Here is a 57,671-nt window from a genome sequence, read left to right on the forward strand (position 1 = left end):
AATCACATATGAAGAAATGGACAGTATTCGCCATTCAAAAGATATGCAACGCGGTAACTTTTCTGAAAAAATTGTTATGATTTCACAGGATTAACAGGAATCGCTTTGCTTTGTTATACAATGAATGTATCTCACGAAGGAGGATCGCATGATGGAAATTTTAACGCTTTTTGTAGTTGCCTTAGTAGGTTTAGAACACATCGGAATCGGACTATTTGAAATGTTCGGTTCAGCCGAGAAACAAGCAGGTGCTTTTGACATGCCTGAAGAATTCGTTAAAACGAAAAATGCCAAGACCGCTTTAGCTAACCAAGGAATTTACAATGCTATGCTGGGTATTTTGATCTTGGCAGTTATCTTATTATTCACCGGTTCAACGCTCAAACTCATCATGATTTTACTCATGTCTTACGTCTTCGTTGTCGCAGTATTTGGCGCTTTGACCGCCACCAAGAAAATCATCCTGTTGCAAGGATTGCCCGCTTTTATCAGCTTATTATTAGTACTCTTCTTTTATGCTTAAAAAAATATCCAAGTTTCAATTTTTTCAACTATAATAGAAATCATACCAATTTAGAATGGATATAATTTATGAAAAAAGATTCACTTTTAAAAAGTTCAGTTTGGATCTCCGTCAGTGGGATCATCTCCAGAATATTAGCCGTTGTCTATATCATTCCTTGGAACATTTGGATAGGTGCCGCTTCAGTCGGCGTTGCCAATGCTCTATATGGACGTGTTTATAACATCTACAATTTATTCTTGATTATCGCTACTGCTGGTATTCCTTCAGCAATTTCCAAAGAGGTCGCTGCATCTAATTCACTCGGACATTACGACCAAAGTGAAAAGATTTTAAAAAAATACAGTATCTACATGACTCTGATCGGTGTCGTACTGGCAGCAATCATGTTCTTCGGTTCAAAATATGTCGCAATCATATTTGCGGCCGGAGATATGCGCGTTGTTACGCCAATCAAATATTTAAGTATTGCGATGTTGGTCATTCCAGCGTTAGGAATTTTAAGAGGTTATATCCAAGGATATGCCTTCATTTCCCTATCGGCTTTTTCACAGGTTATTGAACAAATTGCTCGTGTTGCTTACATGCTTTATGCAACTTACACGATTATGATCTTGCAACACGGAAATTATATGCAAGCCGTTAACCAATCTACCTTAGCTTCATTTATTGGTGCAACGCTTGCCTATGCTTTCTTGATTTGGATGAGACACCGGGTCAGAAAAACAATTTCTCCAGAAGATGTCGTGCCAGTGACTGACAAAGAGAATTTGGCTAAAGTCAGTTTCGGAAGCATGCTAAAATCAGCTATCCCATTCTTATTAGTCGATACCATTATGGTAGTTCTGCAATTATTCGACCAAACTTCATTTGCTTGGATCTATCAATCAATTATCCATGCAAGCACTAAGACGATTGATGATCTATACGCTATGTTTGGATTCCAAGCTAACAAATTGATCATGGTCTTAGTATCCTTAGCCATTTCAGTTTCTGCATCCGTCATTCCTGCTTTGTCAGCTTTGATCAGTCGTAAATCTGAAAAAGCTCAAATTCAAAAGTTAATGCGTAATATCGTCGAATTCACGATTTTCTTGATTCTGCCTGCTACCTTAGGCATGGTCGCAATTGGATCACCTTTATGGACTTTGTTCTATGGTCAAAGTACGCAAGGATCATACGTTTTAGCAGTATCTTGTGCTGAAGCCATTTTCTATTGTGTCTTCATGATTTTGGAAAATATTCTCCAAGTCACGCATCACGTTAAAACTTCAATGTGGTTCTTGTTGATTGCTTATATCATCAAGGTCGCTTTGCAACTGCCATTCACTTTGTGGATGGGCGTATATGGACCACTTCTATCATCAACAATTGCTTTCGCTGTTATGGGACATTTTGCCTTCAGGTTAATCAATAAAGAATTCGGCATTATTGACCCAGAGCTTGGTAAACGTCTGCTAAGAATCACTTTAAACAGTGTTATCATGCTTGTTTTAGTTGGAGCTGCTGTATTCTTGCTCGCAATGGTAATTAATGTACGCTACAAAGTCGGTGCAACAATCGTGTTGTCAATTGGGGCAATTATCGGAATTGCAATATACGGATTCCTAGGATATAAAGACGGATCATTACAAATATTGCGTAAGATCCGCAATACTGAGATTTATTAAAAAGCCGAGAGGCTTTTTTTTGTGGCTTGGAACTCGGCTCCGGACGGTTATCGATTGCCTTTTGGCCGGCATCCTTGATTGTTCGTTGGCGCAGCCAACATTTTAAACAGTAGCGCACGCGCCAAGGGCGACGTACGTTCCATCGCTTGTTGTAAGTCGCCGTCATCGCCGGCAAACAATCACGCCACTACTGAGCCGGGCATCGATGACCGTCCTCCGCCTAAATAGAATTAAGTCAAACTCTCTAAATTGTTTGAAATAAGGTATGCGATTTTTGTTAGAACGTCTTCTAACTTGGTCTACTTATGCCATTATTTTTTACGTCAATTTATTACTCTTCATTATTGTCATTTCTTCAGAAATTTTCATGAATATGTCCTATTAGATAAACTTTGCTTAATGTAGTTTTTACAAAGAAATTGTGATATCAATGTTTTTATAATCATCAAATAGTATTCAAGATGGTGTTATACTTTTGTCGAAACAAAAAGGAGATGCCTTTTATTGGCATCTCCCCCTGTAACCCGTCGAAACGGTGACCAGTTCGTACTATTTGCCGTGCCAACCGCTCAAAGTCACTACGGCTTTTACTTTCGATTAAATTTTAGTATCAACACTACTAATGTTGCAAAGGCAATCATTAGCATCAAGCTTTGATACACGGACATACCCATCTCCTTTGGAGGCGTCGTATGTAAAATCAGTCTAATCATAGGCCTCACCTCACTTTCGTCAGGATCAGCCACCGTTTTAACTTGTTACATCTATAAATTACGAAAAGAAGCCGTAAACAAACTCTTACGACTTCTTTTTGAGTTACAACTATTTTCTATAAAAAAACCACATCGTTTCCGATGCGGTCAATACTCAAATATTTTTTACAAATACAGGAGTTTCTATTGTTCATAAACTCTTACATAGGCATTGTTTGAAACTTCGAAATAATGTCATTTGACCATCCAATATCACAATGATAATATTTTTTGTATGTCATGCACTTATAATTGGAGGAAAATAATTTGTTAGTAGGTAGTATAGAAGCTGGCGGGACTAAGTTTGTTTGTGCCGTTGGGAACGAAGATTACAGTATCAAAGATAGTACTCATTTCCCAACGACTACGCCTGAAGAGACTTTGCAAAAGGCCATTGATTACTTTAAAAAATTTGATGTTGAAGCTATTGGTATTGCTTCTTTTGGACCAATCGAGTTGCGTAAGAACTCACCCAAGTATGGTTACATTACTAAGACTCCTAAAGCTCACTGGGCTGATACAGACTTCATTGGCACATTGAAAAAGGAACTAAACGTTCCAATGTTTTGGACTACTGACGTTAATGGTTCTGCTTATGGTGAATACATTATGTCTACCCTATCTAATGAAAAAATTGAATCTCTAGTTTATTACACTATTGGAACTGGTGTCGGCGGCGGTGCTGTTAGAAATGGTGAATTCGTCGGTAACCTAGGTCATCCGGAAATGGGACATACTTTCTTGAAACGTCACCCTGACGACCTTGATTTTAAAGGTATCTGTCCTTTCCACGGCGACTGTTTAGAAGGGCTAGTTGCTGGTCCAACTTTTGATGCTCGTTTAGGAAAACCTGGAAAAGATGTTCCGCTAACAGATCACACTTGGGACATCATGGCTTATTATGTTGCCCAAGCTGCTATCCAAGTTACATTGATCTTGCGTCCTGATAAAATCGTCTTTGGTGGTGGAGTTGTTAGCGAACCATTCTTAGACAAAGTACGCGTTGAATTTAAAAAATTGTTAAACGACTACGTTGAAGTTGGTGACGTCAATAAATACATCACCATGCCATTAGTTAAAAATAACGGTTCAGCGACCGTCGGTGACTTTGCGTTAGCAATCAAGTCATTGCAAGAATAATATTTAACCCGCCTAGAAATTTTCTAGACGGGCTTTTTTGTCTCAGTCACACTTTGTATTTTAAATAGTTCGCTGACAGTAGCATCAACAAGATAACGATCGTTATCGGCAAAAGCAGCGGCGTGTCTAAATAAACTAAATAGACTGAAAATAGCGATAGTGGAATCGAGATAGCAAATCTCCAAACTCCCACGATATTTCGCAAGCTTTGATTAAATCTTCCATTTAAAGCAATGATCAAGATACAAAACAGTAGTGTTATCAAATGGCTAACACTCATCCAATTCCCCCAGAAATAAGTTTTGAAAACGTTTGTAATATTTCTAACAACAAATGAAATATTAATTACCATTATTAACGATAACAGCCTAATGTAAATTTTTTGTAAATTTTAGCTAACAATTTTCTGTTTCCAAATAAAAACGCCTCGAATAAACCGAGACGTTTTTAGACTAAATAATAAATGTATTTGCTTTTGGATTGATCATGCTTCGGTCATAACGACCTGTGATCAAGTATGGCATGGTCTTCTTTGAATCTACGTCAGCTAGCTTCAGAGTGTTGTGCATGACTGAAGTATCAACATGATACCAAGATGCTCCTAATGGTTTGAGGACCTTCAATTCGCCGAATGGATCGTCGGCAGATGAATTAAGTTCGATATTTAATTTACCGGCTTCAAAACTATCAGTGACCGTGGTGCTTTGCGTAGCTACTAATTTAACGTTTGAGAAGACGTTGCTGCCATCTTCAACTTGGTCCATATCCCAAGTATAGAAGAAACTATTAGTCTCTGCTTGAGAGTTCAAAACTGCTTGAGCGTCGAATACTTGATGTGCTAAATCAGGATCGTTGTAATCGCCTTTTTCCCAAGAGATATCCATTAATTTAACTCCATGACGGTATACCTTGGCTGTAGCTGAGTTATCATTACGTCTGATTTCAAACTTGTCAGCTAATTTCTTCGGAATTCCGGCACCTTCACGTCCAGCAATGACCCCTTCTTCAGCACCTGGTCCGTGGAGCATTAGATTGAATGGATAAGCTCCGATCATCTTGTCGTCGTAATTTGCCAAGACATAAAGGACTGCTTCCATGTACGAGCCGCTAAAACTAGGTTTACCCATCTGAACTGTGTAGCCACAAACTACTGGAGCTACTAACTTCAATGGCTTTGGCAACAATTTTTTCAGGACATCTTCAGGAGCTGCGTATGCAAACATGATACCCTCTTGATCGTCCATACGAGGCAACGTGAGGAAGTTCTTTACATCATCTTCTGATACTTTAAAACTTGCCATTTTTCATTCCTCCTACATTAGTCCATCCATAATATGGACATCTGGTTTATCGCCATTTACGATTCTCTTGACACGATCGCCAATCATAGTGTTGAAGACTGGGTGTGTCAAAATATAGAACTCGTCGTCTTCTAGAGCTTGGAAAACAGTCATTGCAATCGAATCGATCGGCATACCATTTTTGATAACAAATTCAGCAACTTGCTGACCACCTTTAAAGGTATCGCTGGTGTAATATGGATCGCTCTTATCTGTATATTGTTCTGGACGATGTTTTTCTGTGTGATAAAGGTCTGTTTGAACAAATCCTGGACACATGACGTGCATTTCGATATCAGCACCCATTCTTTGGAGATCGTAGGCTGTAGCTTCAGTCATCCCCACACTTGCGAATTTACTTGCGTGATAGGCTGGCATTCCTGGTGTATCGATCAGACCAGCAATTGATGCCACATTAAGAATTGCACAATGGGTCTTTTGCTTTAACATAATCGGGATAACTTTATGCATTGCGTAAACTTGACTCATCAAATTAACATGCATGATCCATTCCCAGTCACGACTTGGCAATTCCCAAACTCGACCAGGTAAAGCAATACCAGCATCGTTGATCAAAAGGTCAATTTGCTTGAAGCGTTTGATTGTTTGGTCAACTGCATCATCTACATCCTCTTCTTTAGTCACGTCTCCTGGGATCATCTCGACTTGAGCTCCCATATCGGCAATTTCTTTATAAACTCGTTTTAAGGCCGGTTCGTCAATATCTACCAAAGCTAGTTTCATTCCACGGCGAGCACCTTCTTTAGCGATTTCAGTACCAAATCCGTGAGCGGCACCGGTAATGAACATAACTTTGTCTTTAAAGTCTTTCATCCTATTCGGTCTCCTTTCTATTGTTTAACAACCTCTGGTTCAAAAACATAAGCTTTGGTGTATCCATCTTTCATTGCATCAGCAATTTGTCCGCTTTGATTAGCATCGCCAATCAATTTTGTCTCTGGGAAGGCTGCGACAAATGGTTCTGTTCCAGTCTTATCTGGAGCAACACCAAGTGACAAGACCACTGTATCTGCAGGAACAACTCCCATTGAATGGTCGATACTATCAAGAGTCTTGATACCTTGATCAGAAGCTCCAATCATTTGTTTATTAGTCATAAATACTGGTGCCTTGTCTAATTTCTTCATACGTGTGGTTTGATCGATCAATAATGTTGGATTCATTCCTGGACCAATATCCTTAGCTTTTTCAACGATAGTTACTTCATGACCTTCGTTGATCAACCTTTCAGCTGTCTCAAGACCAGTCATACCAGAACCAACTACGACTACCTTGCCCTTTACTTTAGCTTTTTCAGCTAGATAATCTTCGGCAGTTACTACTGTGCTGCCATCCATACCTGGAAGCATTGGAATAATTGGCTTTGCACCTGCAGCAATAAATACGCCCACTGGATCTAAGGCTTTAACATTTTCAACTGTTGCTGTCTCGCCTAAACGTACTTCAATGTTTTCACGTTTATTAACTTGATTGATCAAGTGGTCTCTAAACAACTCGATTTTATCTTTAAATGGTGGAACAATTGCTAGATTCAACGTGCCACCTAATTCGTCGCCACTATCAAATAGAGTTACTTTAAAATTACGATCAGCTAAGGTCTTGGCAGCTTCCATACCGCCAGGTCCACCACCAATAACGACAACACTTTGACCATCGCCATCTTTTGTTAGACTTGAGAATTCTCTTTCACGACCTGTTCTTGGGTTAACAGCACAAACTGTATGTTTTCCTTCACTAAGTGCTTGGAAGCACAACAAGCAACCGATACATGTCGTGATCTGGTCTGATTGACCTGTCCGAGCTTTGTATGACCAAGCTGGATCAGCCAAACTGGCTCTGGCAATTCCGATAAAGTCGGATGCGTCTTCTTCAAGCAATTGTTCCGCAAATTCTGGAGTTTTAATGTTATCAACTGCAATGACTGGAACTGAAACGTTCTTCTTGATTTGAGTCGAAAGATTCTTCTTCCAGCCTTGTGGATATGATCCTGGTTCAATGATCGTTGGAGCACTTTCATAAGTACCACTTGAAACATTGATGCAATCAGCACCATAGCTTTCCAAAGTCTTGGCTACTTTGATCGAGTCTTCGATCTTCATGCCGCCGTCGACGAATTCATCAGCAGAAATACGTACGCTGACTGGATAATCTTGACCATTCATATATTTGATACCAGAAATAATTTCTTGGACGATTCTTAGACGGTTGTGGAATGAACCACCATATCTATCTGTCCGTTTATTAGAATAAGGAGAAATAAATTGATTTAACAAATAACCATGTGCAGCGTGCAACTCAACGCCATCAACACCAGCTGCTTTTGCAATCACAGCTCCCTTGATAAATTTTTTGACCATGGCAGTAACTTCTTCTGTTGTCATTGCACGTGGAGTTTGTTTAACGAACTTATCAGCAATTGCCGATGGAGCAATCATCTTTTTGCCACCGATAAGGTCTTCGTTAGTTTCACGACCTGGATGATGCAATTGGACAAATAATTTACAGTCGTATTTGTGAACTGTATCTACTAAACGTTGTAGTTGTGGGATAACTTTAGGGTCAGTCACTGATAATTGCTTATAAGTACCGACACCTGTCTCATCATCTACTCGAGTAATTTCCGTAATAATCAAACCAACGCCAACACGAGCACGTTCTTCGTAGTAACGGATCATGTCGTCACTAGCTTCCCCGTTGATTTTAGCCAATGACACACCAATGGCAGGCATTACAACTCTGTTTTTAATTTCGAGTTTGCCAATCCGACCACTTGTGAACATTTTTTTAAATTGTGCCATCTATGGTACCTCCTTGTCATGAATGCATTATTTCATCACTGACTTAACAATAACGTAGGCAGATTTGATGGAAAAGATACTTAATGAACAAGAAAAGGACTACTAAAATGTGCAGATTGCACAATCATCTTGCTAGGTAAGCGTTACCGTTGTATCATTAAGACAAAATATTAGTGAAAATGTGATCAAGGGGTTACTAAATTATGAAATTCGCTGAATTGATAGATGAACTCTCGAAACGTTTTGTGATCGGACACGTTAAAATATCGGAAAATACTGAGATCAATAAGATTCAACTACGCTCTACTAATCTGACCGAACCTGATGGGTCAACATTGTACATCGGAAAGACTAACGCATCAGGCGGTCCGTTGGTATTAGGAAATTATTTGAAAGATCACAGCAACACAGCTGTAGTGCTGTGTCCTTGCCAAGTCAATCAATCTGACAGCGTATTAGCTAATGAACCGCTGATCCAAGTTTTTAATGAAGCTAACACCATTTTGGAAAGTTCACAAAATCAAACAAATTTGATTACTAAATTGGCAATGAGTGCTGTAACTGACGATTTACAAACTAGTATTGACCGGGCTGCTGCCACTGTGCAAAATTCACTGCTAGTTATCGACCCTAACTATCAAGTCTTGATCCACTCGACGATCTACGGTTTCAAGGATCCATTATGGAGTCAGATCATTAAGCAAGGTTATGTAACCTATGATTTCATCAAGGCTGTCAAAAAAATCGTTGCTCAACAATCTGACACTACCAAAGCTGTGTATAACGTTCCGTGTCCAAAGTCGCCTTTCCACAGAAAAGTGACTAACTTATACAATAACGGCAAATTATATGGCTTTTTGCTGATGTTTGACGACCATTCTGTGTATAACTCTGAAAAAACACAACTTTTGCCACAGATCGGACAGATATTAACAGGCGAATTAGTCCGCAATCACATTTCGGCATCAGCCGACTCTAACCGCGATCGACTTTTAAGCATGTTACTCACAGAACAGCAATCGCAAAACTTCGAAAATGTTTTTGCCGCACAACACTTACGACTTCCCTATTCAATGGTGGTCTTGACCCTTCGTTCGCAGAAGCAACAGCCACTTGAGTCAACTAAACGTCAGCTCAAGCAATATTTATTGCAACAATATCCAGCCTCTTTATCCACAATTTTTCGGCATTATTGTCTAGCAATGGTACCGTTAGACTTAACTGAATATCACAGTTCTGAATTTAAAAAATTTGTCCACAGGACAGCTGAAGAATTGAACTGTCAGATTTTTATATCAACATTTTATACACAACCTTCAGACACTAGCGCTGCTTATGAAGTTTGTCGGCGGACTATGAAATTGACAACTTCGACCGATCCCGTGATCTATTGCGAAGATGAATACTTTGATTTGATGCTATCTAGGATCAATCATGATGCAATTTTGCCGTTTTTTATCGACCCTTCGATTTCTAGCTTGCAAGACTACGATGAAGAACACGACACCGAACTTTTGCCAACATTGTTGAACTATTTGGAACAAGACGGCAATCTTGCCCATACGTCCGATGCACTTTTTATCCATCGCAATACTTTGCACAATCGATTGAATCGAATAAAAGAAATTACTGCGGTCGACCTAAAAGACGCCAACACACGATTTAAGCTGATGTGTAGTTTCAAAATAAAAGAATATGTCCATTAGTTCTTCAGGCTAATTCATCTCATAAAAAAATAGTCTTCCAATGAATATTAATTGAAACATTTCATTGGAAGACTATTTGTATTTTTGAACAAATTACGGCACAGTTAAGGCAGATAGAGACGGGAAATAATTAGCGATGCTCAGATTAATTTTTTCAATCACAGTCGTTTTAAAAATTTCCAGTTCAACTATTTGTCTTTTGGCCACGGATGTTAGAAAGTAAGGTTACATTGAAGAATACTTCTAGGAGAATCGATATGATAACTTCAAAATATTTCAACATTCAAAACATCAAAAATGAAGATACCTTGTATATGCCACCTTATCTAGGATTGCGTCTTGGATTAGTAAATGCCGTTTGCATGTCTGAGGATAATTACCGGCAGTACATTGACTTGTTTGGCGAACAACCAGGTGAATTGTACCGGACTTTGATGAACTCGTTTTATTCGATCAAACTGACGGACGTTTTTGACGAAGTGCCTTCCGATTTAAAAGATTATGTGATCAGTTTGCGTAGCGAACACGAATATCAGACTTTCGTCGATAATTTCAACTATACGATCCAACAATTCCAGTTCAGTACTGACCATAATTTTAAGTTGGCACTTGATGTCGAGACTGGTGCAGACATGATCACCGCGTCAGAGTTTTACTCAACGCTTGACCGTGCCGATTCGATGGCTGATTTTGAATATTATCAGTACTCAGGAATCGCCACTTCATTGTTGAAGTCAGTTAGTCTAGAAGCTGCAATTAAGGCTTTAGATAGTTTATATCGTCGCCAATGTAATGAGATCACCCAAGTTGGTCCGACTCTGGGCGTTGATCCTAGAGCTATTTTGCAGTTCTCGGGAACAATCGAAAAAAAGATTTTGAATCGTGTGACCGGTGAGATATCGACTGATCCAACTGAATCTTTAACCTTAACTCCCCAAACTTTTTACAGTGAGGAATAATTTTCATTAAACATACGTGCCAATTGAAAGTATAATTATATTAATATTGATTGCAGGGGGCGACGCTCAATGGCACGATCTAAATATTTTTCCTTAAACAAATATGACAAGTCTAAAGTCAACAAGATGTCACGACTGACCTCGTTAGGCTTTGGCTTGTTACCAGCTGTAGTTTTGACTAAAGAAGACTACGCTAAAGAAGTGATTGACATCAACGACCACCCAATTCGCGTTTTTGACGGAATTTTAACTGGTGATGAGATTACGCCTGATTTAGCCAGCATGGCACAACAAATGTTTACTAAGATCAAGACTATCCCCTTCACGGCTATTTCTGATGATTTACCTAAGGAATACGACGATTTGGTAATTTCATTTCGCAACAGTTTTGAATACTTCAACTACATAACTGCCTTGCAAACCCACATCAAGCACCACGAGTACGACCGTCACTTTAAACTCAGCACACAGTGGTTGATTGCCCAAGCGATGGGATTGCCACAGTCGGCTGAAGGACCAAGCATGGCGACCTATTTGGATATCAACGCCAACTTATCGATGGTCGAAGGCTATGAATTCACAGGTATCGGAACCTCGACTTTTTGGATGGAGGATCCGCAAGCTGCCATGGATGCTATTGATAGCATCTACATCAATGAAATGACCACTTTTAAAAAAGTTGCCCAGATCTTGGATATTGATCCAGCCAAGATCATGAATTTCACGCCAACCTTTAAAAAAGTCATGATCATGAAGTTTCCATTTGTGCATTCAGAAGTCGAAGAACTCGAGCAAAGCTATTATTTAAAACCACTAGTGTATGATCCAGATGCACCGGATTTTCAATTGTATCAATAGAATTTCGGAAATTGTGCATGAAAATTTATTTGATCGCTATTAAAACAAAAAACCACTTCATTTGAAGTGGTTTTTTTAATCGCTTGTACTCTCATTCTGGATTCTCTTTCCAGCTTTGTCGAGCTTATCGCGTTTTCTAAAAATGATAAATTTACTAAAGACATAATTTAGGACCACCACTACTACGTTAGCAATGATCTTAACGATGAATTTACTTTGACCTAACAATGAAACACCAATGGTCATAGTTCCTTGGTCGATTACCCAAGAAGCGGCTCTGAACAAGAAAAACGAGCCCATTTCTAACCAAAAGGCCTTCCAAGTATTGGTATGCGAATTAAACACCCAAAGTTTGTTCGTCACGTAAGCAAAGACTACGGACAAGAAATATGCGACTACGTTGGCGATTTGATAATTCCAATGCAGCGGATATGCAAACCAAGTGAATAATCCAATATTTACGATTGTTGTTAGGACGCCAAAAAATAAATACGGTATGGTGTCCTTATATTTATTCCATAATTCTTTCATTTATCTTGTTTGATTCTCCCTAGTGGCTTAATTTCCAGTTTTTGTAGGATAGACCTAAGAAATAAGCAATTACTTCAAAGGCTGAAATGAAGAATGTAACTGGCCAGTTTGTGACAAAGGCGAGATATAAACCTAACCACACACCAGCAAGCGACAATCCAACTGAGATCATAAGCAACTTCGGAACTGAGTGTACCAGATATCTGGCGGTAGCACCAGGCAAAGTTAACAGAACAAAGACTAATAATGACCCAACGATCTGGGCTCCGATACTGACACTTAAGGCTAAAGTGATCAGAAATACGACTGATAAAAATCTCGTATTGAGTCCAGATGCACGAGCACCAATATGGTCGAATGAATCAAATGCCAGTGGTTTGTAACAAATTATGAACACCACGATAACAAATAATGCCAAAATTAACAACTGATTGACTTCTTTTGAACTGATACCCACGATACTACCAAATAAAATGTTAGTTGCGTAAGAACTTGATTCTGACGACAACGACAAGAATAAAATACCAAGACCAATGAACAGCGATGATATGGCACTGATCGAAGCCTCACGTCTTGAGGACTCGGTACTCAAACTACCAACTGCGATCGAACTAACTAATGTAAAAATTATCATCCCTGCAAGTGGCGAGATCCCGACTAAAATACCGAATGCTGCTCCGGCAAATCCAATCTCTGACAATGTGTGAGAGAGAAATGACATATTTCTTGAAACCACGAACACGCCCACGATACCAGCAGTTATTGCAATGAACGTACTGGCAATAAACGCTTCGCGCATAAATTCATATCCAAACATAAAATCCCCCTACTCAAACATGTCCTCGGCAATTTCATCAATGCCGATCGATTTAACTGTTTTATTTTCGAACAATAATGCTCGTTTAGTATATTTCTTAGTTAACTCAGAATCATGAGTAATAAAAAGCACTGTTAAACCATGCTTCTGATTCAGTTCTTGAACAAGATCCATTAATTGGATCTTCACGTCAACGTCCAAACTGGCAGTTGATTCATCTAAGATCAAAACTTGTGGCTCGTTAACTAAAGCTTGAGCTAAATAGGCTTTTTGCTTCTCGCCACCCGAAGCTAATCCCAAAGGACGATCTCGTAATTGAGTCAGATTAGTTTGTTGCAAGATCCGGTCAACTGTTTCGGTATCTTGCTTTCTTTTTTGGGGATTTAAAGTAAATTTTAAGTTTAGACGCATAAACTGTTCAATATTGAGAGGATAATCCAAATCAATATTTCTAAACTGAGGCACATATCCAATGCGACTTTTATGATCCATGATAATATCGCCGCTAGTCTTTTTCTCTAATCCCATCAAAATTTTGACCAAAGTGGTTTTACCAGCACCATTACGGCCGACAATGCTGACAAATTCGCCATCTTCGATCTTAAAATTAACATTTTGAAAAACGACTTGTTTACCAAATTTCTTCGTAAGATTTTTAGCCTCGATCACAACGTTACTCCTTAACTACCTTTTCGATTTGATTCAGATTGCCGGTCATCCATTCATAGTATCCCAAGTCGCTTGGCAAGGTTTCGGTAAAGTACACGATTGGAATATGGTACTGCTCAGCAGTGTTCATCATCTTAGTGATAATACTGCTGGTGACTTGTTTATTGACGACTAGAAAATCAACTTTATGATCACGCATCCCTTGTTCCATATCCTTAACATCTTTCATGGATGGGTCCGTATCATCTTCAATTGCCTTAGCAAAATGATTGTCTGCCACTTTAACGCCTAAGTCTTTCAACAAGTAATCTGGCAGCGGCTCAGTCACATAAGCAGATTTTCCTTGAGCATATTTCTTAATGGTTTTTTCCCGATCTGATAATCGATCTAGCTTGTGTAAATATTTTTTATAATTACCATAATAGTAATTTTTACTATTTACGTCAACCCTAGCCATATGATTATAGATAGCTTTTGTTAATTTTTTCATGTGATCAACGCCGTACCACAGATGTTCATTTGAGCCATCTGGGTAGCCTAGGACGTTGCCGAAATCGATCAAATTCTTCTGTTGGCTGTTGGCGGCGACCATCTTGTTGACCCAATCGTCATAACCTAGACCATTAGCAACAATGAGCTTTGAATCGGCAATCTGTTTAGAGTTATTAGTCGATGGCGAGAAACTATGTGGGTCAACATTGACTGATTTGATGATCGACTCAACTTGATATTTGTCCCCAACCACGCTTTTGATCGGTTCACTGTATGTGTTGACCGTAGTGGTGATGACCTTTTTGTCAGAATTATTTTTTGAACAACCCGTTAGGACTAAAACCACTAGCAATAACATGGTCAAAAAATATTTTTTCTTGTACATGACGATCCCCTGAAATAATTTTTTTCAAAATATAAGAGGTCAAGACTTAACGTCATGACCTCTTATATAGTTTCATATTATTATATACGTTGTTTACCAAATTTGGAATGTTTGGCCATCTGGAGTTACTAAATAACTACCAGCTGGTGAATCGGAATTCTTGGTATAAACGTTTACTTGGTAACCTTCTGTATTGTTCCAAGTGATCTTGCCGTTAGCAACATATTGCGTAGTTGAACGGTCATATGTTGATGCTAGTTTATCACCTAATAGAGTTGTAGCATCAGATGCCGAGTTTACGACATTTGATGATGCAGCTGAAGAATTCGATTGAGTTGATGATTGTCCATTTGAACTGTTTGATTTACTGCTTGTTGAATCGTTGTTACCTGTATTACTTGATGATTGACTACTTGTTGAGCTTTCTGAATTGGAGTCAGTCTCGTCATCATTACCATTTGTTGCAGCTTTGGAGCCGTTATTAGCGCTTCTAGTTGACTTCGTAGCTGAATCAGCTGATTTGGTACTCTTTGTTTGTTCAGTATTATCCTTTGGTTGCGATGAGCTAGATGATTGTGTATTTGAGCATCCAGCTAACAACAAACCTGCTAAAACTGCAGTTGTTAGTGATAATTTTTTTAACATAATATAAGTACCTCCTGTAATTTAAATATAAAGGGGGTTACGATTTTATTCAATATAATGTTGGATAACATTAATAAATCTTAGAAAAATCGATTTCCTCGCCTCTTCGAACTTTCATTCCTAATTCAATCGATTTGTCGGCAATAATACTTTGAGCATCGATCACGTTGTATGGATGGTCAGAAGCTTTCTCTTGGGCTAATGAAAGCTCTGTACATCCTAAAACGATCACGTCGCTATCAAATTTGTCATGCATTGTTTGCAAAATATGATAGTATTTCTCTTTATTCACAGCTCCACCAATTTTGATGTCATCATAGATCAAGCTCTCCACTTCATCCTGAACTTCTTGGTCGCCTAGGGTCAATTCAAAGCCAGCATCCTTGATTTCTTTTTCATAGATGTGGTCGTGCAAAGTCCCCTTAGTGGCAATCAAGCCAATCTTCTTAGCTTTGGGATATTTCTTTTTCATAGTGGTAATTGCCAAATGAGGCATATTAATGATCGGAATATCAGTCGCAGCTTGGATTTCATCGTATAGGTAATGAGCTGTGTTACAAATAATAACCATAAAAGCTGGTTTTAGCAAACTTTGCTGTTTTATGTCCTCAACCAATGGTGGCAAAAAGCTAGGTTTACTGTGGTCGATAATGTACTCTGTTCGATCAGGAACAGTAGCGTGGTTAACAACGATATAGTCAAGGTAGTCTTGGTCTTTATCAGTTTTAGTTCTTTGATCTAGTATCCGAACGTAACTTTCGGTGGCCAGAGTACCCATTCCACCAATAACTGTAAAGAAGTTTTTCATAATTACTCTCCTTCGATATCCTTCAACACGTTTCTTGCGACCACTGGATCAGTTGGATACGGAACATCGACACCCTTAGTCTTTTGATAAGGATCGTCTCCTTTAGCAGCCAAGACGATGATATCTCCATTTTGACTGTTGGAGATCATAGTCTTGATAGCTTGTTCGCGGTCCAAAATAATCTGCGTATCAACTTTACTGTGATCGATTTTTTCATCGATTTGGCGACAAATATCTGCTGGATCCTCAAAGCCAGGGTCATCAGTCGTCAAAATTGCTGAATCGGCTAATTCAGTCAATACTTTAGAGAACCCGCCACGTCTTGAAACTCCCTTGTCGCCAGGACTTCCAACGACAACTTTGATCTTAGAATCAGGATATTCATTTCTTAAAAATCCTAGTAGAGCCTTCATACTAGCATAGTTGTGAGCATAGTCAATAAAGATAATACCGTGAGACTTAGTATCGATGTGTTCCATTCGACCTGGCACATGTGCGCCCTGAAGGCCGTCGTAAATATTTGAGACTGGAACGTCTAATAATCCAGTCGCAATGATAGCTGCAGTACCGTTGATCTCGTTGAAATCTCCAACGAGGCCTAATTTGTAATCTCCAGCGATATTTAATGCCTCAGCCTTTTGATTCAAAGCTGAGATGTTAAAAATACTATCCTTTAAGGTTGCCTCTTTGCTTGAAAGCAAGAAGTCGAGGTGGTCTTTAGTTTTATCGCGACCAAACAAGTAAATATTGTCATCTGAACTAGTCTGTTTAGCTGCATCGTAGACTGTCTCAAAATCGTTCGTATCGCGGTTAATGATGTTGATTTTAGAATTGATCAACAATTGCTTTTTGCAGAACAAATAATCAGCATAGGTTGGATGTTCATTTGGACCGATGTGGTCAGGGGTGATGTTTAAAAAGCCACCGATATCAAAGGTCAATCCAAAGACACGATTTTTCTTGTAAGCCTGCGATGATACTTCCATCACTAAATGAGTCATTCCGTTGTCGACCGCTGTTCTCATGTCGCGGAATAGATCTAATGATTCTGGAGTAGTCAAATCTGATTTGAATTTATCTTCAGGTTTAGGACCAACTACCCTATCAATCGTTGAGAACAAAGCGACTTTTTGTGGGTAGATTTCTTTTAAGATGTCATAAATGAAATATGAAGTCGTTGTTTTACCCTTGGTTCCAGTAAAGGCAACGATAAACAGATCATTTTCAGGATTACCAAAATAAGCTGCACTTAATAATGCCAGAGCTTTTTGAACATCTGACACGATCAAATTATCTGCGTTGTCGTCAAATTCTTTTTCGGCAACGTAAATCACAGCCCCAGCATCAAGTGCTTGTTTTAAATAGGCTGCTTTAAAGTTGTTACCTTTACAAAAGAAGATACCGTTAGTTTGCTTCTCTTGTGAATTGTAGCTGATGTTAGTTACCGTAGTATCTTCATCCGACACTTTGCTGGAAACTAACAAATCATGTTTTTTCAAGATCTCGATTGCTTTGCTAACTTTTAGACTCATAGTTATCTCCTAAAATAAATGTTTGAAGAAGTTACCGATGTTTTCCCAGAACGATGGCTTCGTCTTTTTAGGTACGATTTTTTTGATTGCATGTTTGACTTGTGGATATTGAATATAACCACCAGGTAAGTTCTTAATTATTAGTTTAGCCTGTTTCTTTCCTTGAGCAACATTAAAGCCTAGATTGCCAGTAGATTTTTCATATAAAAACGAATTTGGATTGAAGTCATGTGGCATCCAAACTTTCACTTCACGATAAGTCTTGTATTTTTCTTTTTTCGAAAAAGTTACTTGTTGGTTCTTCTTTAAGGCTGTTCGATAGTCGTAATTGTCGAGGATGTAATGAGCTAAGTTTTGAGTAGCTCTAAAGCGCTTGTCCTTATCATTGGCTTCGCCTTTTACATCCATGACAATCGTTACGATCCTAGTATTATGGATTGGGAAAGTTCCCACAAATGAGTCGCCGGCTTGTTTAGTAGTTCCTGTTTTTAAACCGTCAAATTCATAGCCCTCTTGATAATCTCGATTACCTTTGAGCAATAGATTCAATGACTTATAGATCTTGTCCCCTTCGTTACTTGGGAAAGTCAATTCGGACTGCGAGGTAGTTTTTAAGACTTCTGGATATTGATCCAGAATATGTTTGCTAACAATTGCTATATCGTTAGCGGACAATTTATTTTCAGAATCAGTTTTGCCTAAGTACATCCCTTTATATAGATAGGAATTGTTTAAGCCAGATACGTTGTAGATTTCAGCATCCTTGATGCCCCAACTCTTTAGCGTCTTCCGCATCAACTTAATAAAGTTGATCTCAGTCCCGCCAACTTTTTGAGCAAGCATCATGGCTGCTGAATTTGAAGATACGATCCAGGCAGCTTGGTACAGCTGTTGAACTGTATACTCTTTGTTCGCATCCAAACTAACATTTGTTAGCTCATCATGTTGAGTCATTTCTGCTTGTGCTTGAGTTGGTTTGATCGTATCAGTCCATTTGAGATTTCCCTCATGAATTGCTTTAGTGACTAGGTATAAAGTCACTACTTTTGTGATCGAACCAATTGCGACTTTTTTGTCAGCATTTTGCGAATACAACAGCTGACCGGATTTTTCATCAAATGCCAAGGCCGCCGTTGTATTTAGATCTGGGCCTCCGGGTGTGGATTCTGCCTGGGCCGTTTGTAAATTAAAGACTGGTAAACTCAACAAAACAGCGAACACTATTAGGAGTTTTTTAAAAAATTGTTTCATACTTAATCCTCACTGTTTTTTTGATTCTTCGCAGGGAAGTGAATTACAAATGCTGTGCGATCTTCATCGGATTGAACATCAATATGTCCACCATGCATTTTGACCATACTTTGAGCGATTGCTAGTCCTAATCCGGTACCGCCTGTTGCCTTTGAGCGTGAGTCCTCAACACGATAAAAGCGGTCGAACAAGGAATCTAATGATTCTTTCGGAATCGGTTTACCATTATTAGCTACGCTGACGACTACTTCTTCAGGAGTCTGTTTAGCGTTTAGCCACAAATGCGTGGCACCTTTTCCGTATTTGAATGCGTTCATGATCAAGTTGTTGAAAACTCGACCTAGTTTGTCGGTGTCCCCAGACATAATGATCTTGTCAGGGTCAGCGTTGACGACAATCTCCATGCCACGTTTGTTAGCTTCAAGCTCAAAATCAGCCGACAATTGATCAAGCATTTGTGCCATATCGAATTTTGACATCGATAAGGTACTGTTAGCATGCTCAACGTTTGCGTACTCAAATAGATCATTAACGAGCGTTTGCATCTCTAATGATTTTTTGTAAGCGATATGGGTATATTTTAAAATTTGATCCAAATCTTCATAATTACGACTTTCGATCAAGCCTAAATAGCCGATGATCGAAGTCAGTGGAGTTCTAATATCGTGGCTGACGTTCGTGATCAGTTCATCTTTACTTTGTTCAGAACGACGTTGCTCAGCGATGTGTTCATTAGTGTTATCGATCAGCGAGTTAATACTGTCGACGACACCTTGCAAGCGGTGGTTGACCTGTAAATTGATTTTTTCATGGAGGTCACCAGAAGCGATTCGCTTTAGTTCCTTTTCGACGTACTCAACTTGAAATTGGCGATAAGTTTTCATAACCACGTGCAAAGAAATAAATATCTCTAAAATTATTACCAAAGCGAATAACAGGAACACCTTGAAAAAACTCATGTTAGTCATGTCCATTTGCAACAGTGCAAAGAAATTCTTTGGACCATTGTTTCTAAAAAATAGATTGGACGCCATGACCAAAATTACGTTAATTAATTGAAATAAAAGAAAGGTGCCTATTCCCTCAAATAGGAGGACACCTTTTTCATGATCATTTAATTTGATTCGATTATTCAAAAACTAAACCTCCACCTTGTAACCAACGCCCCAGACAGTTTCGATGACCTTTTCGCCGTCTGTAGCTTCTTCGAGCTTGTCACGTAAGTGAGAAACGTGGACCATAACAGTCTTGGCAGAAACTACGCTTTCTTGTTTCCAGACACGTTCAAAAATCTCGTCAGCAGAAAATACTCGATTTGGGTGACTGGCTAATAAATATAGGACCCCAAATTCCAAAGCTGTCAGTTGGACCTTGTTGCCAGAGCTAGTCACAACTTCGTGAGAATCCTTATAAATAGTAATTGGTCCAACTTCTAATTTGTCGGGTACATTCTTAGCTGTTTGTTGGGCGCTTCTACGCAAAAGCGAACGAATACGAGCCATGATCTCAAGCGGATTGAATGGTTTAGTAACGTAATCGTCAGCACCGGTGATCAATCCTTGGATCTTGTCCATATCGGTTGTTTTAGCTGAAACAATGATGATCGGAATTTGTGAGTCTTTACGAACCCGTTTAGTTACCTCAATACCGTCCATATTTGGCATCATAATATCCAAGACCATTAAGGCAATATCGCTATGCTGGGCTAAGGCGTCTAAAGCCTCTTGGCCAGAATTAGCTGTAATTGGTTCGTAGCCTTCATTCTTAATGTAAATGCTGAGTAACTCAACAATTTCTTTATCGTCATCCACCACTAAAATCTTCATACGAAACCCACCTAACACACGTTTTAAATACTTATGTTTCCATTATACAATAACAAGCAGCCTAATTCCTAACCGACTAGGATTATCGGTGTTTTCAGAAAACTTGATAAATTATTGGATATTTTACATGAAATTTACATTAGGTTGTTACACTGAATTTACGATATTTCATAGTTGTGAATGTAATTCTCGCATGATATCGAACTTCAAATAAAAGGACCTTCGCATGAAAAAATTTCAATTAGCTTTTCCCGCTTTTATCAGTACATATATTTTTGCACTCATTATTTCGCTAACATTTATGGAATACACTTATCGCAATGCTAGAATGTTGATCTTACTTGGCCTGCTAGGAATCGCCTGCATCTGGGCACTTAATCCCAAAGGCTTGCTGGTCAAAAAGTTAGTCCAATATGATCATCTAAAATTTGACGAAATTCGCAATGAACCTAGATACTACGCCAAGTTAAAAAGGTATATTGATTTAGCCTTTGCAATGACCTTAGGAATCAATGTCGGTATATCCCTGTTTCAAACCAAATTCATAGCCAATAATTCTACAATTGGAAATAATATCAACTACGATAATCTAATCGTGTTCGGATTCGATATTATCGTTATCTTCAGTTTTTTCCTGATATTGTATAGTTTCATTCCACATAACTATCGAAATAAATAAAACACGCACAGAAAGATGATGAATCGTTCTGTGCGTGTTTTTGGATTGTTATTCAATTATTGAAGATCATTACAAACATATGATTTTTTAATCGCCAGAATTATATCAACTCCTGCAAATACAATTTCCCCAAAATCAACAGGAGGATAAATAGAATTATCCCTGTACTCCAGGAAGCAGAAATTTTCCATAATTCAAGTTTGTCATCAATGGCATCCACTTTATGAGTTACTTGATCAATCTTCGAATCTATTCTTCTTTGGAATTCCTTCTGTTGATCATTTAGAAAATCCTTTTCACACATGTTGAGCATCCCTTTATCAGTCTAGTAACCTTCTGAATCTGGCATAAGTTTCCTCCTTTTGAGAATAACATCATCACATAACAAAATACGCAATTTAATTGATTTGAAACATTATCATTTCTTATGCCTAGAGGGAATGTCATTAGTAAATCTTATGATGCATAATAACCGATTAATTTGTTACTGAAACTTGGCCGTTGTTGCTATCAATGATCAAAGGTTCATTACCGTTTTGTCGGTAGTTATTTTGTTGCTTTTTACCGTTGAGCTTGAACTGGCCATTTTTGACATTTACTTGTAGTCCGGTAACCTTCAGTCCAGTAAAAGTAGTTTTTCCATTCTTCTTAGTCAATCGACTGCTGTCTAACAAAGTTAAATCTTTGGCAATGGTAGTTCCGTTTGCATGATCAATATTTAATTGCCCTATTTTTAAATTGTTCAGTTTGACTGTTCCGTTTAATTGGTCGATCTGTAATGATTCTAAAGTCTTTTGTGGCACAATCAAGGTCAAAACTGGGGATTTTCCAAGCTTAGTCTGATGCTTTTGAGCGTCTTTTTCTGAAACTCTCAGCAAATCATTTTGTTCAGTAATTTGATATTGGTCTTTACTTACATTGTCCATTTTCAATTCAGTCTTGTCGCCACTTTGGACGTTCAAATATGCAGTTTGGATGGCTAAGTCAACTTTAGTTGGATTCTTTAACTCTACATTTTTACTAGTTAACGAACTGACTTGGAAATTATTGATATTAAGACGTTTATTACTGTTCATTGCCCAGATCGTGGCACCACCAAAAATCAATCCGATCACAACGATAATAACTAAAACGATTAAAATAATTTTTTTCATGAGAAGCTCCTTTTTGTGTTGAATGAATATATTTTAAATCCATTCAGTTGAATGTATAAAAATAAGATGACTGATAAAATCATCTTTTTTCAAGCATTTTTATTATGAATGAATAATAAAATAATTCATTCAATTTGTCAACTCACTTTTTCAAACCATAAAAAAAAGACCTTTCGGTCTTTAAATAAATCCTCTAGTTGTGATGTGCATGTATCTTCTGTACAAGAATCTACCACCAAATGCGATCACGGCTAGTACTAAGTAAACTACACCATTTAGAGGTGGGTTGAATGTCTTAGGAACAAATTGCATGAGTCCTAAGAAGATGAACATGATTACTAAACCAGCACCCATGTATCCAATTGTGATCAGTAAACCTGGGCGTTCGGCCTTTGGTTTTTTCATTTGTAAGTTGAACCATGTTAGTAGTACGCCCCACATTGCGGCTAACAATACTAAAGTCACGATACCAGTTTGGTTTTGTGAGCTTTGGTTCTTGCTAGTAAGTCCCACGATGCCGTACAACAGGCCAAACAATGCAAAGAATAGCAATGATGTATCAATTGCTAAAGCCCAAAATGGCGTAGCCTTTTTAGGTTTTACTGGATGAGCGATATCTCCAGCCTTCTTTGTAACTGGTCCGTACAATTGGTTAGCTGGAACACCTTTGATCTGATTAGCGATGATCTCTGGAAGCAAGCCGTTGATTGATTCTTCAGCTTCTTCTTCAGTAAAATCATCGTCAACTAAGCGCTTGTTAAGTTTAAAAACGTATTCTTCGTTTTTATTACTCAATTGCTTGCGTAATTCTGCAGGATCGGCACTGTTGATCTGTTCAGCAATTTCGTCATTTTTTTCTTTTTTCTCAGAGTGTCTCTTCTGCTTTTCGGCAGCCTTTTTGTTTCTCTCTCTTAAATCGTCGTCAGCCATTGATTTCTCCCTAATTAAACGTTAAATCTGAATTCAATAATGTCGCCATCTTTAACTTCGTAGTCTTTACCTTCAAGTCCAAGCTTGCCGGCCTCTTTAACAGCTTGTTCGCTGCCAAGTTTGTCCAAATCGTCAAATGCCATTACTTCGGCACGAATGAAACCACGTTCAAAGTCAGAATGAATGATACCAGCAACTTGTGGAGCTTTCATTCCCTTATGGAAAGTCCAAGCACGAGTTTCTTTTCCACCAGCAGTGAAGAAAGTTCTTAATCCCAATAGTTTGTATGAAGCTTTGATCAACTTATCAAGACCTGATTCGTTTACGCCTTCAGCTTCAAGGAATTCTTGTTTTTCATCGTCATCTAATTCACTGATTTCTTCTTCAGTCTTAGCTGAAACGCCGATTACTTCAGCGTTTTCCTTCTTAGCGTAATCTTCAATTATCTTGTAGTACTTAGATGCTTCTGGATCAGCCATGTCGTCTTCAGCAATGTTAGCAACGTATAACACAGGTTTTGATGTTAGTAGGAATAATCCCTTAACGATCTTTTGTTCATCTTCGTTAAATTCGATTGAACGAACTGCTCCGCCTTCTTCAAGAACTGGTTTGATCTTTTTGAGAACAGCCAATTCAGCGATAGCGTCTTTATCCTTGGCACTAGTTGCTTGCTTTTCAACCTTTGTATAGCGCTTGTTGATTGAATCAAGGTCAGCGATGCCTAGTTCCAAATTGATAGTTTCGATATCGTCTAGTGGATCAACTTTACCAGTAACAGTCGTAATGTTGTCATCATCGAAGGCACGAACGACGTGCACGATAGCGTCAACTTGACGAATATTTTCCAAAAATTTGTTACCTAATCCTTCACCTTTACTGGCACCCTTAACGATTCCGGCGATATCAGTAAATTCAAAAGTAGTATGAATGATTTTTTTAGCAGGGATCAATTCGTCGATTCTTGCCAATCTCTTGTCAGGAACTTCAACCATCCCAACGTTAGGGTCGATGGTAGCGAATGGGTAGTTAGCCATCTCCGCACCAGCTTTAGTAATAGCATTAAATAGTGTTGATTTACCAACGTTTGGCAAACCTACGATTCCGGCAGTTAAGGCCATTATAAATCCTCCTCATTATTGATCGTATTAGGTTTCATGATCTGATTTTGCATTAAATAATTTGTTTCAGTAGAAGTATCTACGTCAGCTGCAGCGACTAAGACTTTTTTGAATTTCTTCTTGAATTCAGCACGTGGGATCATAACGATGTGACCGCATCCCATGCATTTGATCTTAATATCAGCACCTAGTCGAATTACTTCCCAACGATTTTCCCCACAGGCGTGAGGCTTTTTCATAGTGACAATATCTCCTAAATTAAACATAATATTCCTCTAATCTATTTGGATTCCTAATATGTCTAAAATACGATTCAAGTCATCGGTATTGTTAAAGTCGATTTCCAACTTACCATGGCCGTTACGACCAGTTTTAACTGCGACTTGAGTATCGAATTTTTCAACCAATCTATTTTCAGTTGCTTTGACAAAAGGTGATTTGGCCTTAGGAGCCTTTTTCTTCTTTTTACTATCTTGTTTTGAATCAGTCGCTAATTGTTCCAATTGACGAACAGTTAAATCTTCATCAACGGCTTTTTGAGCTAATTTTTCAATCTGGTCGGGATCTTTTAAACTCAATAAAGTTCTAGCTTGCCCCATTGAAAGAGCGCCGCTTTGAACCAATTGCTTAGTTGATTCTGGCAAATTCAATAATCTCAAATAATTAGCAATGTATGGTCGACTTTTGCCAAGTCGTTGCGAGACTTGTTCTTGAGTCAGATTCAATTTGCTGATCAAAGTTTGATAAGCGTCTGCTTCTTCAAGTGGCGTTAAGTCTTCACGTTGCAAGTTTTCTAGCACCGCGATTTCCATCATGCCTGATTCGCTTAGTGGACGAACGATTGCAGGAATCGTTGTCTTTTTGGCGATCTTGCTAGCACGAAATCTTCTTTCACCAGCAATGATCTCAAATCCATTGACGCTTTCACGAACAATAATTGGTTGAAAAACACCATTTTGGTCGATCGACTTTGCCAATTCATTTAAGGCATGTTCGTCAAAAGTTTTTCTAGGTTGATAAGGGTTAGGTCTGATTTCATCTAAATTGAGGTCTACAACTGTTTCGCTGTTTTCATCGATAGCTTCGAATTCGGAAAAGATGGCGTCGATGCCTTTTCCTAAGCCTTTTTTATTTTTGCTTGATGCCATTACGCTTTAGTACCTCCTTGGCTAATGCGATATAAGCCTCCGCACCACGAGAACGATCATCAAAATCGATGATTGGTAGTCCATAACTAGGGGCTTCTGCCAATCTTGTATTTCTAGGAACGATTGATTTATAAACTTTATCGCCAAAGTATGACTTAACTTCGTCGACAACTTGTTTTCCTAAGTTAGTTCTAGAATCCAGCATGGTTAATAAAACACCTTCGATTTCTAAATTAGAATTAAAGTGTTTTTGAACCAAACGGATGGTATTTAATAATTGACTTAATCCTTCAAGCGCATAGTACTCGCTTTGAACTGGAATAAGAATTGAGTCGCTGGCTGTAAAAGCATTAGTTGATAGTTGACCTAATGAAGGTGGACAGTCGATCAAGATGAAATCGTATTGATCATCGATCGTATCGATCCCAGCTTTAAGACGAGTCTCACGAGCCATCATTGAGGTCAATTCCATTTCTGCACCAGCTAATTGAATCGTGGCAGGGACAATATCTAAGTTGTCATGTTTTGAATGTATGATCGTATCTTTGAGTGGAAATTCATTGACCAAGACGTCATAGACATCTTTTTCAACGTTGGCTTTTTTAATACCTAAACCACTAGTAGCATTTCCCTGTGGATCGACATCAACGATCAAAACACGTTGTCCCATGTTAGTTAAACATGCGCCCAAATTAATGGTTGTAGTGGTTTTACCAACACCACCTTTTTGATTTGCAATGGATATTTTTCGTGCCATCTTATTCCCCTTATTCCTCAAGTTCGTCATCATGAATTCTGATGTCAATCTCATAGAAGCCTTTTTTCTTGTCTTCAACAAAACTTACTGATGTACCGTTTTTCTTCATCTTAGCAATGTTTTGTTTGACTTCGTCAATTGTTGTATTGACATTGTATTGACCAGGCTTTGTCTTTGGCTTAGTTTCAACTGGAGTTTCTTTTGAATCATCCTCAGTTGATTCAGCAGGTTTCTCAGTTGGTTTTTCAGCCCTTGGTTCTTCGGGCTTGTCCAAGTATGAGTCAACTAATTTCTTAGTCTCCTTAACATTTAAGCTATCCTTCAAAATCTTATTTAAAGCATCGTCTTGTTGGTTTTTGTCGGATAATCTCAACAATTCACGACCATGACGAGTGCTGATTTTTTCATTAGCTAATTCTTCAAGCACTTTGTCGCTCAATGCCAACAAACGCAATTTGTTAGCGACATATGATTGACTCTTGCTCATACGTTTAGCTAATTCTGACTGGGTGATTTTTTCAGCATCCAAAACTTTACGATAAGCTCTAGCTTCTTCAACTGGATTCAAGTTTTCTCTTTGAACGTTTTCGATCAACGCCATTGAGGCAGTCTCTTCATCATCCAATTCCTTAACGATAACGGGAACCTTATGCCAGTTTAATTTTTTCAGTGCACGAAAACGTCTTTCACCAGCGATAATTTCATATTTGCCATCTTCGTATGAACGAACGACCATTGGTTGCAACAATCCGTGTTCGCTAATTGTTTGAGAAAGTTCATCGATACTCTCTTTATCAAACTCAGTACGAGGTTGATAACGGTTAGGAATGATCTTATCTAAACTAACTCTGATCACACGACCACGAGTACCGTTGTCGCTAACTTTTTTCTTAGATTTTTCATCTTCCGTTTTATCGGTATTGTTTGTTTGAGCAGAATTATTTTGCGTTGTTTCTGTTACTCCTGCGTTATTTTCTTCTTCTGTTGATTTAGCCAAGATTTTAACCCCCTACTTTTTAACTAACGGCTTCTTCGATGGTGTCCCTGGTTTTCTAGGATATTTATTTGGAGTCTCTTTAGTTTTGTCTACAAAGACTAAATTACGCAGACCTTCGTCATTTGGCAATGCAAATGATTCTTGTTTCTCCACTTTTCCACCGAGCAATGCGATTGCATACGTAGCTTCTTGTAATTCTTCGTCAGCCTTATCTGCCTTCATCGCAATAAATTGACCGCCTTTTTTCACAAATGGCAGACACAATTCAGTTAAGACCGTCATCGATGCAACTGCGCGGGCAGTCACAAGATCAAAGTTTTCACGGTATTGTTTATTTTGTCCTAATTCTTCAGCACGACCATGAACTAAGGAAACATTTTCCAAACCCAACTTATCAACCAATCCTTTTAAAAAGTTGATTCGTTTGTTCAATGAGTCAATAATGGTGATCTTCAAATTAGGATTAACAATTTTGAGAGGAATAGATGGAAAACCTGCTCCAGACCCGACATCGCATAATGTCAATTCGTCCGTCAACAAGCCCTCGTCAAAGAAATCTAAGATCAATGAATCATAAAAATGCTTCAAGTAAACTTGCTCTTTTTCAGTGATTGAAGTTAGGTTCATTACTTTGTTGGTTTCAACTAACTCATGAAAATAATCTTCAAATTGACCTTTTTGAGTATTGTTTAATTCGATTCCTCTTTTGGATAATGCTTGATAAAATTCTTCGGGTTTCATTCAGTTCCTCCAGCCGTGAAACATGATGTTTCACACCTTTTAATCGTATATTAAATAGTAGTTTAATTCAATGACTTGTTACTTTTCTTTACTATAATATGTTGAACAATCTAGTAAACCATTTTACACGGAAAATCATTGAAATTAAATTGAATTCCAATTTTTGTTGAACAAGAACGTTGCAAACTTGGTGCAGACGGATATAGATTTTTTTAACGTGGATTATGAATTTAATATTTAAATGTTCATGTTACAGAAACAATCATTTGCGTTCTGATGATAAAAATAATTTTTAGAATGATTAATAATTGAATATGCTTTTAACTTTAATTAGCTCTAGTTCTATTTATAGTGAGAATTAGAAAGTGCGATTGAGAATTTAAATACTATCGAACCTTCCAGTTCAATACTTATTTATGAAAAAGGACTAGGGATTAAATAATGAAATTAAATGAAAAAGTTTTGAATAATAGTAAAGTCACCTTTATTAGTAAGATCGTATTAGCCACAATTTTGGCATCATCGATTGGTTTGGCCGCTACGACCGGAAACGTTGTAGACGCTGCAACTACTGGTGATACAGCGACAAACCCAACAGTTTCGAATACTACACCAACTACACCAACAACTCCAACTCCTGCGGCAACACAAGCGACAACTCCAAGTTCAACTAGCACAACGCCAGTTGTTGATCTGGGACCAACACAACCAGGCAACGGTGCTTATCCAGCACCAACTCCAGGAACTGTTCCTGTTTCAACCGATCCAAGTATGACTGATGCAAGTGGCACATATTCTGATTCAAGTACAACACCTTCAACATCACCATCAACAACTGAAACAGTTTATGATCCTGATGCACAAGGCACAGCCACACCACAAGAAGTTGCTCAAGCCCGTTTATTAGATTTTGCTGGCGATCCTGACCTGTATCCAGCTCAAGAAGCATATTTACCACTAGCTGAGCAAAATATTGAAGAAGGCGGCGGATATACAGTTTATCAAGTTTATGGTCTAGATGGATATGGCTACGATGTTGCTAAGGAAAATGCCTGGATTGATGCCCAACATCCAACCACAGTCGCTGAAGTTGCTGAATTAGTTCGTGAAGCTCAACAAACAATCGATGCCGAAGAGGGCGGCGAACCTTACGGAACAATCTTGGAACAATTTGATTCTGCAAAAGCACCTTCAAGTAAGACTTCAGCCTCAACTGCAAAGCCTGTTGCTACCAGCTTAACTTCAACCTCAAAGGCAACTGCCACACCAATGTCTGCTACACCAATGTCTGCCACTACTACAAAGAGTTCTACTGGTTTATTACGTGGAGTCTCCGCATCCCCTGCTAAGATGTCCATGACAACTGGCAAGACTTCCGGCAGCAAGTTCCCACAAACCGGAAATATGGTCGGCACTGGATTGACTATCTTAGGATTAGTCATTGCTGCAATTGCTTCAGGCATTAGTTACGTCAAAGCAACTGGTAAAAAGTTATTTGGCAAATTATTTTAAACATCGAAATTAATGCAATAAAGGCCTGACCCACTAATCTGGATCAGACCTTTATTTTTTGAAAAATTAAGTGATTTTTTCTCCCACAACTGGGATTTTTCTGATTAGATACACCAATACAAAGGCTATTAAAGTCGTCAAAATAAATGTTATGAAAAAATGAATTGGATCAATATAATTTGATAGGAATTTCATGATGATTCCGTGAGTCAAATAAGTTCCAAACGTGACTGGCTCAATCACCCGTAGCCACTTAGTGTTCTTTGTTTGCAGAAAATCATCCAATGATTTGAAAACCAAGAATGCTAAAGCTGCTACGATTGGTTTCAAGATTGGTGCTAAGAATGCTAAATACTGCCACGAACCTAGTTGTTGCAAGTTAGACACATAGTTACTCAATAGCATCAACGCCATTGCAAATCCAAACGTTGTATATAAATGCTTGATCTTAATATCTTTTTTAAATAGGACATATCCAACAAAGAAGTAGCCGATATTACCAACTAAAAACGTTAAATCACCAAATGAATAGGCTGCAAAAATTCTACCTATTTGAGCTGGCAAGGCGACTGCTAATGAATTAAAGACGATATTGGTAACGAACCATAGTCCAATCAAGTAATACATGGTTTCATCGTTAATATGGTCAACAATTGGTTTTAAAATTGGCGATAATAAGTAAAACGAGATCAATGCATACATGAACCAGTAACTTACCAATACTGGCTGATTATACAAATAAATCACACTTTTCAGTACATCCCGTCCATTGAAATAGTTACTCAACAATTGAATGAAAATAACACTCAAGACTGACCAAACTAAAAACGGTAAGATCAGTCTGATCATTCGATGCTTCATTACGTATTTCAGATCAGCCGTCTTCCGACTGTTCAAGATCAATGCCCCACTGACCATAAAAAATAATGGAACATCAATGGACGTAAATTCAGTTACAAAGTTACCAACTGTCCAATGGATCGAACCATTTGCCATCTGTAAAATTTTTTCACACGAATGGGACAAGATCACGAAGCTAGCAGCAACGATCTTGACCAAATCTAAATATACAATCCTCTTTTTAGTAGCGATAAGTTGAACCCCCTAAAGTTAACTTAACTATCATAACAGAGGCAACTAGTAAAAAAATGATTATTCAAATCATATTTGACCGAATTATCATTTGTTTTCAGAAATGATTGAATTAATGATATTAAGCCGTTTCATTTTACAATCCATGGGGAAAAATTATATCGTTACAGTGGAATTTGTGTTTTCTGAAAAATTCCTCGATATTTACTAAAACTAAATTATGAGGTGCGATTATGACGAAATTACACGATAATATCCAAGAGAACTATGAGCAAGGCAACTATCAAGGCGCTGAAGCTTCATACCAACAAATGAAATCAACCCAATTGAAAACTATGTCCGACAATGTCAGAAGCGACTATCAAATGGGTTACGATCAAGCCATTGCCGATTATAAGAACCACAATCCATTCCATTATTACCCTGACAAGATCCTTCAACTCAGCAATAGTGGCAAACCACAAGTTGCAGACTACGTTCAAGGCTATAATACCGGCAAGAATTCCACAAAATAGACTATTAACAATAATGCTGCGAGAGTTCGCAGCATTTTATTTATCCATAAAATTTGAACTTCACAATTAATTCACATTTTCAAAATAGTTTATTCACGGTTAACAGTTATAGTATTAATTGTAGATAAGAGATATATGTCTCTTACCTCTCCCCCCTATAACATAATATATATTTAATCCCCTAAATATAATTCACGTAAAAAGAACACTCCTCCCCAGAGTGTTCTTTTTTATTGTCTAGTTATTAGTATTTACATACAGAGGAGCAACAAACATCGTGCCGTATTCTACCGCTAGATTGTCATCGTCAGTATATTTAATAAACTGAGTATCTGAAATTTGATAATAAGTCGTACCTAGACTGCCAGTCACCGTGTTGATGGCATTCCACTGACTTCCAGGAATCGCTTTGATATTAGATTTAACCAATTGACCATCTTTAATGACATAAGTTGGTACGTTACTTTCTTTAACTGTGATGGATACGTATTTATATCCATACCCATTATTTAGCTCTGGTTTATTTTTGGCATTATCATCCACCGCTTCGATTGATTCAACATAATCAGGTTCAGTGGAATTGTCGGCACTTGCTTGAGCAACGCCAATGGGAGAGATCACACCAAAAGAAATTGCTATTAAAGCAGCTGTAATAAATTTTTTCATGTATTAACATCCCCTTTGGTTCAAATTATAAGATAGTTCAATTGTGAAATATATAATTATGTAATCAAAACGTTAAATCTCGCAATTAGGAGCATTTAAACATTGAAAACGTTTTCTTTTGGATTAAACTTAACTTAGTAGTTATCTTTTAAATAATTTAATAACCATTTTTTGCTATCGGGGGAGAAAGTCATGCTATTCTATATCTTTTTTGGATTAATTGTCCTATTTGAATTATATGCGGTAATCAAGCTGAGCTATGATCACAAAACGTCTGCAGATATTTTAAAATCCACTTGGTATATTGACTACGTCGCTAAAATTACGACTGATAATCCTCAGCAATATGCTACGAATACTTTTTACACTAAAGTGATCCTTTCTTTAAGAGGGTTCTTTGGGATTTCGATTGGTATGTTTCTGGCGGGTGTTTACGTCTACCAAGAACACAGCGATAATTTGATCCTGATCATCTCAAGTATTTCATTTACGTTAACTGCGCTAATCATTTACATTCTGAATAAGCGTCAATACACGTTGCTGGTTAAAAATATCGATCAATATCGCCAACAAGTAGAAAATTTTAGTTCACTTGACCAGGAAGAATTTGCTAAAAATAAAGATCAATTTCAAAAAGCACCCAACTTGTGGCTGTTAGAATTCATTTTTGGCGTTGTTGCAGTCATATTCATCCTACTTTTTTGGTAGTAACAGCATTCTTCATAATTAATTCACATTTTCAAAATAATTTATTCATGGATAATCGTTATAGTATTAATTGTAGATAAGAGATGAACGTCTCTTACCTCTCCCCCCTATAACATAATATATATATTTAATCCCCTAAATATAAATACTCTTAAAAACACACTCCTCCCCAGAGTGTGTTTTTTGTTGCCCAGAATTACATTTATTATAAGACGCTATATTATCCTTTAATACATCGGCCATCGAATAGATGTTATGGTTAATTCATAACAACATTAAAGGAGTTATGATGAAAAAAACATTTGGATTTGGTTTATTATTTTTAGCACTGTTTGCTTTAATTACTAGCCTTTTAATTCCAAAAGCTCACGCTACAACTACAGAGCCAACTGTTGGACCTTCAGAACAAATCGTTATTGGAAATTCTGACGAATCAGACTCAACTTCAGTTCCAGTTTACCGATTTAAAGATGGACAAATTAAGAAAACCAAAAATAATCAATCTACAATTACCAGCACAAAGAAACGCCTCGCTATATTTACAGCTAATCGGACAAAAATCGATAATCAAACTTTTTGGAAAATTGGAAACAACAAATTCATCGATAACAATCGAGTTAATGTGATTCACGGACATGATATTCCTATGAATTATCATGGATTAAAAGATCCAGTCACAATTTACATAACAGCTTCAAATAAAGACAATTCCACCTCAGTCCCAGTTTATAAATTACAACAGGGTGAGATGATTCAAACTAATAGGACTAAATCAATGATTAACAAAGATAAGTCACGACTGGCGGAATTTTCTGCAGACAGAACCAAGTATTACCACGATACATATTGGAAAATCGGCGATAACGAATATTTAAATAATGATCGGATTGCCATTTCTAAGCAATAATAATCAAAAAGTCTGAACTGTTGGGTTCAGACTTTTTAATTTTTCATCTCCAAGTAATGTTAAATCCAGCTATAATTAGGTTACTCACAAAATTATATAGGGATTAAATTATGTTATTAAAGAGACCTAAATTACTTGAATTAATCATATTCGCTTTAACATACATCTATTTCGGAATCTTTCGGTACTTCTTGATTCCAAGCGGGGACGACTACTTTTGGTATGGGGAAAAAGGTAGTTATTTGATGTCGCACGGATTTTTCTCGACGTTGCCAATGGTCGGTGGCAGTAGTAATGGTCGCTATCTAGGCAATTTGTTGGAAATTGCCATGATGCGACACTTAGCAATAGGTATCTTAGTCTTTGCGTTCTTTTGGACGTTACTACTTTGGACAATTTATCAACTGACTGGTCGCAACTTAAAGATGTTGCCAATTGCATTGTTGCTGCCATTTTTCATGCAAAATGCTTTTTTAAATAATATTTTGGTTTGGAACAACGGCTTTATTATTTACGTTCCGTCAATTGCACTAGTCCTCAGCTACTTGGTGATCTGTCGGTCTAATTCCCAGTTGCAATCAAGCTGGTTGATGTCCGTTTTAGCTTTTTTCATAGCGTTAGCTGGTGGTTTATTCCTCGAAAATGTCACCACCTTGCAAATTGCATTAGCACTTCTACTCATTATCTTCTTTAGAAAAAATCTTCAAAAGCATCATTTTGCCTATTTATTAGGAGCAATCGCTGCTGCTGCCATAATGTTTAGCAATCGTTCCTACTATGTTGGCCCTACTGCCTATCGACAAACTACTCATGACCCAATCAAGATTTGGCAAACATTTGTTGATTATACTCATTTTTGGCTGATTTCATTCAATTGGATTGTTATCGTCGTTATGGCCGTTTCGCTGATCATCTTAGCGTTGAAGTCTACAGTTAGCACGCTAACGAAAACTATTATTATTTTCAGTTCAGCAACCCTTGGAATTTACTATTCTATTATTTCACTAGTTTTCAGTAAATTTAATCAAAACGAGATCTACGCTTTCACCAATATGAATCACACGTTGGCGACTATTGACACGTTAGTCAGTCTATTATTAATAGTTTTCATCGCCTACTGCATTTACACCTTTTTTAAAAATGATAAATTCATGTGGATCTACTATCTGTCAGCTGGAATTTCTTTTGGACCAATGTTGATTGTCATATCTCCAGTGACTAGTCGTGGCGAATTCACCTCATTTATCTTCATATACTTAATAGTGGCAAGTTTTCTGATCAAAGCTATTCAGGAACTGCAAATCAACCCGCTGTCTATCACCGTTATTCTGTCGATCCTACTATTATTCTTAGCAGGAAACTATCAACTAAAAATGTATCGCAACTATCAGGCTAATTTAGAACGAGTGAATCAAGACAGCTTTTTATATGACAACAAGCAGCTGACAAAACATGTGCCGTATCGGAAATTTGTCGTCGTAAACGACCAGCTGATCCAGCAGGACTCAACTTATTGGCGACTGAGACTTCAAAAGTAATTCGTACCAGCATAGATTCCTAAAAAGAGGCTACCAACAAAATTTGTTGATAACCTCTTTTAATTATTGTCCGATTGTTTGTCTCAATTGAGAGATCGAACCATCAGAATTCAACTTTTGATATTGGGAGTATGTTTCGACCCAATTACCTTCGCTCATTGACTTACGAATGCCATCGTATTTTTCGTCGCTGAATAATGCTTTGGCTGCTTTCTTTGAAGCAGATTCAGATAATGAAGAGGATTGGTGGATCAATTCGGCTGCCTCTTCTTCATTGTTAGCGGCCTTCATAATCGTAGACATCTTAGTACCCTTTAATTTGCCAGCATACTTATCGACGTTCTCGTCATGCTTAGGATCACCAGTCTTTTTAGATTTAACCTTTTTAACTAACTCATCTTTGATCAATTTATCCGTTGGCGTATCGTTTCCAGTTGCTGATCTAATGCCATTATTGATGGGAACGAAGAAAATCACTCCTAAAATCAATACGACGATAATACCTAAAATCGAGAAACCGAAAATTTTCTTCTTGCTTGTTTTTGCACGATGCATATTCTCACCCATTTTCCATAGTTAAAGTTGGCTTTAATTATAACTATACTAACTAATCATTACAAGCCACTTATCAATGCTTATTTTAGGCAAAAAGAAACCGCTAAAGCTGCTAACTTTAACGGTAAATTTTTTTCAAATTTGATTTGTTATTCCATTGCATCCCAGGCTGGTAAAACTATTGGTTCTTGGTCAAATGCGGCCAGCTCGTCAGATGTTAAGTACTTCTTGTTGATGACTACTTCATAGACGTTTTCATCAAACCACTTGTCGTCCATGGTGAAGTAACCCTTGTCTCCATTGGCTTCGCCCCATGAATTTTCAACTTTCCAACGATTTGGTGCATCATTGATCAAGTTGACGCCAGTAAAGACCATCGCATGTGAGACAGAGGCATTTCTGGTATCTAAGGCATCGCCCTTGTCCAGTTTAGTATCGATACCAAATAGTTGATCGTACTGGTACAAGTCACCAAACAACAAGCCCTTGCTACGTTCTGATTGCTTGCCGACATCATTGCCGAACCAAACAGTATCGTTAGCCTTTAATTGTTGAATCGTCAATTCTTTTAGACGTTCGATCGGTAGGTTAAAGAACTTCTCAGCTTCTCCACCAACAATGTTTCCTTGAGTATCAATTGTATATGACTGATTATATTTCTTGCTCGTTTGTGGAGAATTCATAACGCTGATATAGTCATTTAAATCAATTGCAAAATAATTTTTGAAAAAGTCCTTAGGCGTTATGCTTGGGTCTTCGATCATTTTGCCATTGTCATCTTTGATCGACAATTCGAAGTCGACTGGTGGTTGACCGAATGAATAGACGCAAATCCGATAAACATCAGACAGCATTTCTTGAACGCGTTCGTCTGTTGGTTGACTATCCTTGATCATCTGGCGGATCTCCATACCATCTTTACGAAGCAAGTTATTCAAAGTCGAGTTGAACTCACTGGTGTTTTCAGATGCGACAGTTTCAGGCATTGCATAGCTTGGAACCACACCGTACTTTTTGATCAAGTTAGCACCATATTGCCATTGACCACCATCTCCACTTGGAGAAGCAAATAGCCAATTGACTTTGCGGTCTGTCAAAGGCATATCTGCTGTCTGAATGATATTTTGGAAAAAGTAGTTGGCCTTTTCCAAACGATCATAGAATGACAAATAGTTTTCTGACAATTCAAAGTCCTTCACATTATATCTAGTGGCGAATTCAGTTCTCAAGTTAGTTAGTGTTGAAAAAAGCCAACAACGTCCAGAACGCTTTTGGTTAGTTACTTTGCCAGTTGGTACCTCAACATTAAAGGCTGGGTTCAATTTACTCTTAGCCTCGATGTTTTGGGCTGCTTTGTAAATTCCAACTTCAGCAACTGCGTGACGTAAAGCATTATTCGATACGTCGTGATTTAAGTTCTCGTGAAAATCTGCTAAACTAGCTTTATTAATTTCTTTCGTCAAATTAATCACCTCATTGATTCAATGTTACAATACTTTACCATTTTTGGAGAATATTATGTCTGATACTATCAAAATCGCTTACTTATACGAAGATCTAATGAATACATACGGAGACAGTGGTGACGTCAAGATCCTCAGTTTCCTATTAAAAGAACAAGGCTACGATACTCAAGTAGATAACGTTAGTTTGGATGATGAATTCAATGCCTTTGATTACGACTTCTTATTCTTCGGCGGTGGTCAAGATTTCGAACAAACTGTCGTTGCTAAAGACTTGATCCGTCATCGTGAGACTATCAAGGATTACATCGAAGCTGGTAAGCCAATGCTTTGCATCTGCGGTGGCTATCAATTCTTGGGTAAATATTATCAAACAGTTGGTGGAGAAACCATCAAGTGTCTCAACATCTTACCTTTCCACACAGTCTTTAAAGCTGATAGTCGTATGATCGGCGATACTGAATACGAAACTGAATGGGGAACTGTTCGTGCATTTGAGAACCACAGTGGTAGAACTTATTTCGATGACAAGAATAAACTTAAACCACTTGGTAAGATGATCGAAGGATACGGAAATAACCCTGAAGACAAGGCTGAAGGTATGCGTTATAAGAATACTATTGGTTCATACTCACATGGTCCCATCTTAAAAAATGAAAACATTGCTCGCTCAATCGCTCAAGAAATTATCAAATCTCATCAAGAAAAAATGTCAAAACCTAAATAAATCTCAGACCCAGTCCTCAGCGACTGGGTCTTTTTTATAAGACGATATCTTTCAAAAAATCTTCCCATATTTTTTTAATTGTATTAAGCTGTTGATACTAACATTTCTAACATCGAGGAATCCATGACAATACTTTTAGTCTTACTTTTAATCTATTTCATCCGTAAACAATTTAAATTTGATGAAGTCAAACGAATCTACATTTTGATCATTCCGGCTTTTTCAATCATCATGTTTCTAATTCGGTTTGAACCATCGGAAAACAACTTCATAATTCTGGCGATCATTGCTTTAATATCTGCTGCCATTAGCTGGTTTCAAGCACAATTTACTCAAGTACGGATAGATACAGAGTTAGATAAATATGGACGCAAAAAAGCCCAGATCAAAGGCGGATGGCCTTATCTTCTGGGTTGGGTTTTAGTATTCAGTACGGAAATTATTTTAATTTGGACTCAGACTGGTAAACTCAATATTTTTGAAACATTATCGAGTGACCTTCGTCTAGAGTTATTTGAATTCAGTCGCTTTAGTTCAAACGAATCAGAATGGTTTATCTGGGCCTTATCCGGGTTCACGGCCTACTTCTATTCACTGTGGTTAAGATTAAAACATCCCGATATCAAAAATGCTTTAAGAAACCGCCACACTGTTTAATCCAAGAACTTATTCGTCTTCAAGATTGCAGTAGCAATCGCTGGTGCAATAATGATTGCAGCAATCAATTCTGCAACACCATTCGTTCCGACAATTGCTAACAAAATCGTATTTAAGGCTGATGTTTGAGCCGCATATGCTTGCGACAATGTACTAGCGTACATTAATCTCATCAAGACAAGCACTAAAACTGTATTGGTAATGGAACCAGCAGCTGACGCTAATCCCATTCCTAATACCTTATGCTCAGTATGATTTTTGAACCACAGATAGATCCAACCGGCAATCAGACCTACTAAGATCCGTGGCAAAATAGCCACGATGGGGTTGGTAAACACAGTTGTATCAATGATCGATGTTGGACTGGTCAAAGCACGTAAAATCGTCCCAATTCCCCAAACTAGTCCAACGATTCCACCATCCACTGGGCCTAAGACGATAGCCGCTACTATAACGGTGATATGGATAATCGTGATATTAACGAATCCTGTCGGAATAAATCCCAGCATTGGAACCATCGATTGTACAAAAATGATTGCCATTAATATCCCTAAAATGGCAGTCCGATAAGCTTTTTTCTTGCGCATGATATTCCCTCTCTATATCATTTGGTGACTAAAATTTATTACAGTCTATAACATTTGGATATCATTGGCAAAGGATTTAATTCTTTGCTGCTTGTTCTAGCTGTGAGATTGCACCATTGTTCGAGAGTGTTTGATATTGTTGATAAGCTCCAATCCAGTTACCACTGCTCAAATCATTTCTAAGCGAAGTATATTGGCTATTAGTGAATAGCTCTTGGGCAACCTTTTGCGATTGAACTTGGCTCATTCCTGATTGACTTTGGATCAATTGAGCAGCTTGATTCTCATTTCCTGCAGCTGTCTTGATCTTTGATGGTGAGATGCTAGCAATCCGTGATAGATAGTTACCAGAGCTCTGAGAAGCTGATTCTGTCTTTGCTCCTTGAGCTACTACTTGCTTAGCATCATTATCATTTTGTTTAGTATCTTTCTTAGCTGCCTTTTTGGTAGTCTTTTTTGAAACGTTTGAAATGCTTGGTTTAGCATTCTTCTTAGTTACAACAGCACTGTTAGTGGTAGTATCGCTCTTGCTATTGCTTAGTGGTGCGCTAAACGCTGATCCAATCAGAAACAACGCCAGTAAACCAATTGACGATGAAAAAACCTTTCTTTTATTAGTCTTCATAATATCTTCGACCTCTTTCATATAAATTATCCCTTCCTCAACACAACGCTATAAATTTAGGCAAAAAGAGAGAAATTCATAATGAATTTCCCTCTCTTTAACATTCGAGATTAATCATTAACTATATAGCTCAATGTTATATAGCTTAATCCACACCCTCGGCAGCGTCAACTGCTTTAATGACAGCATTTCTGAATCCGTTTTCTTCCAGGGCCGCAACGCCACGAATTGTTGAACCGCCTGGAGAAGTAACTTCATCTTTTAATTCTGGAACTGTTAAATCAGATTGCTTGGCTAACTTACTAGCACCAATAGCCATCCCTATCGCTGCCTCATAGGCTAATTTGCGACTCAGGCCATGTTTTACACCTGCATCGCTTAAAGCCTCTAAGAACAAGTCTAGAAAGGCTGGACTGCAGCCTGCGACTGTTCCGATCGTACTCAATTGTTCTTCCGGTACCTCAACCACTTGACCAGTATAGCCTAAGACGGAAGATACCTTTTTCTTGTCTGCTAATTCGAAATTATCAGAGTAGCTAATCCCCGTGAACCCTGCACCAACTTTAACTGGCGTATTAGGGATAGCAGTTGCAACCTTTGCATCCGATCCTAACTTCTTTTTCAACTGAGCAATGGTTGCTCCACCTGTGAAAGTCACGATAAGTTTATCTTCGATGATCGGTTGCAACTCGCTCAAAACGCTGTCGAGTGCGGTAATTCCAACTGCAATAAAAATCACTTCTGGTTCCGTCATTTGTTTGATCTTTGGAACCATTTGAAAACCCAATTGGGATTGAAGGTCCTTTGCAGTATTTGATTTACCACCCTTAACAACGATTTGATCATTGTCAAAGCCGTTTCTTACCAATCCGGTAATCACGGCACCTCCGATACTTCCGGCACCAATAAATCCAACTACCATCTGCTTCACTCCCTTTTGTGTATTTGATATATATTATTATATCGCTGTAATCCATCAATAGATTAACGATTATAAAAAAATAATTTGCTTTAAATGATATCTTAGGTAGAATTTTTGTTAAAAGGGGGAAGCATCTTATGCAAAATTATCGTAGTCGTGCGCAATTAAAGCAGGACGCCAAAGATACCTTACGTGGCAATTGGGGAAAAGGTATTCTACTTTACTTGATCACAATGCTTTTTGGATTGTTTTCGGGGTCGATCCAGTTCGCATTGAATTTTAATCCATATGATTTTAATCATTATAATGGGGCTGCTGGTCGTTCTTTCATCATCTCGACACTGATTGGATTGGTCTTCATTTTGATCACCGTCTCAGCTAACTACAAAGCTTTAGACTGGATCAGAAATCCACAGCTGCAATTCCAACCTGTTCAAAGTAACTTTGACAGATTTAGAAATCCTGACTGGTGGAAAATTTTAGGAATGTACATTATCATGGCGGTATTAACTTGGTTATGGTCATTGCTACTGCTCATTCCTGGGATCATCAAGTCATTTGCTTATTCGCAAACTTACTACATCTACAAAGATCTTTCAGATAAAGGCCAAGCAGATGGATATTCGCTAATGGACTTCATCACTAGAAGTCGTAAATTAATGGACGGACACAAGGCTGACTACTTCGTACTTCAACTAAGTTTTATCGGCTGGTTCATTTTGGGAAGTATCACATTAGGAATCGGATTCATTTGGATCATTCCTTACTACAACTTAACGATGGCAAACTTCTATCGTGACTTAGCAGAGAACAATCCTCAATTAGTTTAATAGCACGAAAAAAGTCTGGAGCGTTATAAACGTTCCAGACTTTTTGTTTTGCTTTTGTAATGATTATGCTAAAGCTGTTGCAAGAGGATCACTCTTGGTCCAGAAACCAACTGGGTGAATTCTTCTGCGCCAACTTGTATCAAGATCGACATACTTTCTATCAGTAACTTCCTTATCTTTAATTAGATCAAGAACAGCTGCTGCAGCCATAGCGATATCGAATCCGATGATACCTTTAGTCATCATTCCAACACCAATTGCTAATGGTAATGCAACACTGATTACCAAGGCGATTGCTTGGATAAGGATGATAACACCAACAATGGCATCAGCAATCCAACCAAATAGTGGAATAAATGAGAATGGTAAGGCAATTAGGAAGGCAATTTCTACGATTGGGATTGAAATCTGTAGAACTAGACCCATCCAGAATGGCCATGATAATGCGATCAATAGACCTGGTACAAAGAACATCATCATTAATGCACCGATTGCTAAGGCAAGCTCAAGACTAGGGATTGCTAGGTCTGTGAGGATCAATGCCATAAAGCCAAATCCGATGAACCATAATAAGAAGTTCAGTACTAAGAATTGTGGCATTAAGACTAATAGAATCAAGAATATTGCAATACCGGCTAACATACCTCCAAAGTTAAAGGCTAAGTAGCCAAGTAATACGACGGCGATACCAGCGATTAGACCTAATCCAATTACTCCCGCGAATCCACCAGCAACAACAGTTAATACTGCGAATCCGGCAACAATTAGACCAAGTACTAATGCCATAATACCTCCGGCAATAAGGATAAATCCAATTAATCCAAGAAGACTAAATGCTCCAGCAATGATAATACCAAGTAATGCTGTGATTGGTAATAGCATTGCCAATAGTCCACCTGTTAAGAACGAAAGAATTCCAGCGACAACTTGTGCAATGACTAAACCGATTGTCATGATTACTGGGATTGCAATTCCAGCAATAACGATTCCGGCTGCCAAGAGCAACATTGGAATAAATGTTAGAACGATCCAACCAGGAATGAATGTTAAGGCTAAGTTGATCAATGTGATTGGAATGGTGATTAAGTTAACGATTGGGATTAGATTTCCGATTAACAAAATTGGAGCTGCAATCAATGAAACAATTGCCATGATTGGGAACAATACTAATGAAGGCAAGATCAAAGCGCCTAGTACTGTGTAAATGAAGACAATTGGCATTGCAGTGATTGCAAAGACAACACCCCAAGTTGCGATTGCAAGTGGTACCCAAATTGGTGAAGTTAAGATCGTAACGACACCCATGAGTAAGGTTAATGCAGGAATCGCAACCATTGCTAACAAGATTGCTGGTAACAAGTCGTCTTTATTATTGACGGTCTTCTTAGTTACCAATGAATCAGGAACATATTTACCATCTAAGTAATCTTGATAGATTTGAGATCTTTCCATATTTTGCATTGCGAGGGGTTGATCGAAATCACCCTTTCTCATACTGTCACCAAAAGATTTGAAGATTTGTGGCAAGTTTGCAAGATATTTGTCAGAGCTCCCTGTAATAGGTTGAGTATCAACAGAAATCAAATATGATGTTCCATCAACCATAGGTTTGATGAAGTTTGAAACGCCACCTGTCTTATCTGATGAGGCGGTCTTGTTCGAAACATCATTCAAAATTTCTGGAATGGCATCAAGAACTTGCGCTTGATTTTCTACTGATGTATCGGCCATCTTATCAGCCATATCTTTTTGCATTTGATTGAACAATGCTGTGTTGTCACCATTTGAATTGGCGTTATTGTCAGTTGTTGCAACATTTTCAGACGTCTCTGAATTTGTTACCAATTCCTTTTGGACTTTTTCAGCATTTTGTTTTGCTAGTTGAGCAGCGACTTCACTGTCCAAAGTTGCTTTAGCGTTGAAGTAAGTTTTATCTAACTGAGTTGCTCCAGCGGTATTAGTGTTGTCATCAACTTTAGTGACCGTGATGTGATCTTTCATAGCTGCCCAGGCATCGCTAGGATTTAATTTCTCAGATGTTGGTGTGTACTTGCCATCTAAGTAATCCTTATATAATTGCGAGTCTAGTAAAACATCAATGTCCATTGCTTTGTCAAAAGCACCGTCGGTGATATTTTCGCCGAAGCTCTTGAGCAATGTTGGCATTTGTTGTTCAAGGATATTGCTGCTATTGGCATCTGCAGTTCCGTTGATTGTTGTATATGCAGTTCTACCTGTTGTTAATAGAGTTGCAAATGTGAATACTTGGTTCTGAGATGCTTGTTTAGAGATGTATGACCAGATCCAAGGAGTAACCTTAACGATTTCAGCTTGTTCTTCTGGAGTAGCCATTGAAGCTTTGGCATTAATATCTTTTTTGATATTTTCAAATGTCTTGTTTGGTTCGTAAGTTGTTTTATCACCTTGTGGATTACTATCGTTTTCAGCTAAGACATCTTGCAACGTTTGTGCAGGATCACTAGCTTTTCCATTAGGTGTTTGAATAGCGTTATTTGTTGAAACTGATAATGGCACATTAATCTCTGCTTGTGCAGATGTTTGATTATCAGTTGTTTGTGATGCTTGTGTTGAACCAGTGTTAGAAGCAACTGGTTGAGTGGTTGCAACGTTATTTGTTTGCGTTGTTGCAACGGTGTTATTTGTTGCTTGAGTCGTGTTGCTTTGTGGTGCAGTAGCAACTGTAGTATTTGCAGTTGTTGGTGCTGCAGTTTGGTCAGTAGCGACAGCTTGTGTTGTCGTTTGTCCCGTTGAGTTTTCAGCAGGTGCTGCTTGGTTCGCTTGTGCTTGAACTGCCGTTGACTCAGTATTATTTGAATTTATAAGTGCGTTATTAACGTTGCCACTTTGAGTGTCAGTTGCAGGTGTTGCAACATTAGCTGATGTTTGCGTTTCAGTTGAATCTGTTGCTGTTCCTGTGACGTTAATTGTGGTGCGGTTCATAACAGCTTTTTCAGCTTCATCAAACGTTGGTGTGTAACCTTGTGATTGATTGGTTGCTTGTGTCGTTGTACCTGTTTGAGAAGTTGTAGTTGTGTAACTTGTAGCTGCTTGGGTGCTGCTTGTTGATGTTGAATATTGTGATGAAGCAGCTTGCGTCGAGGCAACTTGGGTTGTTCCGACTGAATTTTGAGTACTGTATGATGACGATTGTTGTGTCGTGTCACCATTTGTACTGTTGTATGTTGGAGCTTGCCATTTCGAAGTGATCAAATTATCACTGATCTTAATAGGTGCTCCTTGGAAATCAGCCTTCAATGAACTTGTTGTGTACAAGTTCTTAGTTGCGATACCAACAGCTGTTGTATAGTTTCCTGAATCAACAGTCTGATTGAAGGTCAAAGTAACTGTTCCTTTATTGGCGTCTTTCTTAACGGTGAATGGAGCTGAACCATCTTGATTAACGACGGAACTATTATTCAAATCAACGTTCTTCTTGTCGAAGTTAACAACAAGTTGTTCGCCTTTTTGGATAACATTGTTTCCGGATGCAGCGATGTTAGTTACCAAAACATAGCCGTCCTTTTGTTTATCAAGTCTCAGCTTAAAGATGTTATTTGCATCTCTAAATGGTGCTTTGAGACTGGCGTTTGGCTTTGCCGTTTCAGTCGTCTTAGCGTTATCTGTTGTTGCGGCGGATGCAATCCCTACAGTTCCGCTGGCAACCACTGGTGCTGCTAAGGCTGTGACTGACAAGTAGACAATAGCCTTTTTTAACCATGACATACCGTTTCCCCCCTACTTTTAAATTATTAAAAGAACGATATATTTAAAATTAATCTTTTAATATATCATAACTTGATATTAACGCTTTCAATTATCATTTTCCACATTATTCACAAATTAATTTCATTTATGTTAATAAATAATTACAAAATTATGTCATAGCCAAAGCTATGCTATTACTAGATTTTTAGATAATAAAAAACCTAACAACTAAAAAAATGGTAGGTTTTGTGACACTGATTGTCATTTTTTTGCGGTCATTTGTGAATAGATATTCGAATTCTGATATCTTCCGTTAGCTAACAAATATTCTTTTAACGTTCCCTCAAGGTTAAAGCCTGCATTTAAAGCGACTCGGTTGCTAGGTCCATTGTCTACTACGGCAAAAATTTGGATCGTATGCATCTTTAATTCATTAAATCCGATTTTAGTTGCCTCTTTAACGACATTAGTCATAACTCCGTTATGCTGAAATGCCTTTCCGAGCCAATATCCAATTTCGCAATGATGGTTATCATGATCGATATTGTGGAAGTCGAACATTCCTGCTATCTTGCCATCGACCAAAATAGTAGCTGGCCAGAGCTTCTGCTCTTTGTACCTGGTCTGACAGTATTTGAGAAACCTTCTCTAGTCTGCAACTTTTTTGGTATCTTTAGCCCAGCTCATGAACTGTTCCATTTGTGCTCGATTACTGTCGATCAAGTTGAATAAGTCCTCCGCATCGTCTGGTTCTGCAATCCTCAATTGAATCCGGTCAGTTATTGTATACATCAAGTCGTCATCCCTTATTGCTTCGTATAATTGTATATTACATCATGTAGCAATTGGATAACTGGTTCATTTGCCTTCTTATTATAATAATCGCCAAATCTTTCATCGGCCAAATACATATCCGCTAAACCTCGATGCATGGATTTGTCATACTTAGGCCATGAAAATTGTAGCCATTGTTGGTGCTCCTCAAAAATTTGTTTAGCTAGCGAACTATTAATATCGCCACCAGTCTGTTTTAATTCTTTAAGATTCCTGATCAGATCAGATTCAAGTTCATTCATTTGTTGATATTGGTCTGAAGTCATTGATGAATATTGTTTATTTGCTTCATCAACTACCTTATCTCCATATTCTTGTCGGATCTCTTGTCCATACTGTTCTTCGTTATTCTGGAGCTGTTGTTTTTTAAATACTTCAAACTTAGATTGATCATTCATCGTTTTTCCTCCTTGATAATCTTGTATCGTTACACTAATTGTCGTCAGAAGGTCATTAATGTCTTGTTGTTTTGCTAAGAGCACTTGATATTGTTCTTTAAGAGCATCGATCACTGAAAAATTTGGGTCAGTTACTAGCTGTTTTATTTCACTCAGTTCGAAAGCTAACGACTTATAAAATAGGATGACCTGCAATTTATCAACTTCAGCTTCTGAATACACTCGATAGCCTGATTCAGTTTTTTTAAACGGCTTTAATAGATCGATTTGATCATAATACCGCAAAGTTCTAGTACTGACGCCTGTTAATTCAGCTAATTCTTTGATTGAATATTCCATTTTGAACCTCCTGACAAATTCAGTCTACAGATTGACGTAACGTAAAGGTCAAGAACAATGTATATCTGTAGCATTTTTTTACTAATACTGGTAAAATTTAAGTAATTACAGATTCTAGGAGGCAACTATTTTGAACGAATTTACTCAAGTATTAACAATTGCTGGATCAGACTCCGATGGTAGCGCTGGTGCACAAGCAGATCTCAAGACTTTTATGTCTCTTGGCGTTTATGGAATGTCAGTTTTGACCGCTGCCGTAGCAGGTAACTCATACGGAATTCATGATGCAACGGTTATGTCCCCAGAATTTATTCTTAATCAAATCAAGGATATCAAAGATGACTTTAAAGTATCAGCTTTTAAAACTGGTATGTTGTCAGATTCAGCAACTATTAACACTGTCGCTGATGCAATCAAAGACCGTCCATTCGGATTCTTCGTATTAGACCCCGTGATCATCACAAAACATGGAGCAATGCTTTTGGAACAAGAAGCTTACCAAACTTTGATCGATAAGTTGTTCCCACTTGCAGATATTATTACACCAAACTATTACGAAGCTAAAAAGTTATCTGGTATGGAATTGGATAATCGCGAGGAAATAGTTGAAGCTGCTCACAAGCTGCAAGAACTTGGACCTAAGAACATTATGATCAAAGGTGAACATAGCGACGATTCAATCGATGAAGTCGAAGACTTTGTTTTACTAGAAGATGGTCAGTCATTTTGGATCTCTGAACCTTACGTTAAAACAGATCACATTAATGGAACAGGCGATACGCTTTCTTCCGCAATTGTGGCAGAAGTTGCCAAAGGTAAAGATTTGGAATCGGCAATTCGCATTGCCAAGACTTATACGTATAACGCTATTAAAAACGTCATTGACGTTGGACACAAATATGGACCAATCAACCACTTTGTTAAAGACGATATAGAATAGAAGAAAAACTCTATGGAGGACTCTTTGTATGGTAAGAATCACTAAAATATCTACCGGTACACTGCTGTTTATCCTTTCAGTAGTATTGATGATCAAAACTGGATTTCAAGGTTTCGTTGCAGCTCTGATCGGTAATGGTGCAATTGCCAGTGCTGCTGGTATACTGATTGCGATAACGTATATCGTAACCGCGGTAATTTACATTTTGACTAACCGGACTTACAGTTTGGTCCCAGATATCATCAGTTTTGTCATCTTAATAATCGGAGGCGTTATGGGGATCATCAATTCAAATCTTCCAGACACCGCCTATTTAAAAATTTGGTCTTGGATCGGAATCATCATCGGAGCGATTGTTTTGATCATCAGTATTGTCGATCTAATCATGAATCCAATTCCTGAAGAAGACGACAATCAACAACAACCGTATAATAGGAACAACTATTATCAACAAAGTCCAAATAACGGATATTTCCGCAATCAAAACGGCGGTTATGACCAACCAAATCAAAATTACAACAACGGCAGTTACCAACCCAATAATTTTGGAATGAACAATGGTGAGCCAAATCAGTACCCATCTCGTTCATCTAGAGCAAATCCCCAAAATCAATCAACTGTCTCAAATAATCAGTTTGGACAATATGGTCCAAATCAAAGTTATGGTTCTAATCAAACCTACAATCAAAATCAGTCATATGATCAAAGCTATAATCAAAACCAAACCTATGGCCAAAATCAATCATTTGGAAATAACCAGTCCAACTTGAATCAAAACAATACCTATAATAGAGGACAAAGTTATAACCAGTATCCTGATCAAACTAACAATCAGTATCCTAACAATTACAACGGTGGTCAATTTGATCAAACGAATCAAAATTACAATGGATACACGCCGAACCAAAATCCATATGACAATGGTCAAAATGGCAATTTCAACCAAAATTTAAATAATTCTTCAGAAAATAATTCAAATAATTTTCCTAGCTACGATCCGCAAAAAAGCCGTCGTAGTAGGCGTTAATGCAAGCCCTTTCAGGCTTGCATTTTTTTATCGTTATTTATATCGCGATAAATCATTTAGCACTATTGATTATTCGATTAATTAATCATATGATAAACGTAGTTATAGATGTAAATCTATAAAGTTATAGGAGGAGGTTATTTAAATGTTCGGTATTGGCTTAACCGTCGTCGGCTTAGCTCGTTTCCAGTTTGCCATGACTACCGTATTCCATTTCTTCTTTGTTCCGTTTTCTATCGGAATGGGATTTGTCGTAGCTATCATGGAAACTATTTACGCAGTTAAGAAAGACGAAGTTTACCGCGACATGGCTAAGTTCTGGGGAAAGATATTCCTACTTAGTTTCGCCGTGGGTATTGTTACAGGTCTTATTCAAGAGTTCCAATTCGGTATGAATTGGTCAGAATATTCTAGATTCATGGGTGATGTCTTCGGTGCACCATTAGCTATCGAAGCATTACTAGCATTCTTTATCGAATCTGTCTTCATTGGTATTTGGATGTTTACTTGGGATAGATTTACTCCAGGTTGGCATGCATTTATGATTTGGATGACATCAATCGGTACTATGTTATCAGCTATTTGGATTTTGGCTGCTAACAGTTTCATGCAACACCCAACAGGTTTCACAATTGCAGTTATGGGTGGTCACACACGTATCAAGCTAACTAGTTTTGGTGACGTTGTTGCTAACCCTCAATTGTGGAGAGTATTCCCTCACTTGATCATCGCAGCTATTATGACAGCTGGTGTTGTCATTGCTGGTATGAGTGCTTACGGATTACTTCGCAACAAGAAGGGTGAAAACCACTTCTTCAAGACATCATTAAGATACGGCCTTTGGGTAGGTTTGATTGGTTCAATTCTTACAATCTTTGCTGGTGATTTCCAAACACAACAAATGTTGAAAGATCAACCAATGAAATTTGCTGCAACAGAAGGTATCTATCAAGATACTAAAGACCCAGCTCCATGGACTGTTATCGAAACAATCGATGCTAAGGGTCACAAGACTTCACACGAAGTTGAGATTCCAAAAGTACTAAGTCTTTTGACTTACCATAAGACAACAGGTTCAGTTAAGGGTATGAATACCATTAACAAAGAACTTAACGATCAATATGGTAACAAGAAGTATGGTACACAAATGGGTTCAGAGTTAGACTTCTACCCACCTGCAAAGACATTGTTCTGGAGTTTCAGAATTATGACTGCAGTCGCATTTATCATTCTTATCTTTGATTTTCTTGGTCTATTATTCTCAAGAAAGAACAAGGATACTATCGAAAACAAGAGATGGTTGTTACACTGTCTTGGAATCGGTATTTGGGTTCCATTTATTGGTAACTCAGCCGGCTGGTTCGTAACAGAATTTGGTCGTTATCCTTGGATCGTTTACGGACTATTTACAATTTCTCAAGCCGTATCACCTTCATCAACTGTCGGAAGCTTGCTATTTAGTAACATTCTTTACTTCTTACTATTTGCCTTCCTCGGTGGCGTCATGGTTTGGTACAGCAGACAGACATTGCATCAAGGTCCTTACTTCGAAACAAAGGATTCTAAGCAAAACGTGGATCCTTTCGCAAAGGAGGCATTTGGTAAATAATGACAACTCTACAAATTTTGTGGTTCTGTATAATCGGATTACTATTTGCCATCTTCGTCTTCCTAGAAGGATTTGATTTTGGTGTTGGTATGGCAACACGCTTCTTGGCTAAAGACCAAGACGAACAAATTGCCATTCAAACTTCAATCGGCCCTCACTGGGACGGTAACGAAACATGGCTAGTTACAGCTGGTGGTGCAATGTTTGCATCAATCCCTATGTGGTATGCATCATTGTTCTCAGCTTATTATTACTTATTAATGTTAGTTCTAGTTTCACTTATCATTCGTGGTGTTTCATTTGAATTTACGAAACACGCCGAATCAAAATCTGGTAAGAATTTCTGGTTATGGATGTTCTTTATCGGAAGCTTATGTGCACCATTCCTACTAGTTATGATGCTCACAAGTATGATCCAAGGTATTCCTTTGAATGCTAACGGTGATGCAACTGGTTTACACTTCTTTGATGTTGTTAACTGGCTATCAATTGTCGGTGGTGTTGCAGGTGTACTTCTATCATTAGTACATGGTTTGAACTTCATTCGTTTAAGAATGGCTGGTTCATTGCCAGAACGTGCTAAAAACCTAAACAAGATTCTTTATCCTATCTTGTTTGCTGGTGAAGTAGTATTCGCACTACTTGTTATTTTCCAAACAGACTTCTTTACTAAGAAATTAGTCTCATCATTGATTATTACAATCTTAATTGTTTTATTCTCATTGTTGGGTTACTATGGAGTCCTAAAGGATAGAGCAGGATGGAGCTTCGTTGGAAGCGGTTTATCATTGAGTGCAGTTATCGTACTTATCTTCAATGGTATGTTCCCACGTGTTATGATCAGTACAATTAAGGGTAACGATATTCTTCTTAAGAATGCCGCTAACTCACAATATACATTGACAGTTATGACAATTGTTGCATGTATCTTGGTACCTATCGTATTGATTTACTTCATCTGGTCATACACTCTATTCACCAAGAAAATAAATCCTAAGGATAACACGGTGAAATATTAATTATGATTGATAGGCGATTATTTCGCTTACCAGGAACAAAACGACTTATGCTGATGCTTGCAGGATTAACTTTCTTGCAAGCATTTGTTATTTTATTCCAAGGTAAGTACTTAGCAGATGCATTAGTAAACTCTTGGCACATGAAACCACTACAAACTATCATTTATCCAATGACACTCTTTGCAGTGGCTTTTGTTGTGCGCCATTTATTAAACTTGTTGAACACTAAGATCGTACAAAATTACTCTGGTAATTTATCAGAAGAGATCAGATCTCAGCTATTAGATAAGGTTTATAATTCTGGCCCCCAAATGATCTCAGAACGAGGAACTGGTAATTTAGTTACCGCTTCACTTGATGGGATCGATTTAATCGAAAACTACTTCAAACTAATTTTTACCAAAATGATGAATATGTCGATCATTCCTCCTGTACTTTTGGTCTACATTTACTTCCAAAATATTGCTTCCGGAATCACTTTGACGATTATTGTGCCTTTGATCATCTTATTTATGATCATTTTAGGTTTAGCTGCGCAATCTAAGGCTGATGAGCAATACGATCAATACACTATTTTGTCTAACCATTTTTTGGACGCCCTCAGAGGCTTGCCAACCTTGAAAATGCTAGGTTTAAGTAAGCGTTACGTTAAAAATATTTATACAGTCAGTGACGAATATCGTCGTCGGACAATGAATACTTTGCGCATCGCCATCTTATCGACATTTGCACTCGACTGGTTAACGACCTTAGGAATTGCTATTTTAGCCGTATTCTTAGGTTTAGGTTTGATCAATAATCAACTGCCACTCTTCCCTGCCTTAGTAACTTTAATTTTGGCACCGGAATACTTTTTACCACTACGGGACTTCTCAAACGATTATCACGCAACCTTGGATGGTAAAAACGCTTTAACAAATATCTTCTCGATCTTAGACCGGAAAGATACTGAAGATACTGACAAACTTGAAAAATTAGACTGGGACGAAAATTCTAATTTTGAGATCAACAATCTCCAATTCAACTACGATGATGAAGACAAGACTGCTGATGCTAGTCTTGATATCGATCACTTGAAACTATCCGGCTTTGACAACGTTGGTGTCATTGGAAAATCTGGTTCAGGTAAATCTACTTTGATTCGAGTTATCGGTGGATTTTTGACACCTGAAAACAGCTCTGACATTTCGATCAATGGCCAAAAAGTGCCACACTTCACACAACGCAATTGGCAAAAGGAATTGACCTTCTTACCTCAGTCTCCTTACCTATTTTCTGGCACACTAGCTGACAACATTGCTTTTTACAAACCTGAAGCTAGCCAAGAAGAAATTGAAGCTGCTGCTGATAAGGCTGGTTTAAAAGAGTTCATTGACACTCTAAAAGATGGCTATCAAACACTTATTGGTGAAGGTGGACGTGGTATTTCTGGTGGTCAGCAACAAAGAATCATGATTGCTCGTGCATTCTTAGCTGACGACCGTCATATCTTGATCTTTGATGAGCCAACAGCGCATCTGGATATTGAAACTGAATACGCTTTAAAGAAACCAATGGAACAACTGTTCAAAGACCACTTGGTTATCTTCGCTACCCATCGACTTCACTGGATCAAAGAAATGGACTATGTCATCGTTATGGATGACGGCGAAATCGTCGAACAAGGAACTCCAATTGAATTACGCTCGCATCAAGGTGCCTATTCTGACTTGATCGAGAACATGCGAGGTGAGACACTGTGAACTTTTTCAAAACATTTAAAAATGATACTTGGGTAAAGCCTTATATCAAGCAATACAAAGGTGTCCTCTTATTAGTAATGGTATTGGGATTCTTCACCGTTTTCTGTGCCACAGCCTTGATGTTCACAGCTGGATACACGATCGATAAGGCCGCAACTCATCCTTACAATATTCTTCTGATCTACGTGCCGATCGTTTTGACTCGTGGATTTGGTATTGGACGTCCGGTATTCAAATACATTGAACGTCTGACTAGTCATAACTGGGTATTAAGAATCACCTCTGATTTAAGAACTCGTTTGTACAAGACGCTTGAAAGCGACGCCTCATTTTTTAACGAACGTCATAAAACGGGTGATATCATGGGTCTGTTGTCTGCGGATATCAACCATTTGCAGGACTTATATCTAAGAACCGTCTTCCCAACTGTCATTGCTTATATCGTTGCGATCGTCGCTTCGATCGGTATGGGAATTTTTAATCCATCATTTGGATTTTTCGTACTATTGCTTTGTGCAATTGAAATATTTATCGTTCCGTTAGTTTCAGTTTCCATTGAAGCTGCTCGTCGTGAACGTCAAAAGGCTTTAACAAGCGATTTGTACACACAATTGACTGATAACATCTTAGGCGTTGACGACTGGGTTATCTCTGGTCGTGAAAAAGACTTTAAAGACTTGTCCGCAAAGACATTAACTGATTTGGATAATTCCAAAGCCAAATCTAAAGCCTTTAGAAGACGTCGTGACTTCGTGTTGCAATTCATCTTCGCAATCATTATGATCGTGATGCTGATCTTCACTAATTTACATATGACTGATAATCAAGAAATGGCGAACTTCACCGCTGCCGTTGTATTAGCTGCCTTGCAGCTTTCAGATACATTCATTCCAGTCAGTCAAGGATTTGAAGAATGGCCTCAATATCGCGATTCCATCAAACGTTTAAATACCGTTCAACCTGTTGAACAAAAACTACCTGACCAAGTTGAGCTTGCACCTGTTGACTTCAATAGCATTTCACTAGACCACGTTAGTTTCGAATACGCTAGCGATTCGCCAATTTTGATCAATGACTTCTCGCAACATATTGCCAAGGGCGAAAAATTAGCTCTACTAGGCCCCAGTGGAATTGGTAAGACAACTATCCTTCAATTGATTTTAGGCGACCTAGTACCTCAAAAAGGCTCAATTAAGGTCAATGATTTAGATGTTCAACAAATCCAAGCTAAACGTGAAACGATTTTTTCAGTATTGAACCAAAACCCATTCCTATTTAACACTAGCGTGATGAACAACGTTCGTTTAGGTAATGAAGATAAGACTGATGCTGAAGTCAAAGAAGCCTTGGCTCGTGTTGGTTTGAAAGACTTACTTGATTCTCTGCCTGAAAAATACAATACATCCGTTGGCGAAAACGGATCTCGTTTCTCTGGTGGTGAGCAAGAACGTATCGCTTTAGCCAGAATCTTGCTTCAAGATGCTCCAGTAGTACTATTAGATGAACCTACAGTCGGACTAGATCCAATCACTGAAAACGACTTATTGGAGACCTTCTTTGATGTCTTAAAAGATAAAACAATCATCTGGGTCACTCACCATTTGCAAGGTGTTAATCATGTTGACCACGTTGTTTTCGTTACTGATCAAGGTATTGAAATGGAAGGTTCACCTTCCGAACTATACAAGACCAATCAACATTTCAAAGATCTCTATGAAATGGATGCTGGACTTGAAACAGAATAAACTCAAAACTATCATCCAACTGGATGGTAGTTTTTTTATTATATTTTGTAGCGTTACAGATAAATTCAACTTTTTTAAAAAATTTTCCGTGCGATAATAAATTTAAGGTTGCTAATGACCTTACGTCATAATGTATAAAGAAGCTGGAGGTGAAGTTTATGTCAGAATATACAACTGGTGCGTTGGCCAAATTAAGTGGTGTATCAGTTCGGACCTTGCAGTACTACGATCAAAAGAGTCTGCTCAGTCCTTCCAGTCGAACTGAGAACGGTCGAAGAATTTATAATGATGCAGATCTCAAGCGTTTGAAACTGATCTTATTGCTAAAAAAATTAGGACTCAGCTTAGACGCAATCAAGGAGATCCTCGCTAGCGACAATTCCGTTAATATTTTGAATCTGATGCTAGTCGAACAGGAAAAGGCCTTAAAATTGCAGCTTGCGGGATCAAAAGAACAGCTCAAGACCATTGAGAGCATCAAACGAGATCTGCCCGACTTGGCTGCCGTACCGATCAAATCCATCGACGACATAAACGACATTATGAAAAATAAGAAGTCATTACGCAAAGTCCACATCACAATGATAGCTTGGGGAATCCCGATAGACATTATCGAGATTGGCACCTTAATCTATGCAATCAAGTCAGGCAATTGGATGCCATTTATCATCGGAATGATTGTCGCATTTATTGGTGCTGGTTGGATATCAAAGTATTATTTCAATAATACCAACTACATCTGTCCTAACTGCAATACAGAATTCAAGCCAAAGTTCTGGACTGCCTTTTGGGCTGGCCACAACCCTCGTGCTAGAAAATTAACTTGTCCAAACTGTGGCAAAAAAGATTACTGCGTTGAAGTATTTGATTCAAAAAATTAACCTATTAAAAAAGACGATATCGAAATTTCTCGATATCGTCTTTTTGCATAACACCGTTACACCCGACTGAATTCTTCCATCGAATCAAACGTTAAAACGAACCGTTTGATCTTATCTGGATACAGGTTGATCTCCACGCAGCCTCTTGGGAGATCTCCATAACAGTTATAACCTGTGGTGTTGCCATAATTTAATTGGATTCCGTCCAAGCTACTGGAAAAATTGTTGTCATGATCATGACCGGCAAAAATTGCCTTCACATTTTTCTTTCTGAGCAATGCATAAAACAATCCAGAGTTGATCTTCGGTGCACAAATATCTTCGCCGAATTCTCCAGCAGTAATATTTTTAACTGCCATTCGATACTCGGGAATTGGAATATGCATGAATCCTAAGTCAATATTCTCAATTGTGCGCGAATATGGAAGCTCCAGGAACCATTGAATCTGTTCAGGTTCAATCGCTGCATACTCGTCAATTTTGGGCCAATGAGTGTACGAACCACTGTCCCAAACGTAGATCACATGCTTCAGTTCCCCACTATCTCGGTCGTTGATTTCCAAAGTGTAGCTTTCACGATTTGAATTTAAAAAATTGTAGTGACGGTCCGCAAAAAATTCTAGTTTCTTTTCCATTGACCGCATATCGCTTCTTTTTAAAGGTCCTTCAACATCGTGGTTACCATAAGTGATTGCAACTGGCGTCTTTAGTGAATTTAAAAAATCGTAAAATACTGATAATGACTTTTTCGCAGTAGAATTATCTTTTCCCCAGATAATATCTCCAGTTATCATGATCAGGTGAAATTTTTTTTGCGTAAATAATCGTCTCAGGGATCGTAAAGTCTTTAGGTCTGACTCTCCGAATGGATATGATCCCAAATGAATATCCGTTAACTGACAAATCCTAAAAGGTCGTCCATCATGTACGGTTAATTCCATTAAACTCTCCCACATTGACATAATTTTTGTACTAAGTACTCATTAAATCCTTGGTCGATATTATTTGATTCATGCGCATCCGATCCATAGACTAATTTGACGCCTTTATCGGCTGCCTTTTCGATGATCGAGACGTATGGCGATGACTCGCATTGACTAAATTTTGCCAAGCCAGACATATTGCAGTCCAGCATTTCATTTCGTTTCTTGACATGTTTTAAAATTTTGTCGACTAAACGATCTGTTTCTTTATCGTGCCAAATAGTCGAAGAATTGAATTCCTTACGCCATTTTCGGTATAACGTTATATGGCCATATCTTGCTGGCTTATCCTCACAGCTCCACTTGACTGCCTCTAAAACTGTCTTGAGATATTTGTTCGCCACGCCTAGGGGTGTTTGATAATATTTCAACACTCCATCGCAAAAATCATCAAAGTTGTCATCGACAGCCCTTAAACCGCCATCCGTTGGCAAAAAATGAATTGATAAAATTGCATCGTCGATCTCTTCGCCGAATTCTTCAAGCTTACTCTTAGTCCACTCTTGGCAGCCATCGATATAGTCAAACTCAAATCCGACCAGGATGTTAATTTGATCAGCGTATTTCTTTTTAAGGTAATGCATTTTTTGAAAATAATTAGGTAACTCTGCATACTCCATGGCTGCAGTATCGATCGCATGCTGACTACCCGAAACCATATTGTAAAACTGTGGAGGCATTGGAAAATGCTCCGTGATCGAATAGGTCTTAAATCCAGCTTTGATCGCATTTCTAATAAAATCTTCGGTATCTTCCCCAGATCCGTGCGGACAAAACTCTGTGTGAGTATGTCCGTTCCAATTTTTGCAACAAATATCCTGCAATTCACGATGCGATAACATTTATCCACACGCTCCACGATTATTTGTAGCGCCGT

The 57,671-nt window shown here is 38.1% G+C and carries 58 protein-coding genes and 1 pseudogene (1 of these 59 running past the window's edge); 23 read left to right on the forward strand and 36 right to left on the reverse strand.

Annotated features, from left to right (window positions below; genetic code table 11):
* From LKF16_RS07260 to LKF16_RS07270, 3 genes are all read left to right on the forward strand, one after another.
* Nucleotides 1-94, forward strand: partial view of a nucleoside triphosphate pyrophosphohydrolase gene (locus LKF16_RS07260; protein WP_291470060.1) — the 3' portion only. The gene continues 209 nt to the left of window position 1, outside the view; the window shows 94 of its 303 coding nt (coding positions 210-303); the start codon falls outside the window, past its left edge; its stop codon occupies nt 92-94.
* Nucleotides 95-151: 57 nt separating this feature from the next.
* Complete coding sequence (locus LKF16_RS07265; RefSeq protein WP_291470376.1) at nt 152-523, forward strand: DUF1304 domain-containing protein; 372 nt, start codon at nt 152-154, stop codon at nt 521-523.
* A gap of 68 nt (nt 524-591) precedes the next feature.
* Nucleotides 592-2,193 (forward strand): putative polysaccharide biosynthesis protein, encoded by a 1,602-nt coding sequence (locus LKF16_RS07270; protein ID WP_291470061.1) that lies wholly within the window; start codon nt 592-594, stop codon nt 2,191-2,193.
* Nucleotides 2,194-2,780: 587 nt separating this feature from the next.
* On the opposite strand, the gene LKF16_RS07275 is transcribed toward LKF16_RS07270, so the two are convergent.
* The gene (locus LKF16_RS07275; protein ID WP_291470062.1) at nt 2,781-2,906 is read right to left on the reverse strand and encodes a putative holin-like toxin; all 126 of its coding nucleotides are present in this window, start codon (nt 2,904-2,906) and stop codon (nt 2,781-2,783) included.
* A 306-nt stretch (nt 2,907-3,212) separates the two neighbouring features.
* Between LKF16_RS07275 and scrK the strand changes: the two genes are divergently transcribed.
* The gene (scrK, locus tag LKF16_RS07280) at nt 3,213-4,085 is read left to right on the forward strand and encodes a fructokinase ScrK (protein WP_291470063.1); all 873 of its coding nucleotides are present in this window, start codon (nt 3,213-3,215) and stop codon (nt 4,083-4,085) included.
* Nucleotides 4,086-4,131: 46 nt separating this feature from the next.
* Here the strand turns inward: scrK and LKF16_RS07285 are convergent, their stop codons facing one another.
* The 4 genes from LKF16_RS07285 to LKF16_RS07300 all read right to left on the reverse strand — a co-directional run bounded on the left by LKF16_RS07285 (nt 4,132) and on the right by LKF16_RS07300 (nt 8,244).
* Nucleotides 4,132-4,365, reverse strand: a complete 234-nt coding sequence (locus LKF16_RS07285; RefSeq protein ID WP_291470065.1) for a hypothetical protein — start codon at nt 4,363-4,365, stop codon at nt 4,132-4,134.
* Nucleotides 4,366-4,537: 172 nt separating this feature from the next.
* A complete protein-coding gene (locus LKF16_RS07290; protein ID WP_291470067.1) occupies nt 4,538-5,386 on the reverse strand; it encodes an acetoacetate decarboxylase family protein in 849 nt (282 codons plus the stop codon).
* 12 nt (nt 5,387-5,398) lie between these two features.
* Nucleotides 5,399-6,259 (reverse strand): SDR family NAD(P)-dependent oxidoreductase, encoded by an 861-nt coding sequence (locus tag LKF16_RS07295; RefSeq protein ID WP_291470068.1) that lies wholly within the window; start codon nt 6,257-6,259, stop codon nt 5,399-5,401.
* 17 nt (nt 6,260-6,276) lie between these two features.
* Nucleotides 6,277-8,244, reverse strand: coding sequence for an oxidoreductase (locus LKF16_RS07300; protein ID WP_291470070.1), 1,968 nt, complete (start codon nt 8,242-8,244; stop codon nt 6,277-6,279).
* 203 nt (nt 8,245-8,447) lie between these two features.
* On the opposite strand from LKF16_RS07300, the gene LKF16_RS07305 reads away from it, so the two are divergent.
* From LKF16_RS07305 to LKF16_RS07315, 3 genes are all read left to right on the forward strand, one after another.
* Nucleotides 8,448-9,950, forward strand: coding sequence for a PucR family transcriptional regulator (locus LKF16_RS07305; protein ID WP_291470072.1), 1,503 nt, complete (start codon nt 8,448-8,450; stop codon nt 9,948-9,950).
* Nucleotides 9,951-10,207: 257 nt separating this feature from the next.
* Nucleotides 10,208-10,909, forward strand: coding sequence for a hypothetical protein (locus LKF16_RS07310; protein WP_291470074.1), 702 nt, complete (start codon nt 10,208-10,210; stop codon nt 10,907-10,909).
* A 69-nt stretch (nt 10,910-10,978) separates the two neighbouring features.
* The gene (locus LKF16_RS07315; protein ID WP_291470076.1) at nt 10,979-11,767 is read left to right on the forward strand and encodes a hypothetical protein; all 789 of its coding nucleotides are present in this window, start codon (nt 10,979-10,981) and stop codon (nt 11,765-11,767) included.
* A 75-nt stretch (nt 11,768-11,842) separates the two neighbouring features.
* On the opposite strand, the gene LKF16_RS07320 is transcribed toward LKF16_RS07315, so the two are convergent.
* From LKF16_RS07320 to LKF16_RS07365, 10 genes are all read right to left on the reverse strand, one after another.
* On the reverse strand, nt 11,843-12,298 hold the full coding sequence (locus tag LKF16_RS07320; RefSeq protein WP_291470078.1) for a GtrA family protein: 456 nt from the start codon (nt 12,296-12,298) through the stop codon (nt 11,843-11,845).
* A 19-nt stretch (nt 12,299-12,317) separates the two neighbouring features.
* A complete protein-coding gene (locus tag LKF16_RS07325) occupies nt 12,318-13,115 on the reverse strand; it encodes a metal ABC transporter permease (RefSeq protein ID WP_291470080.1) in 798 nt (265 codons plus the stop codon).
* Nucleotides 13,116-13,124: 9 nt separating this feature from the next.
* Nucleotides 13,125-13,784, reverse strand: coding sequence for an ATP-binding cassette domain-containing protein (locus LKF16_RS07330; protein WP_291470082.1), 660 nt, complete (start codon nt 13,782-13,784; stop codon nt 13,125-13,127).
* Nucleotides 13,785-13,788: 4 nt separating this feature from the next.
* Nucleotides 13,789-14,661: a metal ABC transporter solute-binding protein, Zn/Mn family gene (locus LKF16_RS07335; protein WP_291470084.1), complete on the reverse strand. Its 873-nt coding sequence runs from the start codon at nt 14,659-14,661 to the stop codon at nt 13,789-13,791.
* A gap of 93 nt (nt 14,662-14,754) precedes the next feature.
* The gene (locus tag LKF16_RS07340; protein ID WP_291470086.1) at nt 14,755-15,306 is read right to left on the reverse strand and encodes a hypothetical protein; all 552 of its coding nucleotides are present in this window, start codon (nt 15,304-15,306) and stop codon (nt 14,755-14,757) included.
* Between the two features lie 70 nt (nt 15,307-15,376).
* A complete protein-coding gene (locus LKF16_RS07345; protein WP_291470088.1) occupies nt 15,377-16,114 on the reverse strand; it encodes an amino acid racemase in 738 nt (245 codons plus the stop codon).
* A 2-nt stretch (nt 16,115-16,116) separates the two neighbouring features.
* Nucleotides 16,117-17,646: a UDP-N-acetylmuramoyl-L-alanyl-D-glutamate--2,6-diaminopimelate ligase gene (locus LKF16_RS07350; RefSeq protein WP_291470090.1), complete on the reverse strand. Its 1,530-nt coding sequence runs from the start codon at nt 17,644-17,646 to the stop codon at nt 16,117-16,119.
* 9 nt (nt 17,647-17,655) lie between these two features.
* A complete protein-coding gene (locus LKF16_RS07355) occupies nt 17,656-18,897 on the reverse strand; it encodes a D-alanyl-D-alanine carboxypeptidase family protein (RefSeq protein ID WP_291470091.1) in 1,242 nt (413 codons plus the stop codon).
* Between the two features lie 2 nt (nt 18,898-18,899).
* Nucleotides 18,900-20,033, reverse strand: a complete 1,134-nt coding sequence (locus LKF16_RS07360; RefSeq protein WP_291470094.1) for a sensor histidine kinase — start codon at nt 20,031-20,033, stop codon at nt 18,900-18,902.
* A 3-nt stretch (nt 20,034-20,036) separates the two neighbouring features.
* Nucleotides 20,037-20,723: a response regulator transcription factor gene (locus tag LKF16_RS07365; RefSeq protein WP_291470096.1), complete on the reverse strand. Its 687-nt coding sequence runs from the start codon at nt 20,721-20,723 to the stop codon at nt 20,037-20,039.
* 226 nt (nt 20,724-20,949) lie between these two features.
* Between LKF16_RS07365 and LKF16_RS07370 the strand changes: the two genes are divergently transcribed.
* Nucleotides 20,950-21,402, forward strand: a complete 453-nt coding sequence (locus LKF16_RS07370; protein ID WP_291470098.1) for a hypothetical protein — start codon at nt 20,950-20,952, stop codon at nt 21,400-21,402.
* A gap of 476 nt (nt 21,403-21,878) precedes the next feature.
* Here the strand turns inward: LKF16_RS07370 and LKF16_RS07375 are convergent, their stop codons facing one another.
* From LKF16_RS07375 to rsmG, 8 genes are all read right to left on the reverse strand, one after another.
* Complete coding sequence (locus LKF16_RS07375) at nt 21,879-22,556, reverse strand: DUF4097 family beta strand repeat-containing protein (RefSeq protein ID WP_291470100.1); 678 nt, start codon at nt 22,554-22,556, stop codon at nt 21,879-21,881.
* A 180-nt stretch (nt 22,557-22,736) separates the two neighbouring features.
* The gene (locus LKF16_RS07380; RefSeq protein ID WP_291470102.1) at nt 22,737-23,486 is read right to left on the reverse strand and encodes a DUF1129 family protein; all 750 of its coding nucleotides are present in this window, start codon (nt 23,484-23,486) and stop codon (nt 22,737-22,739) included.
* Between the two features lie 14 nt (nt 23,487-23,500).
* On the reverse strand, nt 23,501-24,604 hold the full coding sequence (gene ychF, locus LKF16_RS07385; RefSeq protein WP_291470104.1) for a redox-regulated ATPase YchF: 1,104 nt from the start codon (nt 24,602-24,604) through the stop codon (nt 23,501-23,503).
* Nucleotides 24,604-24,870, reverse strand: a complete 267-nt coding sequence (locus LKF16_RS07390; protein WP_291470106.1) for a DUF951 domain-containing protein — start codon at nt 24,868-24,870, stop codon at nt 24,604-24,606. The genes ychF and LKF16_RS07390 overlap by 1 nt, the downstream gene beginning before the upstream one ends.
* Before the next feature lie 9 nt (nt 24,871-24,879).
* Complete coding sequence (locus tag LKF16_RS07395; protein WP_291470108.1) at nt 24,880-25,752, reverse strand: ParB/RepB/Spo0J family partition protein; 873 nt, start codon at nt 25,750-25,752, stop codon at nt 24,880-24,882.
* On the reverse strand, nt 25,733-26,509 hold the full coding sequence (locus LKF16_RS07400; RefSeq protein ID WP_291470110.1) for a ParA family protein: 777 nt from the start codon (nt 26,507-26,509) through the stop codon (nt 25,733-25,735). Before LKF16_RS07400 ends, LKF16_RS07395 begins: the two co-directional genes overlap by 20 nt.
* A 10-nt stretch (nt 26,510-26,519) precedes the next feature.
* Nucleotides 26,520-27,506, reverse strand: coding sequence for a ParB/RepB/Spo0J family partition protein (locus tag LKF16_RS07405; protein WP_291470112.1), 987 nt, complete (start codon nt 27,504-27,506; stop codon nt 26,520-26,522).
* A gap of 12 nt (nt 27,507-27,518) precedes the next feature.
* Complete coding sequence (gene rsmG, locus LKF16_RS07410) at nt 27,519-28,247, reverse strand: 16S rRNA (guanine(527)-N(7))-methyltransferase RsmG (protein ID WP_291470114.1); 729 nt, start codon at nt 28,245-28,247, stop codon at nt 27,519-27,521.
* A gap of 441 nt (nt 28,248-28,688) precedes the next feature.
* On the opposite strand from rsmG, the gene LKF16_RS07415 reads away from it, so the two are divergent.
* On the forward strand, nt 28,689-29,759 hold the full coding sequence (locus LKF16_RS07415; RefSeq protein WP_291470116.1) for a hypothetical protein: 1,071 nt from the start codon (nt 28,689-28,691) through the stop codon (nt 29,757-29,759).
* A 66-nt stretch (nt 29,760-29,825) separates the two neighbouring features.
* Here LKF16_RS07415 and LKF16_RS07420 read toward each other — a convergent pair whose 3' ends face one another.
* Nucleotides 29,826-30,818 (reverse strand): acyltransferase, encoded by a 993-nt coding sequence (locus LKF16_RS07420; RefSeq protein WP_291470118.1) that lies wholly within the window; start codon nt 30,816-30,818, stop codon nt 29,826-29,828.
* Nucleotides 30,819-31,084: 266 nt separating this feature from the next.
* Here LKF16_RS07420 and LKF16_RS07425 point away from each other — a divergent pair, with 266 nt between their 5' ends.
* Complete coding sequence (locus tag LKF16_RS07425) at nt 31,085-31,366, forward strand: hypothetical protein (RefSeq protein WP_291470120.1); 282 nt, start codon at nt 31,085-31,087, stop codon at nt 31,364-31,366.
* Nucleotides 31,367-31,603: 237 nt separating this feature from the next.
* Here LKF16_RS07425 and LKF16_RS07430 read toward each other — a convergent pair whose 3' ends face one another.
* Complete coding sequence (locus LKF16_RS07430; RefSeq protein WP_291470123.1) at nt 31,604-32,032, reverse strand: hypothetical protein; 429 nt, start codon at nt 32,030-32,032, stop codon at nt 31,604-31,606.
* 192 nt (nt 32,033-32,224) lie between these two features.
* Between LKF16_RS07430 and LKF16_RS07435 the strand changes: the two genes are divergently transcribed.
* The 3 genes from LKF16_RS07435 to LKF16_RS07445 all read left to right on the forward strand — a co-directional run bounded on the left by LKF16_RS07435 (nt 32,225) and on the right by LKF16_RS07445 (nt 35,185).
* Complete coding sequence (locus LKF16_RS07435; protein ID WP_291470125.1) at nt 32,225-32,740, forward strand: hypothetical protein; 516 nt, start codon at nt 32,225-32,227, stop codon at nt 32,738-32,740.
* 289 nt (nt 32,741-33,029) lie between these two features.
* On the forward strand, nt 33,030-33,647 hold the full coding sequence (locus tag LKF16_RS07440) for a hypothetical protein (RefSeq protein ID WP_291470127.1): 618 nt from the start codon (nt 33,030-33,032) through the stop codon (nt 33,645-33,647).
* A 110-nt stretch (nt 33,648-33,757) separates the two neighbouring features.
* On the forward strand, nt 33,758-35,185 hold the full coding sequence (locus LKF16_RS07445) for a hypothetical protein (RefSeq protein ID WP_291470129.1): 1,428 nt from the start codon (nt 33,758-33,760) through the stop codon (nt 35,183-35,185).
* Nucleotides 35,186-35,248: 63 nt separating this feature from the next.
* Here LKF16_RS07445 and LKF16_RS07450 read toward each other — a convergent pair whose 3' ends face one another.
* Both LKF16_RS07450 and LKF16_RS07455 read right to left on the reverse strand, forming a co-directional pair.
* Nucleotides 35,249-35,740 carry a hypothetical protein gene (locus LKF16_RS07450; protein ID WP_291470131.1) on the reverse strand — a complete coding sequence of 164 codons (492 nt, stop codon included), beginning with the start codon at nt 35,738-35,740 and terminating at the stop codon, nt 35,249-35,251.
* A gap of 149 nt (nt 35,741-35,889) precedes the next feature.
* Nucleotides 35,890-37,203 (reverse strand): aminopeptidase C, encoded by a 1,314-nt coding sequence (locus LKF16_RS07455; protein WP_291470132.1) that lies wholly within the window; start codon nt 37,201-37,203, stop codon nt 35,890-35,892.
* Nucleotides 37,204-37,258: 55 nt separating this feature from the next.
* On the opposite strand from LKF16_RS07455, the gene LKF16_RS07460 reads away from it, so the two are divergent.
* Nucleotides 37,259-37,930: a type 1 glutamine amidotransferase gene (locus LKF16_RS07460; protein ID WP_291470134.1), complete on the forward strand. Its 672-nt coding sequence runs from the start codon at nt 37,259-37,261 to the stop codon at nt 37,928-37,930.
* 123 nt (nt 37,931-38,053) lie between these two features.
* Nucleotides 38,054-38,587 (forward strand): hypothetical protein, encoded by a 534-nt coding sequence (locus LKF16_RS07465; RefSeq protein ID WP_291470136.1) that lies wholly within the window; start codon nt 38,054-38,056, stop codon nt 38,585-38,587.
* Here LKF16_RS07465 and LKF16_RS07470 read toward each other — a convergent pair.
* The 3 genes from LKF16_RS07470 to proC all read right to left on the reverse strand — a co-directional run bounded on the left by LKF16_RS07470 (nt 38,584) and on the right by proC (nt 40,721).
* The gene (locus LKF16_RS07470; RefSeq protein ID WP_434735180.1) at nt 38,584-39,177 is read right to left on the reverse strand and encodes an ECF transporter S component; all 594 of its coding nucleotides are present in this window, start codon (nt 39,175-39,177) and stop codon (nt 38,584-38,586) included. The two genes, LKF16_RS07465 and LKF16_RS07470, sit on opposite strands and share 4 nt — an antisense overlap.
* 73 nt (nt 39,178-39,250) lie before the next feature.
* Nucleotides 39,251-39,820, reverse strand: coding sequence for a hypothetical protein (locus LKF16_RS07475; protein ID WP_291470140.1), 570 nt, complete (start codon nt 39,818-39,820; stop codon nt 39,251-39,253).
* Nucleotides 39,821-39,944: 124 nt separating this feature from the next.
* Entirely contained in the window at nt 39,945-40,721 is a 777-nt protein-coding gene (proC, locus tag LKF16_RS07480) for a pyrroline-5-carboxylate reductase (RefSeq protein ID WP_291470142.1), read from the reverse strand.
* 137 nt (nt 40,722-40,858) lie between these two features.
* Between proC and LKF16_RS07485 the strand changes: the two genes are divergently transcribed.
* On the forward strand, nt 40,859-41,551 hold the full coding sequence (locus LKF16_RS07485; protein ID WP_291470144.1) for a DUF975 family protein: 693 nt from the start codon (nt 40,859-40,861) through the stop codon (nt 41,549-41,551).
* A 63-nt stretch (nt 41,552-41,614) separates the two neighbouring features.
* Here LKF16_RS07485 and LKF16_RS07490 read toward each other — a convergent pair whose 3' ends face one another.
* From LKF16_RS07490 to LKF16_RS07505, 4 genes and pseudogenes are all read right to left on the reverse strand, one after another.
* Entirely contained in the window at nt 41,615-45,295 is a 3,681-nt protein-coding gene (locus LKF16_RS07490; RefSeq protein WP_291470146.1) for a hypothetical protein, read from the reverse strand.
* Nucleotides 45,296-45,538: 243 nt separating this feature from the next.
* Nucleotides 45,539-45,877: pseudogene (locus tag LKF16_RS07495) on the reverse strand (GNAT family N-acetyltransferase); the annotation flags it as partial.
* A 48-nt stretch (nt 45,878-45,925) separates the two neighbouring features.
* Entirely contained in the window at nt 45,926-46,069 is a 144-nt protein-coding gene (locus tag LKF16_RS07500; RefSeq protein ID WP_291470147.1) for a hypothetical protein, read from the reverse strand.
* 14 nt (nt 46,070-46,083) lie between these two features.
* Nucleotides 46,084-46,848: a MerR family transcriptional regulator gene (locus tag LKF16_RS07505; RefSeq protein ID WP_291470148.1), complete on the reverse strand. Its 765-nt coding sequence runs from the start codon at nt 46,846-46,848 to the stop codon at nt 46,084-46,086.
* 127 nt (nt 46,849-46,975) lie between these two features.
* On the opposite strand from LKF16_RS07505, the gene thiD reads away from it, so the two are divergent.
* From thiD to LKF16_RS07540, 7 genes are all read left to right on the forward strand, one after another.
* A complete protein-coding gene (gene thiD, locus LKF16_RS07510) occupies nt 46,976-47,788 on the forward strand; it encodes a bifunctional hydroxymethylpyrimidine kinase/phosphomethylpyrimidine kinase (RefSeq protein ID WP_291470378.1) in 813 nt (270 codons plus the stop codon).
* Between the two features lie 28 nt (nt 47,789-47,816).
* Nucleotides 47,817-48,815 (forward strand): hypothetical protein, encoded by a 999-nt coding sequence (locus LKF16_RS07515; RefSeq protein WP_291470150.1) that lies wholly within the window; start codon nt 47,817-47,819, stop codon nt 48,813-48,815.
* Between the two features lie 145 nt (nt 48,816-48,960).
* The gene (locus LKF16_RS07520) at nt 48,961-50,424 is read left to right on the forward strand and encodes a cytochrome ubiquinol oxidase subunit I (protein ID WP_291470152.1); all 1,464 of its coding nucleotides are present in this window, start codon (nt 48,961-48,963) and stop codon (nt 50,422-50,424) included.
* The gene (gene cydB, locus LKF16_RS07525; protein ID WP_291470154.1) at nt 50,424-51,443 is read left to right on the forward strand and encodes a cytochrome d ubiquinol oxidase subunit II; all 1,020 of its coding nucleotides are present in this window, start codon (nt 50,424-50,426) and stop codon (nt 51,441-51,443) included. Before LKF16_RS07520 ends, cydB begins: the two co-directional genes overlap by 1 nt.
* 2 nt (nt 51,444-51,445) lie before the next feature.
* Complete coding sequence (cydD, locus tag LKF16_RS07530; RefSeq protein WP_291470156.1) at nt 51,446-53,185, forward strand: thiol reductant ABC exporter subunit CydD; 1,740 nt, start codon at nt 51,446-51,448, stop codon at nt 53,183-53,185.
* Nucleotides 53,182-54,930: a thiol reductant ABC exporter subunit CydC gene (gene cydC / locus LKF16_RS07535; protein ID WP_291470158.1), complete on the forward strand. Its 1,749-nt coding sequence runs from the start codon at nt 53,182-53,184 to the stop codon at nt 54,928-54,930. Before cydD ends, cydC begins: the two co-directional genes overlap by 4 nt.
* Before the next feature lie 158 nt (nt 54,931-55,088).
* On the forward strand, nt 55,089-55,811 hold the full coding sequence (locus tag LKF16_RS07540) for a MerR family transcriptional regulator (protein WP_291470159.1): 723 nt from the start codon (nt 55,089-55,091) through the stop codon (nt 55,809-55,811).
* 56 nt (nt 55,812-55,867) lie between these two features.
* Here LKF16_RS07540 and LKF16_RS07545 read toward each other — a convergent pair whose 3' ends face one another.
* Together LKF16_RS07545 and hisJ are read right to left on the reverse strand one after the other, a co-directional pair.
* Entirely contained in the window at nt 55,868-56,752 is an 885-nt protein-coding gene (locus tag LKF16_RS07545; protein WP_291470160.1) for a metallophosphoesterase family protein, read from the reverse strand.
* Entirely contained in the window at nt 56,752-57,636 is an 885-nt protein-coding gene (gene hisJ / locus LKF16_RS07550) for a histidinol-phosphatase HisJ (RefSeq protein ID WP_291470162.1), read from the reverse strand. Before hisJ ends, LKF16_RS07545 begins: the two co-directional genes overlap by 1 nt.
* Nucleotides 57,637-57,671: the final 35 nt, after the last annotated feature.

The sequence above is a fragment of the Companilactobacillus sp. genome (genome assembly GCF_022484265.1).
Taxonomy (GTDB): Bacteria; Bacillota; Bacilli; order Lactobacillales; family Lactobacillaceae; genus Companilactobacillus.

What these genes read in the sequence shown, in the direction of transcription:
- LKF16_RS07265 (WP_291470376.1), top strand. Translation starts at nt 152, where the DNA reads ATGGAAATTTTAACGCTTTTTGTAGTTGCCTTAGTAGGTTTAGAACAC.
- LKF16_RS07270 (WP_291470061.1), top strand. Translation starts at nt 592, where the DNA reads ATGAAAAAAGATTCACTTTTAAAAAGTTCAGTTTGGATCTCCGTCAGT.
- LKF16_RS07275 (WP_291470062.1), bottom strand. Translation starts at nt 2,906, where the DNA reads ATGATTAGACTGATTTTACATACGACGCCTCCAAAGGAGATGGGTATG.
- LKF16_RS07285 (WP_291470065.1), bottom strand. Translation starts at nt 4,365, where the DNA reads ATGAGTGTTAGCCATTTGATAACACTACTGTTTTGTATCTTGATCATT.
- LKF16_RS07290 (WP_291470067.1), bottom strand. Translation starts at nt 5,386, where the DNA reads ATGGCAAGTTTTAAAGTATCAGAAGATGATGTAAAGAACTTCCTCACG.
- LKF16_RS07295 (WP_291470068.1), bottom strand. Translation starts at nt 6,259, where the DNA reads ATGAAAGACTTTAAAGACAAAGTTATGTTCATTACCGGTGCCGCTCAC.
- LKF16_RS07300 (WP_291470070.1), bottom strand. Translation starts at nt 8,244, where the DNA reads ATGGCACAATTTAAAAAAATGTTCACAAGTGGTCGGATTGGCAAACTC.
- LKF16_RS07305 (WP_291470072.1), top strand. Translation starts at nt 8,448, where the DNA reads ATGAAATTCGCTGAATTGATAGATGAACTCTCGAAACGTTTTGTGATC.
- LKF16_RS07310 (WP_291470074.1), top strand. Translation starts at nt 10,208, where the DNA reads ATGATAACTTCAAAATATTTCAACATTCAAAACATCAAAAATGAAGAT.
- LKF16_RS07315 (WP_291470076.1), top strand. Translation starts at nt 10,979, where the DNA reads ATGGCACGATCTAAATATTTTTCCTTAAACAAATATGACAAGTCTAAA.
- LKF16_RS07320 (WP_291470078.1), bottom strand. Translation starts at nt 12,298, where the DNA reads ATGAAAGAATTATGGAATAAATATAAGGACACCATACCGTATTTATTT.
- LKF16_RS07325 (WP_291470080.1), bottom strand. Translation starts at nt 13,115, where the DNA reads ATGTTTGGATATGAATTTATGCGCGAAGCGTTTATTGCCAGTACGTTC.
- LKF16_RS07335 (WP_291470084.1), bottom strand. Translation starts at nt 14,661, where the DNA reads ATGTACAAGAAAAAATATTTTTTGACCATGTTATTGCTAGTGGTTTTA.
- LKF16_RS07340 (WP_291470086.1), bottom strand. Translation starts at nt 15,306, where the DNA reads ATGTTAAAAAAATTATCACTAACAACTGCAGTTTTAGCAGGTTTGTTG.
- LKF16_RS07345 (WP_291470088.1), bottom strand. Translation starts at nt 16,114, where the DNA reads ATGAAAAACTTCTTTACAGTTATTGGTGGAATGGGTACTCTGGCCACC.
- LKF16_RS07350 (WP_291470090.1), bottom strand. Translation starts at nt 17,646, where the DNA reads ATGAGTCTAAAAGTTAGCAAAGCAATCGAGATCTTGAAAAAACATGAT.
- LKF16_RS07355 (WP_291470091.1), bottom strand. Translation starts at nt 18,897, where the DNA reads ATGAAACAATTTTTTAAAAAACTCCTAATAGTGTTCGCTGTTTTGTTG.
- LKF16_RS07365 (WP_291470096.1), bottom strand. Translation starts at nt 20,723, where the DNA reads ATGAAGATTTTAGTGGTGGATGACGATAAAGAAATTGTTGAGTTACTC.
- LKF16_RS07370 (WP_291470098.1), top strand. Translation starts at nt 20,950, where the DNA reads ATGAAAAAATTTCAATTAGCTTTTCCCGCTTTTATCAGTACATATATT.
- LKF16_RS07375 (WP_291470100.1), bottom strand. Translation starts at nt 22,556, where the DNA reads ATGAAAAAAATTATTTTAATCGTTTTAGTTATTATCGTTGTGATCGGA.
- LKF16_RS07380 (WP_291470102.1), bottom strand. Translation starts at nt 23,486, where the DNA reads ATGGCTGACGACGATTTAAGAGAGAGAAACAAAAAGGCTGCCGAAAAG.
- ychF (WP_291470104.1), bottom strand. Translation starts at nt 24,604, where the DNA reads ATGGCCTTAACTGCCGGAATCGTAGGTTTGCCAAACGTTGGTAAATCA.
- LKF16_RS07390 (WP_291470106.1), bottom strand. Translation starts at nt 24,870, where the DNA reads ATGTTTAATTTAGGAGATATTGTCACTATGAAAAAGCCTCACGCCTGT.
- LKF16_RS07395 (WP_291470108.1), bottom strand. Translation starts at nt 25,752, where the DNA reads ATGGCATCAAGCAAAAATAAAAAAGGCTTAGGAAAAGGCATCGACGCC.
- LKF16_RS07400 (WP_291470110.1), bottom strand. Translation starts at nt 26,509, where the DNA reads ATGGCACGAAAAATATCCATTGCAAATCAAAAAGGTGGTGTTGGTAAA.
- rsmG (WP_291470114.1), bottom strand. Translation starts at nt 28,247, where the DNA reads ATGAAACCCGAAGAATTTTATCAAGCATTATCCAAAAGAGGAATCGAA.
- LKF16_RS07415 (WP_291470116.1), top strand. Translation starts at nt 28,689, where the DNA reads ATGAAATTAAATGAAAAAGTTTTGAATAATAGTAAAGTCACCTTTATT.
- LKF16_RS07425 (WP_291470120.1), top strand. Translation starts at nt 31,085, where the DNA reads ATGACGAAATTACACGATAATATCCAAGAGAACTATGAGCAAGGCAAC.
- LKF16_RS07430 (WP_291470123.1), bottom strand. Translation starts at nt 32,032, where the DNA reads ATGAAAAAATTTATTACAGCTGCTTTAATAGCAATTTCTTTTGGTGTG.
- LKF16_RS07435 (WP_291470125.1), top strand. Translation starts at nt 32,225, where the DNA reads ATGCTATTCTATATCTTTTTTGGATTAATTGTCCTATTTGAATTATAT.
- LKF16_RS07440 (WP_291470127.1), top strand. Translation starts at nt 33,030, where the DNA reads ATGAAAAAAACATTTGGATTTGGTTTATTATTTTTAGCACTGTTTGCT.
- LKF16_RS07445 (WP_291470129.1), top strand. Translation starts at nt 33,758, where the DNA reads ATGTTATTAAAGAGACCTAAATTACTTGAATTAATCATATTCGCTTTA.
- LKF16_RS07450 (WP_291470131.1), bottom strand. Translation starts at nt 35,740, where the DNA reads ATGCATCGTGCAAAAACAAGCAAGAAGAAAATTTTCGGTTTCTCGATT.
- LKF16_RS07460 (WP_291470134.1), top strand. Translation starts at nt 37,259, where the DNA reads ATGTCTGATACTATCAAAATCGCTTACTTATACGAAGATCTAATGAAT.
- LKF16_RS07465 (WP_291470136.1), top strand. Translation starts at nt 38,054, where the DNA reads ATGACAATACTTTTAGTCTTACTTTTAATCTATTTCATCCGTAAACAA.
- LKF16_RS07475 (WP_291470140.1), bottom strand. Translation starts at nt 39,820, where the DNA reads ATGAAAGAGGTCGAAGATATTATGAAGACTAATAAAAGAAAGGTTTTT.
- proC (WP_291470142.1), bottom strand. Translation starts at nt 40,721, where the DNA reads ATGGTAGTTGGATTTATTGGTGCCGGAAGTATCGGAGGTGCCGTGATT.
- LKF16_RS07485 (WP_291470144.1), top strand. Translation starts at nt 40,859, where the DNA reads ATGCAAAATTATCGTAGTCGTGCGCAATTAAAGCAGGACGCCAAAGAT.
- LKF16_RS07490 (WP_291470146.1), bottom strand. Translation starts at nt 45,295, where the DNA reads ATGTCATGGTTAAAAAAGGCTATTGTCTACTTGTCAGTCACAGCCTTA.
- LKF16_RS07500 (WP_291470147.1), bottom strand. Translation starts at nt 46,069, where the DNA reads ATGTATACAATAACTGACCGGATTCAATTGAGGATTGCAGAACCAGAC.
- LKF16_RS07505 (WP_291470148.1), bottom strand. Translation starts at nt 46,848, where the DNA reads ATGGAATATTCAATCAAAGAATTAGCTGAATTAACAGGCGTCAGTACT.
- LKF16_RS07515 (WP_291470150.1), top strand. Translation starts at nt 47,817, where the DNA reads ATGGTAAGAATCACTAAAATATCTACCGGTACACTGCTGTTTATCCTT.
- LKF16_RS07520 (WP_291470152.1), top strand. Translation starts at nt 48,961, where the DNA reads ATGTTCGGTATTGGCTTAACCGTCGTCGGCTTAGCTCGTTTCCAGTTT.
- cydB (WP_291470154.1), top strand. Translation starts at nt 50,424, where the DNA reads ATGACAACTCTACAAATTTTGTGGTTCTGTATAATCGGATTACTATTT.
- cydD (WP_291470156.1), top strand. Translation starts at nt 51,446, where the DNA reads ATGATTGATAGGCGATTATTTCGCTTACCAGGAACAAAACGACTTATG.
- LKF16_RS07540 (WP_291470159.1), top strand. Translation starts at nt 55,089, where the DNA reads ATGTCAGAATATACAACTGGTGCGTTGGCCAAATTAAGTGGTGTATCA.
- LKF16_RS07545 (WP_291470160.1), bottom strand. Translation starts at nt 56,752, where the DNA reads ATGGAATTAACCGTACATGATGGACGACCTTTTAGGATTTGTCAGTTA.
- hisJ (WP_291470162.1), bottom strand. Translation starts at nt 57,636, where the DNA reads ATGTTATCGCATCGTGAATTGCAGGATATTTGTTGCAAAAATTGGAAC.